We start from the raw sequence: 57,671 nt of genomic DNA, 5'->3' as shown, positions 1-57,671 counted from the left end.
TTGAGCCCAAAATAAACGGAATGGAAAAAGCACAGCCATTGCTGTGCTTTTTGAATAGCTTGGAGTCGTTAGTTACGAGTCAATGTACCTGGACTCAAAGGCAACAGCCAGGTTTCACTGATGCCTTTATTCCCTACTGTTGCTCTTTGCTGGTAAATCCTTCTCTCTTTCACTGCTGACGCGCCCCAGCGCAACCCGTGAAGGGTCAGGGAAACACCAACTGCTACGCCATGTCGCCGAGTTCATCCGCCACCACGCCAGCATTACGATGGCTGCACACATCAGAATGCCGGCACCGATAGCCTTCTCAAACCAATGGGCAATCATAGCCACTGCGGCGGAGGCAATAAATGCCATCCCCAGTTGAATAAAGTTCTGCCAGCCTGCCGCCTTGGTGGCATTGCTGGAAAATGGTGCCAGCGCATCAGTAACCAGCAAGGGATAAACAGCACCATTAATAGCCGCTAAAGCTGCAAATACCCAGAGCACGGCCTGAATACCCGAACCGAGTTGCGTTAAAAGAAAGAGCACCAGGGATAACACCACAAAGCCGGTGATAAGCATGTTCTTGATAACTTGTGGACTGTAGGAGTTCAGTGCCTTCTTGCAGGCAAATCCGCCCAGCATAAATGCCAGGGTTTGAGGAATAAAACTCAGCCCAATTTCTGCGGCTGCATAGCCATGGTGTTGCATCACGGCTGGCCACAACGTCAGGTAGCAAAAGAAAGCGGCGCTACAGGCACCAAATATGGCCACGTTGTTTTGAAATGCGCTGTTTTTGAGGATTTTCCCAACTGGAACGGGCTCAGCTTGTTTGCGAACTCTGGATTCTTTTGCCAATACCGGTGTTACCGCTGCCAGCAACAATCCAACAATGGCCAGGATAATAAAAATGGCCCGCCAGCCATACTGTTCACTTACCCAGGCTCCCATGAGCGGCGCCAAGGCGGGCGACAGAGCTACCAAGGGCATAATTGATGAAAATACCCTCCTCGCTTCGCCTTCATCAAACCTTTCCATCACCAGTGCCTGCCAAATAACGGCTGCACTGCAGGCGCCAAAAGCTTGAATTACCCGGAGCATAAAAAAGACACTGATATTTTCGGTAAAGCCCAGCATTACACTACTTAAGGCAAACAGCCCAAGCCCCGCCATCAGGGTATTTCGTTTACCGAAGCGGTCGCATAAACTGCCATAAGCCAGTTGCCCAATGGCGAGACCACCCAGAAAGCACGTCAGTGTCATAGCCACCAAACTGGCAGACGCATTTAAACTAGATTCAATCTGATTGAATGCAGGAAGATACATGTCGGTCGCCAAAAAACCGAGCATGCTGAGCAATGCCAAGTAAGGGAAAAATACTAAACTTCTTCTTTTAGTCAGAGAATTGGAAATCAAACTTACCTCCACGTTTTTAAATCATCTTAGCGGCGTGGAGTCTAATAACTTGTTTTGCGGCTGTGAAACGGTTAATTTTGCATGCTGCAACCAAAATATTTCACGGCAAAGTGCCCTACTCGGATCAGGAAATTCACCATGCTATCGGAACAATCGCTGGAGTTGGTCGATATTGTTGCTCAGGTTGGCAGTTTTACCGCGGCCGCGGCAAAGCTACACAAGGTGCCTTCTGCGGTCAGCTACGCAATCAAGCAAATTGAAGACGAATTGGGTGTGGTGCTGTTTAATCGCCACCACCGTAGTGTGAGCCTGACGGTAGCCGGTGAGCACTTCGTCCGTGAAGCCCGCGCCATGCTGTCGCAAATGGACGAACTCAAGCGGGGAACGCAGCGTATTGCCAATGGCTGGCAACCCACCCTATCCATTGCACTGGACAACATAGTCCGGGCAGACAAGATTAGCGTGTTAATTGCTGATTTTTATCGGCATTTTCAGGATGTCGAGTTAATCATACGCATCGAAGTATTTAATGGTGTATGGGAAGCCCTGGCTACAGGGCGCAGCCATATTGCCATTGGCGCGACCACCGCTATTCCCGTAGGTGGCGTGTTTCAATATCGGGATATGGGGGTTATCGACTGGGCGTTCCTGGTGTCGAAAAACCATCCGCTCGCGCCAATCGAAACGCCCTTAAGCGATGATATGCTCAGGCCATTTCCCTCAATTTGTCTTGAAGATACATCCCGGGAAATCCCCAAACGCACTACCTGGCTTTTGGACAACCAGCGTCGCCTGGTGGTGCCGGATTGGATAAGGGCCATTAACTGTTTCACCAACGGTTTGGGTATCGGCTACATGCCAAGACACTTGGCGGCGCCCTTTATTCAGGCCGGATTGTTGATGGAAAAAACTCTGGAGCAGCCAAAGGCACCCAGCCCTTGCTGCCTTGCCTGGAACGGTGATGCGCCCTCGCCCGCCCTTAGCTGGGTGCTCGACTACCTGGGCGACAGCGAAAAGCTGCACCGCGAATGGTTGGCATAAATGTGGTTTCCGCGGGGAATTCAGTTATGATAGCCAGGCTAGTCACACATTAAGGAGACATTGAAATGTCACAGGAAATTCTGGTTTCCAAGCAGTCGACACTGGAAGTCAACAAGCTCATTAAGAACACCTATATGCTGCTCTCCATGACGCTGGCATTTTCAGCGCTCTGTGCCTGGATTGCCACGGCGATGGGCATTTCGCCTTTGATGTCATTGGGTTTTGCCATTGGCGGATTTATTTTGCTGTTTGTCACCTTGCGTAAAGCCGACACCGCCGCCGGTCTCTTTTGGGTATTCGCCTTTACCGGTATGGAAGGTGCCTCTCTCGGTTTTATCCTGAACCACTATGCCGGTATGGCCAATGGCCCGGAGCTTATCATGCAGGCTTTCGGCCTGACTTCAGCCATTTTTATCGGCTTGTCGATGTACGCCCTAACCACCAAGAAAGACTTCTCTTTTATGGGCGGCTTTTTGTTCGCCGGTTTGATTGTGATTGTGATTGGTGGCCTGATTAATCTGTTCGTTGGCAACAGCACGGCTTATATGCTGCTTTCATGGGCGACCGCGCTGGTGTTTACCGGTCTTATCCTGTTTGATACCAGCCGAATCGTAAACGGCGGCGAGACCAACTATATCCGCGCCACAGTGTCGCTGTATCTGGACTTCCTCAACCTGTTCCTCGCCATTTTGCGCATTCTGGGCATGAACAACGACGATTAAACATTTCCGAGGGATTTAAGGTAAAATGGCCCACTTCCAGGGCCATTTTTTTATTATGAGCACATTTATTCTTCAGGTATCAGGTAAAGCCTATGGCAGCGCTGCACCGGTGCACGCGCTCAGGTTTGCCAAGGCCGCAATCGACGACGGCCACCAGATCCTTCGGGTATTTTTCTATCAGGATGGTGTGTTTAACGCGTCCAGCTTAGGCTCGCCAGCATCCGATGAATTCAACGTGTATCAAGGATGGCAACAACTGGCCAAACTGCACAATGTCGAACTGGTTAATTGCGTGTCTTCGGCACTGAGGCGCGGCATGGTGGCCAAGGAAGAAGCTGAAACACAAGGGCTTAGCCATTGGAATGTGGATGACCACTTCCATAACGGCGGTCTGGGCGAGTTGGTAAGTGGCATCGCCAAGGCCGACAGACTTATCTGTTTTTAAGGAGCGCCAGTGAAAAAACTTTGTGTTGTGTTTTCAACGTCGCCCCATGGTAATGCCGCTGGCCGCGAAGCGCTGGATTTTGCCATGCTGGCAGCAAGTTATGATTTGGAAACCAGTATACTGTTTACCGATGAAGGTGTACTGCACCTGATGGCCAATCAAAATCCGGAATCTATTGGTTGTCGCGACTACATAGCCACCTTTGGTGCGCTGGAGTTTTACGATATCGAAAACTTATACGTCTGCAAGGACAGCCTGAAGGAATTCGGTATTGAGTCAGATTCTCTTCCCCTGGATGTTCAGGTGCTGACAAGCGAGGCTATCCGTGAACATTTCGCCTCGGTCAATGAAGTGGTGGTTTACTGATGATTTTGCATCATATTCAAAGCTCTACCGTGCAACGCGCCGGTCTTCGCCTCGCCCTACGTTATGCTGGTGATCGCGATGCACTGATAATCAGTGGTGATGCCGCAGGCTCAGTACTTCAGGCCAGTTGGCAGACCAAACTGGCCGGCAAGAGGGTGTATTTTTTAGATGAAGATGTCCATGCGCGGGGGCTGACAGACTTGATTTCAGCCCGTTACCCCGATGCACAATTGGTGGATTACAGCGGCTGGGTAAAGCTATCTTTAACGTTCGACAAGGTGATCACGTGGTAGATTCGATTGAATTTAATGGTCAGCAGATTGAAGTTGATAAAAATGGGTATTTGCTGTCGGTTGACGACTGGAGCCCCGAACTTGCGCTCTTGCTGGCCGAATCTGAGTCCATCGTCATGACAGATGCCCACTGGGAAGTGGTTAACTTTGTTCGGGATTTTTATTTGGAGTATAAAACCAGCCCTGCTATCCGCGCGCTGGTCAAAGCCATGGGGCAGAAATTTGGCCCGGATAAAGGCAATTCCAAATACCTCTACACTCTGTTCCCGATAGGTCCGGCGAAACAAGCCACCAAGATTGCCGGCCTGCCCAAACCCGCCAAATGTATTTAACAGGCGCTGATTAGACTGAATACAAAAAGCCCCGCTGTTGCGGGGCTTTTTACTGTTGGACGTTTATTGTCAGACGTTGTCTAACACAATCAAGAAGGCCTTCCCCAAGGTAGCAAACATGATACCGACAAATACTGCTATCACTGCCACGTATGAAAGCCAACGTAAGTAGCGTTGACCGTTATCCATATACCCTTGAAAAATAGTATCTTGTTATTAACCGAGTTGCTCAATACCACCCATATATGGGCGCAGTGCTTCAGGCACGGTAACAGTGCCATCGGCATTTTGATAGTTTTCCAGAATGGCCACCAGAGTGCGGCCAACTGCCAGACCTGAGCCGTTCAGGGTGTGAACCAGTGCCGGCTTGTTGTCTTCTTTGTTGCGATAGCGCGCCTGCATACGGCGAGCTTGGAAATCCTTCACGTTGGAGCAGGAAGAGATCTCACGATAGGTGTTTTGTGCTGGCAACCATACTTCGATGTCATAGGTTTTGGCAGCACCAAAGCCCATGTCGCCGGTACAGAGCACCACAGTGCGGTGTGGCAGCCCCAGCTTTTTCAGCACGTTTTCGGCATGGCCAACCATGTCTTCCAACGCGTCCATAGACTGCTCTGGTTTGACGATTTGTACCATTTCAACCTTGTCGAACTGGTGCTGACGGATGAGACCACGGGTGTCTTTACCGTATGAACCGGCTTCAGAGCGGAAGCACGCAGTATGGGCGGTGATCTTGATGGGCAGGTCGGCCTCATCGATGATGGTGTCGCGCACCAGGTTGGTTACCGGCACTTCTGCGGTCGGAATAAGGCTTAATGCCTGGCCTTCCTCAGTAGCGGGCTTGAGGTTAAACAAATCCTCACTGAACTTGGGCAGCTGACCTGTGCCCAGTAAGCTGTCGGTGTTCACCAGCAAAGGCACGTAGGCTTCAGTGTAACCGTGCTCTATGGTATGCAGGTCGAGCATAAACTGCGCCAGTGCGCGGTGCATACGGGCAATCTGGCCTTTCATGACGATAAAACGAGAGCCGGTGATCTTAACTGCACTCTTAAAATCCAAACCGCCCAGTGTCTCACCCAGATCTACGTGATCTTTAACGGGAAAATCAAAGCTGCGTGGTTCGCCCCAACGGCGAATTTCCACGTTTTCACTTTCGTCCCTGCCTACAGGCACAGACTCGTCAGGCAGGTTGGGCACTGACATGGCAATGGCGTTGATTTCTTCCAGCAGCGCTGCCAGTTCGACCTTTTTAGCTTCAAGCTCGGCACCGAGGTTACCTACCTGAGCCATGATGGGCGCGACGTCTTCACCACGGGACTTTGCCTGACCGATGGATTTGGAGATGGCGTTGCGACTGGCCTGCAGCTCTTCGGTGGCTACCTGCAGCGACTTGCGCTTTTCTTCCAGCGCTTTGAGATGGTCGATATCGAGCGCAAAACCGCGGGCGGCCAGACGCTCTTTGGTGAATTCCAGTTCATTACGGAGATATTTGGTATCTAACATACTTGTTGTCTTATAAGTTAAACGCGGGAATAAATCAGCTGCTGTCCCAGATACACCACGGTCAGGCAAAGTATCAGGTTCAGAAGCACATTCAGGCTCGCCTTCACAAGTTCACCCTGCTGCAACAGTAGCAAGGTTTCGTTTGAGAAGGTGGAAAACGTCGTTAAGGCGCCCAGAAGGCCAACACCAATCAGGGCTTTCCACTCAGGACTGATATGGCTGAGCTCCGCCAGGGCGTATATGCATCCCATTAAAAAGGATCCCGCCACGTTGACGATGAGTGTACCAAAAGGAAAACCGGTGCCAAAGAGTTGTAACGCAAGAATCGAGATGGAATAGCGCAAAACTGCACCTATAGCACCTCCTGCAGCAATATAGAGCACGTTATTCATAGCGTTTTCGCCCACTTTGTTGATTCAGAGCATCGAGATTAGCAAGTTTGTCTCGAATGCGTTTCTCGAAACCGCGCTCGGTGGGATGGTAAAAACGGCTGTGCTGCAGTGCTTCAGGAAAATAATTTTCCCCCGCAGCGAAGGCCCCATCCTCATCATGGGCATAACGATAACCCTCACCGACACCAAGTTCATTCATGAGTTTGGTGGGCGCATTACGCAGGTGATTGGGTACAGGCGCATTGCCGGTTTCTCTGGCAAGTACCCTTGCGGCCTTGAAGGCTGTGTAAACCGCATTGCTCTTGGGCGCACTGGCAAGGTAAATCACCGCCTGGGCGATGGCGCGCTCACCTTCTGCCGGGCCTACCCGATGGAAACAATCCCATGCGTTCAGGGCTACCGTCATGGCATTGGGATCGGCGTTACCGATATCTTCTGAGGCAATGGCAAGCAGGCGCCTTGCCACATACAAGGGATCGCCGCCCCCTTCAAGAATGCGGCAAAACCAATAAAGCGCTGCATCCGGCGCAGAGCCACGAATGGATTTATGCACTGCACTGATGAGGTCATAATATTGGTCGCCGTTTTTATCGTAACCCGCCGCCTGATGGCCGGCGACCTCCGATAAAAGTTCAAGATTGTACTCACCGCCATCTGGCAGCAAGTCAGACATGAGCTCCAGTAAATTGAGCGCCTTACGCGCATCGCCGTCGCATAGCCGGGCGATGGCAGACTTGAGCTCTGCCTTTAGTATAAGGCCGCGTTTGCCAAGTCCCCTCGCCTCATCGCTGTTGGCCTGCACCAGGATTTGACCAATAGCATCATCCTCAAGCCGTTTAATGAGATACACGCGGCAACGTGACAGCAGCGCGTTATTGACTTCAAAGGACGGGTTTTCTGTGGTGGCGCCGATAAAAATCACTGTACCGTCTTCGATAAACGGCAGAAAGGCGTCCTGCTGACTCTTGTTAAAACGGTGGACCTCGTCCACAAACAGCAAGGTACGCTGTCCGCGTGACTGGGCCACATTTTTCGCCTGCTCAATAGCAGCCCTGATTTCCTTTACCCCGGACGTTACTGCAGAAATACGCTCAACATGGGCATTGGCGTAACGTGCGACGAGCTCGGCCAATGTGGTTTTGCCGGTGCCCGGAGGCCCCCAAAGCAGCATCGAGTGCACCTTACCGGCAAGCAGTGCCTGACGCAGCGGCTTACCCTCACCAAGAAGGTGTGACTGCCCTATATACTCCTCAACACTGGCTGGGCGCATACGGGCAGCCAGTGGGTTGAAGTCGGGGCTGAAATCAAAACTCAATGACACAGCGCATCCTTTTACTGACGACGCTGATCGTCAATGCTGACGCCATCGGGGATCTGAAACTGAAACAGGCTCTCGTCGGCATCAGTCACTGGCGCCTGTTCAGACAGCGCAAAGTGGCTGGTGCTGCCCTGGGCATCGGTCAGGCGAATGTCAGACAGCGTATTATTTGCAAAACAGACAGAGACAGTATCGACCGCGCTTTCAACGCCCTGACGTGGAGTAATGTCAAAGCAACTGCCTTTTTTATCAATCTGATATTCATTCCAGCGCTTTTCATCACGATGCACCAACAGCGCCATGGGTGAAGCCTTAAGAATGTCCTCCATATCCAGGATACTGACTTCTTCGGCAAAGGGGTTATACACCCACACACTGTTGTCTTTTGCTACTATCAGAGATTCATCGGGGGCTGTGAGGTGCCAGTAAAAGGCGTCGGGTTGATGCATGGCAATCACACCGCTGCCCTCCTGGATAAGTTTGCCATTCTGATCTGTTACTTTCTGGCTGAAGCTGGCCTTGATGCCCTGCATCACATCCAACTTGGATACCAGTTCGCTGGCATCATCTGCTAAGACCGTAAAAGGCAGCACGGCCGAAAAGAGCACTACAATCGACTTTTTCAAATACTAACCTCATCACTATTCATAAAATCCAGAGCCGCATAATTCAGACTCGAACGCACCGAGCAGGTTATTGTCGTCGCTGAGTTAATTTCTGGGGGGCGGCGGTGCCAACACTTCACGGTTGCCGTTGTGGCCCTGGGCACTGACAACCCCGGCCATTTCCATCTGTTCGATAATGCGGGCTGCCCGGTTGTAGCCGATTTTAAACTTGCGCTGCACACTTGAGATCGAACCGCGACGGGACTCAGTAACGAAGGCGACGGCTTCATCGTATAGCGGATCGTAATCTTCATCTCCTTCTTCAGAGGCTTCGCCTGGCAGCAATACTTGCTCGCCATCGCTGGAGCCCTGGAGGATCTCATCGATGTATTGTGGCTTACCGCGGGCATGCCAATCCGCCACTACCCTGTGTACTTCATGGTCGTCAATAAAGGCGCCGTGTACCCGGATTGGCACGCCCGTGCCGGGCGGCAGATACAACATGTCACCCATACCTAGCAGTGTTTCAGCACCTTGCTGGTCCAAAATGGTTCGGGAATCGATACGTGACGACACCTGGAAGGCCATACGTGTGGGGATGTTGGCTTTAATCAAACCGGTTATCACATCCACGGATGGGCGCTGAGTCGCCAAAATCAGGTGAATACCGGCTGCACGGGCTTTTTGAGCGATACGGGCGATAAGCTCTTCAACTTTTTTACCCACAATCATCATCATGTCGGCAAATTCGTCAACCACCACCACGATAGACGGCAGTTTATCCAGCTCAGGGGCTTCTTCATCAAAGCTTTCGCTGGATTTCCACAGTGGGTCCACAATGGGTTCGCCGCTGGCTTTGGCGTCAGCAATCTTGGCGTTATAGCCTTTAAGATTACGCACTCCCAGCGCAGACATAAGCTTATAGCGGCGCTCCATTTCACCAACGCACCAACGCAGCGCATTGGATGCTTCTTTCATGTCGGTGACCACTTCACACAACAGATGTGGAATGCCTTCATACACAGAAAGTTCCAACATCTTGGGGTCAATCATAATAAAGCGGACATCATCGGGGCCAGACTTGTACAGCAGACTGGTGATCATCACGTTCACACCGACCGATTTACCCGAACCCGTGGTACCGGCAACCAGCAAGTGTGGCATTTTACCCAAATCCACCACAACAGGCTCACCGGCGATATCCTGACCCAGCACCATAGCAAGCGTGCTTGGGTTTTGCTTGAACTTGTCGGAGTCGAGCACATCACGCATATACACGGTTTCGCGAAACTTATTTGGCAGTTCCAGTCCCACATAGGCCTTACCTGGGATCACTTCCACCACCCTTACCCGCTCTGCCAGCAAGGAGCGGGCAAGGTCGCTGGCGAGGTTTGATATTTTGGATGCCTTAACGCCGGGCGCGAGCTCCAACTCAAACCGGGTGATAACCGGGCCCGGATAAACACCAACCACGTTGGCGGTAATGTTAAAGTCGGCCAGTTTCGCTTCGACCAAACGCGCTACCTGATCCAGCTCTTCTTCACTGATAGGATTTTCCTTGCGGTTGGGCACATTCAAAAGCTCAATACTGGGCAATGGCGCCATGGGCTTGGCTGGCGTGTTGTCCTGGCCTGGCAACACCACTATGCCATCAACAATTTTTGCGCCTTCCACTTTTTTGGGCTGAGGCTTGGATGCCTTGGCAAGGGCGCCGTCTGAAGTGGCCTCATCAAAACCAATGTCTTCCCAGGGAGGAAGCTCGTCAGTTGGATGACCATATCCGTTATTGTCGAATGTATCTGTGGATGCACTTGGTGACGAGAAGGCCTTATTTGAGTTTGAGCCACCTGGGTGACTGTCATCTGCCTCGATGGCACCATGGTGTGGTGAGACATCGGAAAACGCAGGCTCAACCCTGGCAAACCGGGATTTTGATTCTTTAGCAGCAGCCGTACCTGACACTGAGTATTCATCATCAGTATTTGCGCTAACTGCCATGAGGTTTTCAGGCTCGTCCGGCGCATCAAAAGTCGAGGGCGCTACATCAACATCTGATTCTGTTTTACTGCGGCTGAAAATGGAAAAGAGCTTACGTCTTTCTTTTTGGCCCGACTCAGTGTTTTCTGCTGTCGAGCCCCCTGATTGAGTACCAGCTGACGCGATAATGTCTGATTCAGTTAAATCGTCTTCATTAACGCCAGCAAGCAGTGGTTCCTTCTGCTTGCGTTTAAAGCCTGCGGCGATGGACATAAACCCCTGGGTGTCTTCCGTGTCACGAGAGTTAGCAATTCTGGAAGGCAGTTGATATATGCCCTGAAACGCTCCGATGGTTGCTCTGCCGGTGAGCTCCACCAGAGCAATCAGGCTAATACCTGTAAGCAGAGTAAAGCCTGTGGCTATACTGCACAGCAGCAGTAGCGTCGTCCCCAGGGAATTGAAATAGGGCAACATGGCATTGGCTATGACGTCACCTGTTACGCCGCCGGCCGAAAATTCATAAATATCATTGCCATTCATGCTGGCGAGTGTAGACACGCCAAACACAATAAGGATAAATCCCAGTAAGCGCATTGAGACTGAAAAATAATCAATTTCAAGCAGCCGATGGGACTGTTTGAACAACAGCCAACCGGTACCGGCAATCACAAACGGGGTAAGAAATGCACTGTAACCAAAGAAGTACAGCAGTACATCGGCAATCCAGGCCCCCACTGCTCCACCGAGATTCTCAATCTGTCCCTGATAGTTACTCTGGCTCCAACCTGGGTCCGATGCACTGAAACTGCTCAGTGCCAGCAACACATAGATGGCCAGCATGGAACAAATAATAAGGCCACCTTCGAGTAGCCGTTGCAGTCCGCTTAGCGAATGAACGCGATTTCCCTGAGACAAACGAAAGGATCCATAGCAACATTAAAAACAGGTGAAATTAAGATACCAGAATCCTGTTGAAAGTGGAGCTAAATTGGGGGTTTTATGGGCAGTCGCACCCTTTTGTGAGCAAAAATTCATGCGACGGTTAATTAAGCCAACAAAAAAGGGAGCCTGGCTCCCTTTTTATATCGCTGACAGAGACTTAGTTACTTGTCAGAGATGTTGTTTACCGCGACCTTATTGGTCTGCTTGACCTCTTCCATCACGACGTAGGTACGGGTGTCGGACACAGAAGGTAATTTCAGCAGGGTTTCACCCAAGAGCTTACGGTAGGCAGACATGTCGGAAACGCGGGTTTTGAGCAGATAGTCGAAATCACCGGAAACCAGGTGACATTCCTGAATATCATCCAGCAACTGCACGGCACGATTGAAGCGATCAAACACCTCTGGGGTGTCCCTGTTCAGGGTGATCTCAACAAAAACCAGCAGCGAGGCGCCCAAGTAATGTGGGTTTACCAAGGCAGTATAACCATTGATATACCCTTGCTTTTCCAAGCGCTTAACCCTTTCCAAACAAGGAGTTGGACTCAGCCCTACTCGTTTGGACAGCTCAACATTTGAAATTCTTCCATCAATTTGCAGTTCATTAAGGATATTGCGATCGATGCGATCCAAGTCTTTAACCGGATTCTTTTTATTATATGCCATATATTTGACCTTGTTTTATTGCTAAAACAACATTTAATTTTACGTATGTCGAAAGTTCAGCAGCATAAACTGCAGAGGCAATACTATACTAGATATCCCTGAAATAATCACGTTCAGGTCACGACAAAATAACAAATTTGCCTGCGAAAAGCGGGTATTTATGCAATTGAGGCTCGAAGATGATAATTGGTGTACCAAAGGAAATCAAAAACCATGAATATCGCGTTGGTATGGTGCCCTCCAGCGTGCGTGAACTGACCCTGCGTGGCCATCAGGTATTCGTAGAAGCGACTGCCGGTGGTGGTATTGGCTTTACAGATCAAGACTATATCGATGCCGGTGCCACTATTCTGGGCACAGCAGAAGAAGTCTTTGCCAAAGCCGATATGATTGTGAAAGTGAAAGAGCCTCAGGCCGTTGAGCGCGCTATGCTGCGTCACGACCAAATCCTCTTCACCTATCTGCACCTTGCTCCGGATCTGCCTCAAACTGAAGAGCTGGTAAGCTCTGGCGCCGTATGTATTGCTTATGAAACTGTGACTGACGACCGTGGTGGTCTGCCTCTGCTGGCGCCAATGTCTGAAGTAGCCGGTCGCATGTCTATTCAAGCCGGTGCCATGGCTCTGGAGAAGTCTGCCGGTGGCCGCGGTATGCTGCTGGGTGGCGTACCAGGTGTTGAGCCAGCCAAAGTGGTTATCATCGGTGGCGGTATGGTAGGCACCAACGCCGCTCAAATGGCCGTGGGTATGGGCGCCGATGTCGTAGTTCTGGACCGCTCTATCGATGCACTGCGTCGTTTGAACGTACAGTTCGGCTCATCTGTTAAAGCCGTATACTCCACTGCCGATGCCATCGAGCGTCACGTACTGGAAGCTGATCTGGTTATCGGCGGCGTACTGATCCCAGGTGCTGCTGCGCCCAAGCTGGTTACTGCTGACATGATCAAGCGCATGAAAGCCGGTGCCGCTATTGTTGACGTAGCAATCGACCAGGGCGGTTGTGTTGAAACGTCTCATGCAACCACTCACCAGGACCCAACCTACATTGTTGATGACGTGGTTCACTACTGCGTAGCCAACATGCCAGGTGCCGTTGCCCGCACCTCTACCTTTGCGCTGAATAACGCTACCCTGCCCTACATCATTAAGCTGGCTGACAAGGGTTACAAGGCTGCACTGCTGGCCGACAAGCACCTGCTGAACGGTCTGAACGTGATGCACGGCAAGATCACCTGTAAAGAAGTGGCCGAAGCGCACAACCTGTCTTACGTTCCAGCGTCTGAATTGCTGTAATTAACGCAGACAAGGGTTAATAAAAGGGGAGCTTGGCTCCCCTTTTTCGTATCCCGGTCCGGGCGGTGGAAACCCTGATAGACAAGATAGATTAGGATCATCTAAGTCTTCACGCGTTACGGCCTTTACCCTTACACGTAAATTCCCTACAATCCCAGCAATTTGCCAAGGCACGGAGAATAAAATGAGCCAAGCCAAACACAGCCAGCTGCTGATCCTCGGATCCGGTCCAGCCGGCTACACTGCCGCCGTCTATGCTGCACGTGCAAACCTGAACCCAGTGATGATCACCGGTCTTCAGCAAGGTGGTCAGCTGACCACCACCACCGAAGTTGAAAACTGGCCAGGTGATGCCGAAGGTTTGACAGGTCCAGGCCTGATGGCCCGTATGCAGGAGCATGCCGAAAAGTTCAACACCGAGATTATTTTCGACCATATCAACGAAGTGACTCTTACTGAGCGTCCTTTCCGTTTGAAAGGTGATAATGGCGAGTACACCTGTGATGCACTCATCATTGCCACCGGTGCATCGGCCAAGTACCTGGGTCTGCCTTCTGAAGATGCCTTTAAAGGCCGCGGCGTATCAGCCTGTGCTACCTGTGACGGTTTCTTCTATCGCAATCAGAAAGTCGCCGTGATTGGTGGTGGTAACACAGCCGTTGAAGAAGCCCTGTATCTGTCAAACATTGCTTCGGAAGTTCACCTCATTCACCGTCGTGACAGCTTCCGCTCAGAGAAGATTCTGATTGACCGTCTGATGGATAAAGTTGCCAACGGCAACATCATTCTTCACTTGGATAAGACCCTGGATGAAGTGGTAGGCGACAACATGGGTGTGACCGGTGTTAAGCTGAAATCTACCAAAGACGACTCTACTGAAGCATTCGACGTGGCAGGTGTTTTTGTGGCCATTGGTCACAGCCCAAATACCGGCATCTTCGAAGGTCAGCTGGAGATGAACAACGGTTACATCAAGGTGCAAAGCGGTCTGAACGGTAATGCAACCCAAACCAGCATTGAAGGCGTATTTGCTGCCGGTGACGTGATGGACCAACACTATCGCCAGGCCATTACCTCAGCCGGTACCGGCTGTATGGCAGCACTGGATGCTGAGCGTTATTTGGACGCCAAGCATTGATAGGTTCCTTAAAATAAAAAAGCCGGCTAAATGCCGGCTTTTTTATTGCGGGTGTCAATAATGTTTGGCTACACAAATGAGACCCACAAAAAAAGGGACCCTAAGGTCCCCTTCTATTTGCTCAGAACAATTACTTGGTCAGAGCTTCTTTTGCTTTTTCAACGAGAGTTGCAAATACAACTTTGTCGAATACAGCGATGTCGGCCAGGATCTTACGATCGATCTCGATAGAAGCCTTCTTCAGACCGTTGATGAAACGGCTGTAAGACAGACCATTTTGACGAGAAGCGGCGTTGATACGTGCAATCCACAGTTGACGGAATTGACGTTTCTTCTGACGACGGTCACGGTAAGCATACTGACCGGCTTTGATCACAGCCTGTACCGCTACGCGGTAAGTACGTGAACGGGCACCGTAGTAGCCTTTGGCGAGTTTCAGAATCTTCTTGTGACGGGCACGAGCGGTTACACCACGCTTAACTCTTGGCATTGTTCAATCTCCTCAATTAAGCGTATGGCAGTTGACGCGCGATTGCTGGAACGTCGACCTTGGCAACCAGACATTTAGCGCGCAGATGACGCTTACGCTTGGTGCTCTTCTTGGTCAGGATGTGACGCAGGTGGGCTTGCTTGCGCTTGAAACCATTGGCGGTTTTCTTAAAACGCTTCGCAACGCCACGGTCAGTTTTCATTTTTGGCATTACTTCTAACTCCGCATTGGGGGTTTATTAAAAAACGTAAGGCGAACGGCCGCTCTTTGCAGGGCGGCCGTTACTTTCAAAAGCCCTACTATTTCTTTTTGGGTGCCAGCACCATAATTGCTTGACGACCTTCCATTTTCGGGAAGGATTCGACAACCGCATACTCTTCCAAATCAGCCTTGATACGGTTCATCAGATCCATACCCAGGTTTTGGTGTGCCATTTCGCGACCCCGGAAACGCAGCGTAACTTTCGCTTTGTCACCGTCTTCAAGGAAACGAATCAGGTTGCGTAGTTTTACCTGATAGTCGTTTTCATCAGTTCCAGGACGGAATTTGATTTCCTTAACCTGAACCTGTTTTTGCTTTTTCTTCTGTTCTTTCTGGGCTTTAGCCTTGTCGAACAGGAATTTACCGTAGTCCATTATACGACATACGGGAGGCTCGGCATTGGGGCTGATCTCTACGAGATCAACGCCGGCTTCATCGGCCAACTCCTGAGCTTCACGGATACTGACAATACCGATGGATTCTCCATCCAATCCGGTTAAACGTACCTGTGGAACACCGGTGATTTCATCGTTGATACGGTTTGGGGCCGGCTGACGCCCTGCTTTTTTGATCTTTATGACCTATTCCTCCAACAGTTTTAGACTACGGTGCGAAATTTGTTCTTTTACGCTCGCGACGAAAGCATCGATGGACATCTTGCCCAAGTCTTTACCGTCACGGGTACGCACCGCGATTTCCCTGTTCTCCATTTCCTGGTCTCCGACGACCAATAGATAAGGGACACGCCTTAAGGTGTGCTCGCGTATTTTAAAGCCAATTTTCTCATTCCTCAAGTCTTGAGAAGCGCGAATACCTTGTTCTTTGAAGAATTTGACTAATTCTTCAACATAATCAGCCTGTTTGTCGGTGATGTTCATCACGACTGCTTGCACTGGAGCCAGCCATGCGGGGAAGCGTCCTGCATATTCTTCAATAAGAATACCGATAAAACGTTCCAAAGAGCCCAAAATGGCACGGTGGATCATCACCGGGGTCTGACGGGCGTTATCTTCGGCAACGTAAGTTGCACCAAGACGGCCTGGCAAGGCGTAGTCGAGCTGCACAGTACCACACTGCCATGCACGGTCGAGACAGTCATGCAAGGTGAACTCAATTTTCGGACCGTAGAAGGCACCTTCGCCCGGCAAAATTTCAAACGCAATGCCGTTGGCGTTAAGTGCTTCAATCAGCGCTGATTCGGCGCGGTCCCACATCGCATCGTCACCAATACGCTTTTCAGGACGGGTAGACAGCTTCACCACGATGTTTTCGAAACCGAAAGTCGAGTAAGTGTCATACACCATTCTGATACAGGCACTCACCTCTTCCTGCACCTGTTCCTCGGTACAGAAGATATGGGCATCGTCCTGGGTAAAGCCGCGTACGCGCATCAGACCATGGAGCGAACCGGATGGTTCATTACGATGGCAGCAACCGAATTCGGCCATACGCAGTGGCAGATCGCGATAGGACTTGAGCCCCTGATTGAAGATTTGCACGTGGCCCGGGCAGTTCATCGGCTTAATGGCATACTCGCGGTTTTCACTGGCAGTAGTGAACATGGCTTCTGAGTACTTGTCCCAGTGGCCAGAGCGCTCCCACAGCACGCGGTCCATCATGAAAGGACCTTTCACTTCCTGATAATCGTACTCAGACAGTTTATGGCGGATAAAGGTTTCCAGCTCACGGAAAATGCTCCAGCCATCGTTATGCCAGAACACCATTCCAGGGGCTTCTTCCTGCATATGGTACAGGTCGAGTTGCTTGCCAATTTTACGGTGGTCACGCTTGGCGGCTTCTTCGAGACGCGCCAGGTGAGTGTTCAGGGCTTTCTTATCACCCCAGGCAGTACCGTAAATGCGCTGCAGCATCTTGTTGTTGGAATCACCGCGCCAGTAGGCACCGGCAACACTCATCAGTTTGAAGTGATGGCAAAAACGCATGTTGGGCACGTGTGGGCCACGGCACATGTCAGTGTATTCTTCGTGATGATACAGAGCAGGCGTCGCGTCCTTGGCAATGTTTTCATCGAGAATCGCCATCTTGTAGCTTTCACCGCGACCTTCAAAGGTATCGCGGGCTTCCTGCCAGCTCACAACGCGTTTCACCACGTCATAATCGGTCTTGGCCAGCTCCAGCATGCGCTTTTCCAGCGAAGCTATGTCGTCGGCGGTCAGCTTGTGCTCGAGATCCACATCATAGTAGAAACCGTTGTCAATAACCGGACCAATGGCCATCTTGGTTTGTGGCCACAGCTGCTTGATGGCATGACCAAGCAAGTGGGCACAGGAGTGACGCAGAATCTCCAAACCTTCTTCATCACGGGCCGTGATGATAGACAGGCTGGCGTCGTCGTGGATGAGATCGCAGGCATCTTTCAGCTCGCCGTTCACACGGCCAGCGATACAGGCCTTGGCAAGGCCCGGGCCGATATCGGCAGCGACATCAATCGTGGAGACGGGGTTGGCAAACACACGTTGGCTGCCGTCAGGAAGCGTAATTACAGGCATGATATTTCCTTATCCAGTGGTGACCCACACCAAGGGCCACTTGGCATCAATAAAAAGAAACGCGCGGAGGGTAAGACAGTACAGGAGCCTTGAGCCTCATCCAGCGCGGCCAAATAGTGTATGCCATTGAGGTTTTTGATACAAGAAAGCGCCTTTTGCTTTGCCCGGTGAATTTGCCGGGCTACCCTAGTGCGAAAGACGCTTGAAGAGACAGGGAATGACGAAATCTCACACTGACATGCCCCCACGCTGGGCACTTATCACTGGTGCAGCAAAACGTATCGGTGCCGCCATCGCAACTCAACTTCATCAGGATGGCTGGAATGTCTTTATCCACTGTCACCGCTCTGTTGATGACGCCCAGCAACTTGCCGATTCGTTATGTCAAACCCGCGCGGGCTCGGCTAAAGTCATCTGTGCTGACCTTGCACACGCTGGCAGCACAGAACATATAAAGCATCAGATAGTGCAATGCGGCGCCTCACTTGCGCTGCTGGTGAATAATGCGTCCCGGTTTTACAAAGACCCTGCAACCCCAACCCTTGCCAACGCGCAAACGCTGATGGGCGTAAACTGCCTGCAACCCTATCTGCTGGCTATTTCCCTGGCGCCACTTTTGGCCTCAGCGCGGGGCAGTGTTATTAACCTTTGTGATATCCACGGGGAGCGGCCTCTTCGCCAGCATGGATTATACTCAATATCAAAGGCAGCACTTGCCATGGCAACATTGTCATTGGCACAGGAATTGGCACCCGCAGTGCGGGTCAATGGCATAGCCCCGGGTGCCATCCTCTGGCCCGAAACTGAGGGGGCCGAGCCACACAAGGTTCTTGCCCAAATCCCCCTCGCCCGTGCCGGTGCACCTTCGGATATCGCCAACCTGGTCAGCTACCTTGCCAACGCTGACTACATCAGCGGTCAGATTATCGCTGTTGACGGAGGGCGTAGTGCGACCGGCTACTTGGGAGCAGGCTGATGAAACTCAAGACACAAACCATTTGTTGCCCACATTGCGGACATCATCAACGCATCGAACTGGATGCATCCGGTGGCGATCAGGACTTCTATGATGATTGCCGTGTATGTTGCAACCCCATCCACATGCGGCTGCATGTGGATGATGCCAATCGTAAAATTGAGCTGTGGGTAGATGGGGATGACGAGCAGCTTTACTGACGCGCTGCCAACACCCGCTCAACGGTATCCACTATGGTTTGTGTCTGACTGTCTATTTCAATATTCAGCCGAGTGCCAGTGACTGCGTCTTTGAGGTTGGTGAGCCTCAGGGTTTCCGGAATGAGGTGCAGCATAAAGCCATCTTCAAACACCTCTCCCACCGTCAGACTGCATCCATTCACGGCGACGAACCCCTTGTAGAGGATGTACTTCATCCATTCTTTCGGCACACGCAAGCGCAAGTCTCTCTGCTCACCCACGTCTGTTACTCGCGCCACAACCGCCTGACAATGCACATGCCCCGACAGCAGATGACCACCGATTTCCTTACCAAAGGTTAAAGAGCGCTCAATATTAATCTGGTTACCCGGCGTTATCGTACCCAGGTTGGTTAATGTCAGGGTTTCTTCCATTACATCAAAAAAGACCCTATCATCCTCGACTCGGGTAACTGTCAAACAAACGCCATTGTTCGCGACACTTGCCCCCAGGGTGAGCCCTTCTCTTAATTCAGCTGGCAGACTCACCGCCAGGGTGTGCATTCCCTGGCGCTTTTCCAGTGCCACCAACTCGCAGGTGGCTTGCACGATACCAGTAAACATTCATTTTTCCTTTAAGGCGTTTTTTATGCTCAACGTGGGCTTTCAAGCCAAAAAACTCATTCAATTGGCCTTGCCGGTGCTGATAGCACAGGTTACCCAAACCATGATGGGATTTATTGATACCCTGATGGCCGGTCGTGTCAGCGCCGTTGATATGGCCGCTGTAGCGGTGGGCACCAGTCTGTGGTTGCCAGCCTTACTGTTTGTGCAGGGGCTTTTGATGGCTTTTACGCCGGTTTTTTCTCAGCTTCATGGTGCTGATGACGAAGCCTCTATACGACCACTGGCATACCAGGCTGCTTATATTGCCATAATTGGCGCTCTGGCTGTGATGCTGTTTCTCGGACTTTCGTCAGAAATCCTGACCCGGATGGATCTTGAACCCGACCTGCGCCGACTGTCTGAAGGATATCTCTTTGGTTTTCTCTGGGGGGTACCCGCCTTTGTGATATACCAGGTGCTCAGGGGCATGAGCGAAGGTATTTCCTATACCTTACCCACCATGGTCATTGGCTTTGTCGGGTTGGCGGTGAATATTCCGGCCAACTACATCTTCATCTACGGCCATTTCGGCATGCCAGCAATGGGCGGCGCAGGCTGTGGCGTGGCAACCGCCTTGGTATTTTGGGCCATGTTGATAGCTATGCTCATTTATATGGCATTTCACAAAAAGTTTGCCCTTGTTTCCCCCTTTAAGGCATTTGAGCGGCCCAAGGCATCGACCATGTGGCGCATGACCAAGCTGGGCTTCCCCATCGCCATGGCGCTGTTTTTTGAAGTGAGCCTGTTTGCCATCATCGCCTTGCTGCTCGCACCATTAGGGGCGAATGTGGTGGCCGGTCATCAAATAGCGCTCAATTTTTCATCCATCGTGTTTATGCTGCCGCTTTCTATCGGATTGGCTGTGTCAATTCGCATTGGTTACTATCTTGGCCGGGAGAAAGCCGACGTAGCAGCACTGGTGGCTAAGGTTGGCCTCGGCCTGGCGCTGTTTTTAGCGTCTATCACTGCGGTTATTACCGTGGTTTTCAGGGTTGAGATTGCCAAGCTCTATAATACCGACCCCAATGTGGTCGCACTGGCCTCCAGTCTGATGCTGATGGCGGCACTCTATCAATTGTCTGACTCGGTACAGGTGGTGGCCGCCGGTGCCCTGCGTGGTTATAAAGATACCCGCAGCGCGTTTTACATTACCCTGGTTTCCTATTGGGCCATTGGTATGACGCTTGGCTATACCCTCGCCTACACCGATTGGTTGGTACCGGCCATGGGGGCACACGGGTTCTGGACCGGACTCATCGCAGGGCTCACCACAGCCGCAGCACTCTTTGCCATCCGATTGAGATACATTCAAAAAGCAGCGCCAAGTTTTCATTTTGTCCAATAAGCTTCTCATCAAGCGAACTCCTCCCTCGGTTTTCGGGAGGAGTTGCGCAGCAAATCACCATTTGAGGTGGATAGCGGATATTTTTGCTTGCAAGTCAGTATTGGCCGCACTTAATATAGCGCTCGTTCGCTGCAATGCGACAATGCACCCGTAGCTCAGTTGGTTAGAGCACTACCTTGACATGGTAGGGGTCGGTGGTTCGAGTCCACTCGGGTGTACCAAAATGCGCTCTTAGCTCAGTTGGTTAGAGCACCACCTTGACATGGTGGGGGTCGGTGGTTCGAATCCACTAGAGCGCACCATTCAAACCTGCATTAGCAGGTTTTTTTGTGCCTGTTATTTCTGCTCTTTCCTGGCAACTACTCCCCTGCGGCCTATTCCCCTGACTATCGCACTGGGCATTCGGCCAATAATTCGTATTAACATTATAAATTCATGATATTTCTCAAGTGATGCCTGTCTGTGCTTCATGTAGACTGTGTCCTATGCGTCAAAGGATGGAGTCTTCATGAGTCAGCGCACCCTCAATACCCTGTTCAAACCTTCGTCAATCGCCATTATCGGTGCCTCCAATGGGCCAAGGCGCGCCGGTAATGTGGTGATGAAAAATCTGCTTGCGGGCGGTTTCTCAGGCCCCATCATGCCGGTCACGCCCAAGTATCAAGCGGTGATGGGCGTGCTTGCCTATCCAAGCATAGAAGCGCTGCCCATAAAGCCTGACCTTGCCATCATCTGTACCCGTGCCAGCCGAGTGCCGGGAATAGTGGAAACCCTCGCTCAGTTTGGCTGCAAAGTCGCCATTATTATGGCGTCGGGGATGGCAAATGAATTGGATACGGAAGGACAGTCGCTGCTAGCCACCACCCTTGCCAACGCCAAACGCTATGGCATGCGAATTCTGGGCCCCAACAGTTTGGGCATGATGCTGCCCAATCTCGGGCTCAATGCCAGCCTGGCCCATACTTCCGCGCAGCCTGGCAAAATAGCCTTTGTCAGCCAGTCTGCCGCCGTATGCACCACGGTACTGGACTGGGCCAATAACAAAGGCATCGGCTTTTCATCGTTTATTTCACTTGGCGACGCCACCGACATCGACTTTGACGAACTTTTGGACTTTCTTGGCCGCGATGGCCGTACCAGCGCCATCATGCTCTACATGGACGCCATCAATGAAAAGCGTCACTTTCTTTCGGCTGCGCGAGCTGCCGCCCGTAATAAACCCATACTGGTGATTAAATCCGGTCGCAGCCAGGAAGGCGCCCGGGCCGCCAAACTGCATACCGGTGGGGTCAGTGGCAGTGATGCCGTATACGAGGCCGCGTTCAGGCGCGCCGGTATGCTGAGGGTGAATGACCTGGTTGAGATGTTCGCAGCACTGGAGAGCCTCAACCATGGTAACGATCTTAAAGGTGAACGTCTTGGGATCATCAGTAATGGTGGCGGCCCTGCAGTGCTTGCTGTGGATGAGCTTATCAGCCGGGGGGGCAAGCTCGCCGAGCTGTCCGAGGAAACCTGCCGAAAACTCGATGCCGTGCTGCCCAAGACCTGGTCGGCGCAAAACCCCATCGACATCATAGGTGATGCCGATGCCAAGCGTTATGTGGAAGCGCTGAATATCCTCATGGACAGTGATGATGCAGACGCCATTTTGGTGCTGCACTCACCTTCGGCGCTGGGCGAAAGTGAACTGATTGCCGAGGCTGTTGCCGATGCCATTAAAAAGCACCCTCATCGCGGAAAACTGAACATCTTAACCAATTGGAGCGGTGAAAATTCGGCCTACAAAGCCAGAAAACGCTTTACCAAGGCCGGTGTGGCCACCTACCGGACGCCCGAAGGGGCTGTAGGTGCCTTTATGCACATGGTGGAGTACCGCCGTAACCAAAAACTGCTACAGGAAGTGCCACAGTCCATTACCGACAAGGTGCCCCACGATGCCGGTAAAGCCCGTGAAGTGATTCAGGCCGCCCTCGCCAGGGGCAAAACCGTACTGGAAACCCACGATGCCAGTGCCATTTTGGGCGCTTATGGTCTCAATACCATAGATACCTGGTTTGCCAAAGATGCTGCCGAGGCCGCAGATATCGCCGAACGTGTGGGTTATCCGATAGCCCTGAAAATACAATCGCCGGATATTCTGCATAAATCCGATGTATATGGAGTGACCTTGAACCTTACCAGTGCGGATGAAATCCATCATGCCGCGTTGGCGATGATGCAGCGGGTGCATCAGTCCAATCCTGAGGCGAAAATTGAAGGCCTGATAGTGCAGCGGATGGCTCTGACCGCAGGGGCCCAGGAGCTTCGCCTTGCCGTGATAAGTGACCCCGTATTCGGGCCGGCCATTTGTTTGGGTGAAGGCGGCTCAGAGTGGCAACCCACCCGGGATGCCGCCGTCGCCCTGCCCCCGCTCAATATGGCGTTAGCGCGTTATATGGTGATTCAGGCGTTAAAGACGGGTAAGTTGCGGGACCGCCACCTGCCACAGGGCCTCGACATGCACGCCCTGTGTCTGATGCTGACCCAGCTCAGCCACTTGGTGATTGATTGCCCACAAATTCAGGCACTTGACCTCAACCCCGTGCTTGCGGCCGGTGACAAGATAACCTTACTGGATATTAATCTGCGGCTCGACCCGCAGTGCAGCGATAACAGCAATCGCCTCGCCATCATGCCCTATCCCAAGGAGCTCGAAGAGCAGGCTGTGCTGCGTAACGGTATTCAAGTGATGCTAAGGCCCATCCTCCCTGAAGACGAGCCCAAACACCTCGCCTTCGATAATTCGCTGACAGATGAAGACAGGTACAAGCGCTATTTTGGAGCCCGCCAGCGCATGACCCACGAAGAAATGGCAGTGCTGACCCAAATCGATTACGCGAGGGAGATGGCCTTTATCGCCACTGCCAAGGACTCGAACGGAGAGGATTACACCCTAGGCGCGGTGCGGGCATCGATTGATCCCGATAATACGGAAGCCGAATTTGCCATGGCGGTGAGAAGCGATCACCAGGGACTGGGCCTCGGTAAATTATTGCTGGAAAAGCTTATCCGCTACTATCAGGCCAATGAAACCCCGGTGCTGACGGGCTTTACCATGATTGAAAACCGTAACATGGCGAATCTGGCGCGCACCCTGGGGTTTACAGTGACTTTTGATATGGAAGAGCACCTGATAAAGATGCATATGGATCTTAAGGCAATCTCACTACAGAGCGGTGCACAAAGCGATGCGCCTGCAACCTGACTGCTGAAAACCGCCATCTCAAATAAAGGGGTACGACCAGCGACCGATAACGGTCGCTATTCAGCAAGGCAAACCCGGTTCCGGCCACTGCCCTTGGCGCGGTAAAGCGCGCTGTCCGCCCGGTCAAAAAACTGCTCCGGGGTTTCATTGGCTTCGGCCTTTGCGACCCCAATGGATACGGTGACTTTGCCCAAATCCAGATTATCTTTTTTCAAGGTCAATTTTTTGTTGGCGATACGTTCGCGCAGCTTTTCGGCAATATTGGCAGCATCGGCGGCGCTGGTATCCTTTAGCACGATGACAAATTCTTCACCACCGTAGCGAGCAACCAAATCCTCCCCCTTAACAGCCTGTTTCAGATTCTGCGCCACATACACCAACACCTTGTCTCCGGCGTTGTGACCCCAGGTGTCGTTAAACTGCTTGAAGTGATCGATATCGATAACCAGCAGTGAACATTTCGGCGTTGACGGTAAAAACTCCTGCGCCATACGCGATTCAAATGCCCGTCGGTTATTCAGCCCGGTTAACTTATCTGTAAGAGATATCACCGACAACTCGCTTATCTCTGCTCGCAGATGATTGAGCTCCTGATCCATCGACTTAAGGCTTGAGTGTATATCGGCGTTTTCGCTAACCACCTTGTCCACTTCAACCAACACACCCTCAACCAATCGATGCAGGGAATCGGCTTCCTGAGGAAGCCGCAATTGGTGACCAAAACTTTCGATGGCGAGCTGAAACGTCTCAGAGCCAGACGTCAGCAAACTGATTTTGCTCAGCAGCCCATTGATGAGCAGCTGAGTTTCGAGGTGCACGTTTTCCAATACTTCAGGTGCATTGTTCTGGATAAAGCTGCTGTAGAGTCCCCTGCAGACTTCCGCTGAAAAAGGTACCTGATTTTCCATCAGGCCGTTGATAGCTCTGACAAGCGCCAGGTCTGCGCCCTGATAGTAGGCATACCAGACGGCGTAGTTGTCAGGTGTTACAGGAATGCCGAGTGCCGACATTTGTGGCACGGCCTTTCTCAATATCCCGGCCGACTCATCTTTTTCTTTGGCTTTGTGAGCTGCGAGTGTCATGGCAAATGCTTCATCCTTAACTGCCCGTGGCTCAAAGACCACGGGGCTTGCCTGATTCTGGGTTTAGTTTGTGTTGGTTGCTTGCGCTTATTACACCACAGGGAGTCGACAACGACTGAAAATGTCCTGCTCCTTGCGATACACACTGGTGTGAATATTCATCCAGCCTAACAAGCTATCAAACAGATTGTCATGGGACCAATCGCCCTGCAAGCTTCTTAAACAGCTTTCATCCAGGCGATTTTCATCTCTAAAACCGTCAGATAGCCATAAGAGCCAGGGCACACTGATTTGCTCGATGGGCGCAAATGCATAGGGCGCGCCGTGAAGATACAAGCCCTTTTCCCCCAGAGACTCACCATGATCTGAGATATACATCAGTGCGGTATCGGCGTGCGACTCTTGCTGTTTCAGCCGTTTAATCACCTCCGCCATGATGTAGTCACTGTAGCGAATGGTGTTGTCGTAAGTATTCACCAGCGCCTCGTTACTGCAGTTTTGAATGTCACTGCGGGGGCAATCTGGCGTAAAGGCTCTGTGTTCGTCCGGATAGCGCTGGAAGTAAGTGGGTCCGTGGCTTCCCATAATATGCAGCACCAAAAGGGTGTCTTTTTCAATGGGGCTCGCCAGTATGGTATCGAGACGATTCAGCAGAATTTGATCCAGACAAGACTCGCCATCACAGAGCGCCGGGTCCTTGTCCAGCTTTATCATTTCGTTGGCAACTCTGTCACAAACGCCCTTGCAGCCACTGTCATTATCAAGCCACTGCACGGCAACACCGGCGTGATCCAGTACATCGATTACCGAGTCCTGGGCTCTGGCTTTTCTCGCATCGTAATCTTCCCTGCCCATTCTGGAGAACATACAGGGTAAGGATTGCGCCGTTGCTGTACCACATGAAATGGTTGCATTCAGCACTATGGGATTATGGGGCTTGGTAAACACGTTGGTGTCTTTTTGATAGCCATAGTACTGATAATTCATTGAACGGGCAGTTTCCCCGACCAACAAGACAGTCAGCAAGGGTTTATGGTTGCTGTCCGGGGTTTTATTGCTGGCATCTGTCCCCAGGGGCTGATATTCCAGCGGCGTTTCAATGTAACGCTGATTCACGTACTTGGCCGCGGCACCAATGTAGTAAGTAGGCACAACCAGTTGTTTTATTTCGTCATTGTTGCGTCCAAAGGCAACATAGTCCTGATAGTAGCCAGCAAGAACACCACCAGCTACCGATACCATTCCCAGCATAAAGCCAAGCTTTACCAGCAGCTCTTTCCACCAGACGCGATATTCAATTTTGACTTTGGCAATAAAAAACGCCGGCAGTATCCCAAGCAGCAAAAAACCAACCACGGACTCAGCATTGAGATACATGAAGGCTTCGGCGCTGTGAGTCTCAAAGATGTTTTCCATCATGGCACGGTCAAACACGATGCCGTATTTGTACATGCCAAAGACAACCAACGCTGAAACCAACGTCAGCAGGACAAAAAAGGGTTTTACAAGGTACTTAACACTGAAAAGCGAGAAGATGAGTGCCAATAAGGATGTCAGCAGCACGGGTAAACTGGCTACAAATAACCAATCGATGTGTGACAATGACTTAAGCCCTTCTGCCGCCCTGATATAGAGGGGAATATTCAGGATCGCTGCGTAATACAGGGCGACAAAAAACGTGAACCGATTCAAACCAATGGACTTCAAACTAATTTTCCCCCAAAAAAGCCCTTTAAAAGTAAGCTTATTGTAAACATGACATTAGAAAATAAAACAAAAGTCTCAGCCTATAGGACAGATGCCCAATAAAAAAACCACCGGGCCGGCAGCAGCCTCGGTGGTTTTGTTAAGGTCTCAGCCGGTTCTTGGCTGTTACAACTTAAGCTGCTTCAATAAGTAGGCATACGCCAGGCTATTTAGTTCCGCAGTTTGTTTGTTATCTGCCGCGCCGGCATGGCCGCCTTCCATGTTTTCGAAGTACAGCACCTCGTAACCCATGTCTTCCATCTTGGCCACCATCTTACGGGCATGGCCTGGGTGCACGCGGTCGTCACGGGTAGAGGTGGTGAAGAACACTTTTGGATATTGGGTGTCTTTCTGCAGGTTATGGTATGGCGAGAAGGTTTTGATGTAATCCCACTCAGCAGCCACATCCGGGTTACCGTACTCGCCCATCCAGCTGGCGCCGGCCAGCAATTTGTTGTAGCGCTTCATATCCAGAAGCGGCACCTGACACACCACGGCATTGTACAAATCGGGTCTGCGGGTAAAGGCGGCGCCCATCAGCAGGCCGCCGTTACTGCCACCCTGAATACCCAGGTGTTTTGGCGAGGTGATTTTGCGCTTAATCAGATCTTCAGCAATAGCTTCAAAGTCTTCATAGGCCTTATGACGGTTTTCCTTCAGCGCAGCCTGGTGCCAGCCTGGACCGTATTCACCGCCGCCACGAATGTTGGCAAGCACATAAACGCCGCCCTGCTCGAGCCAGTTCTTACCTGTGGTGGCAGAGTAGAAAGGACGCAGTGACACTTCAAAACCGCCATAGCCGTACAGCAGCGTCGGGTTGGTGCCATCGAGCTTGATGTCTTTGGCCATAACGGTAAAGTAAGGCACCTTGGTACCGTCTTTACTGGTGGCAAAATACTGTTTGGCTTCAAATTTTGATGCATCGAACTGGGCTGGCATCGCCTTGAGTGAGTCACGCTTGAGACTTTCGGCGTTAACACTGTACAGGGTCGATGGTTCGAGGAAGCTGGTGTAGGTAACAAACAGATCGTCTCTGTCGCGACTGCTATCAAACACGCTGATGCTGCCGTTACTTGGGAAACCGACGTTTTCACCCTGCCATTGGCCCTTGGCATCTTTACGATAGCGCACCAGCTTGCTCTTAACGTCTTCAAGCCAGTTCACCAGCACCGCATTACGGGTAAAGGTCACCTGACTGATGGATGAATTGGCGTCGGGTTTAACAAACAGTGCAAACTCAGGCTTACCGGCCAGCAGTTTGTCGGCCTTGGTGTAAACAATGGCGCCCTGTGGGAAGCTGCTGCTCCCCTGCTTGAGCTCGCTTTTAAGCTCAACAAAGATGTCACCGTTAAAGAAACCCTTGAGTTCGGCATCCTTTGGCAGCGGCAGATCCACCAGCTTGCCATCAAGGAGCGCCTTGTAGCTGGCTTCGTAGAAGGTTTCAGCTTCAGAGACCAGTTTAAGCGGCGTTTTGTCATCCCACATCACGTAACCGGATGCCGCCACCGATGCCTTGTTGCCTGCATAGATTTCTTTGGCGTCTTTAATGTCGGTGCCGCGGGTCCACACTTTGACCTTGCGTGGATAGCCGGAATCGGTCCAGGCATCGCCTTCGGCAAAATCGGTGCCCACAAACAAGGTATTTTCGTCAATCCAGCTAACGCTGGACTTGGCTTCAGGCAGGAAGAAGCCCTGCTTGTCGGCAGGGACGAAACTTAAGCTAGAGAGGTCAAACTCACGAATTTCCACCGCATCGGCGCCGCCGCGGGACAAAGACACCAGGCAACGCACGTTCTTTGGATATTGGCAGTCCATGCCCTTGAATACCCAGTTAACCCCTTCGGCTTTACCGAGGGCGTCGATATCGAGCACGGTTTCCCACTTGGGCGCGTCTTTGACGTATTCCGCCATGGTAGTGCGGCGATAGATGCCGCGGGGATTGGCTTCGTCTTTCCAGAAGTTATAAAGGTAGTCACCAATGCGGCCCGCATAAGGAATACGCGCCTTGTCATTGAGGATATCCAGTGCATTGTCCACCAGCGCATTATAGCCGGGGACGGCTTTGAGCTCTTCGAGGGAGCGATCGTTTTGGGTTTTGACCCAGGCAAGCGCTTTTTCACCCTCCACATCTTCCAGCCAAATGAAGGGGTCTTCCCCTTCAGCGACAGCATTGAAAGCCAGCAATGAGGCTGCGCCAAGAAGCAGTATCCTTTTGTTCATATTGAGTCCTTGGTTACAAACGTTTTCAAGGACACTAAACTAGCGATTTTCCGCCGCTTGGCAACTTTACCTGTGAATGAAGTGTAAGCGTCTGTTACAGATGTTTTACCTGGTGCTGCCTGTATGATTAATCGAAACCGCAGGGCTATTCTGGATTTCGGAAATGGCGGTTCATTTTCTCCAGCATGCCCAGTAGGTTTTGCTTATCTTCGGCGCTGAATGCTGCAATCAGATCTTCAGTCAAATGAAGATGCGCCTTATCATGGGTAGAAAAGTGCACCTCGCCCTGCTCAGTGAGCGCAATCAGCAATGAGCGCCTGTCTTCGGGATTGGCAATCCGGGTGACGAGCCCGTCTTTCTCCATGCGATCGATGCGGGCTGTAAGGGTGCCGGTACTGATGCTGAGCTTGTGCGCCAAATCCGTCATCCTCATGGGGCCGTATAGTCCCAGCAGCTCCAGCGTATGCATGACTGGCAGCAGTAAACCACTGCCTTCCACCAACTGATGCTCCCAGGCCGCCATGCCTTCAAAAAATTCCACCAGAGCCCGATTTAAATCCTGATTGATATCCATGTGATTAAGGCTTCCTTCTTATCACGGCGCTGAGCCGAACTAATACCAGTGGGCCCAGCGCCATACATACGAACTGGGTTTCAGTCCCGGGATGAGGGCCTGACTTCGCAGTCACAGCAATGCACTTCGACAGTCACATGATGCAGACCCAACTCTTCCTTAAGCCGTTTAACAAAATAGGCACTGGACTTGGGTTGATGACTCACGACCCCCAGGATACAGGCACGATGATCGGCACTGATACGCCACAGATGCAAATCGGATACCCCGTGGTCCGGCACACTGGCCACCAGACGAATCACGTTTTTCCGTAATTTTTCGTTGTTGTCGGCATCGAGCAGCAAGGGACCTGTGTCTTTAACCAGCCCCACAGCCCAGCGGCCGATAATGATGGCACCGAGTATACCGATTAGCGGGTCGAGCCTGCCCAAACCGAAGAATTTACCCGCAAGCAAGGCGCCAATGGCCAGTACGGACGTCAATGCATCGGCAAGCACATGCAAATAGGCCGCACGCAGGTTGTGGTCGTGGTGCCCGTGATGCTGATGTTGATGATCATGATGTTCATGGCCGTGGTGATCAGTGCCCTGATGGCTGTGATCACAATGAGAATGCCCGTGATCGTGGCCATGATCTTCATCATGATGCAGATGAACCTCATGGTCATGGTGTTCGTGCCCATGGTCATCATCGTGATGGTGCCCGTGGTGATGATGGTGATGATGATCCTTCAGCAGAAAAGCGCTGAGCAGGTTGACCGAAAGGCCAATAATCGCCACCAGAATAGCTTCATCAAAGGCAATTTGATGGGGCGATATCAAGCGCACCGCAGACTCTATCACCATAATCAGCGCGACCAACCCCAATGCAACGGCACTGGCGAAGCCGCCGAGTACACTGACTTTACCTGTGCCAAAGGCAAACGCCGGGTCATCTTTATGTTTCAGAGCATAGCGGTATGCAAACAGGGTGATAAGGAAAGCCGCTGCATGGGTGCCCATATGCCAGCCGTCAGCCAGCAGGGCCATAGAGCCATACACGGTACCGGCAAGAATTTCGGCTACCATGGTCACCAGTGTCAGCACCAGCACTATCCGGGTGCTGCGTTCACCCGCATCGTTGTGTTTGAAAAAGTCATGACTGTGCTGCCAATTGGCAACGGAGTGAAAGGGTTTGGCATTCATAGACGAAGGCATGTTGAGTAATTGATGAGTGAACGTTAGCGTGTTTTCAGTGTGAATTAAATTAGTTTGATCATCAAACTATTTGAAATGTGAATTAACCGGCAATTCGTAACACGAAAGGCGAAAATAAATTTTTTTCATGGGCTTTAACCCTTTTTCGGATTAGCCTCGTTTACAGGAATACAGCGGGTATGAATCCCGATGACTTTTTGGGGATATCCCCTTTCAAGGAGCTATTATGCAAAAAGCCTTTTCTGTTAAAAACCTGATGTTGACCGGTCTATTCTCCCTGGCAACCCTCTCGGTTGCCTACGCCACATCACCGGCGCATCCTGACGGGGTAAATCAAAACATGATCACCGCCCAGCATTTTACCTCTGCCGATTACCAGGCGCAGGACGCCAGCAAAATGTTTCCAGCCCCCGCTGCCGGTATGGTGCAGCACATTCTCACCTTACCGGCGCTTGAGAACGAAGGTAATTACATGGTGGAAGTCCAAATCGGCCAAACCAAGCTGGTGGACTGTAACAAACATGGCCTCAGAGGCGAGATGCAAACCAGGGATCTCAAAGGGTGGGGTTATAACTACTACGAAGTCACCGAAATTGCTGAGGGCCCAAGCACCATGATGGCCTGCTTCGATAAAGCCAAGACCGAAGCTTTTGTGCGCATTCCAGGTGACTACAAGTTTGCCTACAACAGCAAGCTGCCGATGGTGTTTTATATTCCGGAGGGTGCGGAGCTGAAGTACCGGGTCTGGCGCGCTGACACTGTGTTCAACACCTCTAAAAACTGATGTTGGCCCGAATCAGCCAATAGTCTGGCCAGATAACAGTTCAGTTCAGATAAAAGAAAGCCGCGCTTGCGCGGCTTTTTTATCGTTATTGTCACGCGTTAAGTGCGGCGGCGACGGGTAAACACCTGACCAAGCGCCAGCAACACCAAACCAAGGGCACCCAGTGCTGGCACCCAAGACGCTGTTTTTGGCAACTCGGCGGGGCGGGTTTCAGGCTCCACAGGCGCAACGGGCGTTACCATAGTCACCTCATCCACCTCAAAGCGGTCGCTGGGGACATAAAACTCCAGCTCATAACCGCGGGGCAGTGCGTCCCAGCCGACCTGATTGCCTCCCGCATCCACTGTAGCACCAGACTTGAGGGCGACCGTTTGACGCTGCTTGGTGCCATCGGACTCATAAACATCCAGCATAGCTTTACGGGGCTCACTGTAACGGACAAATTCAGCTTTGAGCTTGACGTACTGCTTGCCATCTTTCTCAATAACATCCTGACAAGCGTTAGCAACGCTGGGGTATTGAGCAAGCACATCCTGATGCCAAACCACGTCACTGCAGTCGGCAGCAAGTGCCGGAGTGGCAGCACCAAAGGCCAAAAGACCTGCGGCGAGAGCTTTTTTCATGGTTATTTCCTTAGTGTTGGTTGGTGGAAACTTTTTTGGCCCGCACTATGTACCGCTGAGGTGCGCTGCCTACAAAATAAAACGGATAGCAAGTCACCAGAGTCAGCACATCCGTGCTGACGGGTGCCATCACCCAGGTATCTTTGGGAGTCAAAATCCAGGAGTCGGTTATTTGATAGCGATGGAGCTCGCCATCTATCGACATGATGTCTATCACCGCGCCCTTCCCAAGCTGCCCTAATTTGCGAAAGAAGGAATCCCTGTGACCGGCAATCACCAGATTACCGCTCTCACCCAAAGCGGCCCCCTGATGAACCCGGGCCACGCCCTTATTCAGATTGAGCTCTGAATCACCATCAAACAGGGCCACCTCCAGGGAAATGTCATTGATGGTCAGTTTTCCCAACGGTATTGAGGTCGATAACTCATGAAACCCTTTTTTACGGGCAGTCGACCAATCGGACATATCGGGTGTTGAAAGCTGCGTATCCGTTGTCGGGTTTGCATCACCAGAAATAGCCGCTGTCGTTGCTGGTGAGGTATCGCCCGACACCAAAGGCTCTGAACTCAGGCTTCTGTCAGCTATTTGTCTGTCAACTTCAGCGAGTGCTGAATCCCCCGCTGCTGCCTGATGCCACTTGGCTGCTCCAAACGCCAGAAGGCACCCAATCCCGGCAATGTTAAGTAGCGTTACCAGGGTGGATTGTCTTCTGACGAGCGTGATTTGGCTGTCGGGCATTGGAGATGTTCATGACGGACAATGGCTATTAAGTTATGCACATAACCGTAGGTCATACCCTAAGGAGTTTGACTGAAATTTAACCGGATAACGCATCGAAAGCAGTAAACCGTTCCCGTCAGGCATCAGTCTTTGCTGTTTATCGACATCAACCTTGTTAAGGAACTGAAAAGGCTCGGGCTCATACGGCTTTACCGATATACTCTTCACCAGATAACGCTGTACAGGAGAGTTTTGTTGTTATGTTGTCCGTTGTACTTGTAGAACCTGCCCGCGCGGCAAACGTAGGCGCCGCGGCTCGGGCCATGAAAACCATGGGATTTACCCAACTGATTTTAATTGGCAGCCAGCAACATCTGGAGGATGAAGCGCGCTGGGTTGCCCATGGTGCGACAGACATACTCGATAATGCGCGGGTGTTGGACTCCTTCGATGACCTGCGAGCAGAGTTTGACCTGCTCATCGCCACGACCGCCAGAGAGCGAGGCAGCCCCCGCACTTTTCTCACCCCTGAAGAACTGGGCACTACCCTCAAGCAGTCCGGCGCCCCTTCCATGGCGTTGGTGTTCGGCCGGGAGTCCAGTGGCTTATCCAACCAGGAGCTCTCCCAGTGCGATCTCTTCAGCTATGTTCCCCTTGCCGGTGACTATCCATCACTCAATCTTGGCCAGGCGGTGATGGTGTATACCTATGCCCTCACTGGTGTTGAGCGTACGATTGGCCTGCAGGCCAGGGCCGCCGATGAGCGCCAGATACAGTCCCTCAAACACAAAGCCCAAGAACTTGCCGGCCTGCTTGGACTCTCGGAACAGGACAAACTCAGACCCTGGCTGCAGGACAGTATTGGGCGTTTGCCTGAACGGGATTGTAAGCTGGCACATCAACTGATAAGTGATATTATGAGCAAAATAAACGGCTGATTTTAATCGGCATTAATACGAAAAAGGAGTTTTGGATATGCTGTACCTACGCAAAAGCAGTGTGGCAATTGCCCTGATGCTCTCCCTTGGAGCCTGCTCCGGGGGCGGTGGTGATTCTTCATCCGGTGATACAGGTTCCGGTGGCAATAACGGCGGTACGTCAGGTGACATCACCTGGGTACAGGGAACCTTTGCCGATGCCGGGGTTTATAAAAATTTCTGCGCCAATCCCCGTGGCGGTACCAGTGATAAAACCGGAACCGCCCTCCATGAAAAGATGTGGCTGCGTTCCTGGACCAATGAAACCTACCTCTGGTATAGCGAAGTTCCAGATAACAATCCAAGTAACTTCAATACAGTTGAAGCCTATTTTGACCAGTTGAAAACGACCCAAACGACATCGAGCGGTGCCTATAAAGACAGATTCCATGGTTCCATGTCCACCGAAGAATGGGAGGCGCTGTCCAACTCCGGTGAATCTTTGGGCTATGGGGTCGAGTTCCAGCTGCTTAAAGCATCCCCTCCGCGGCAGATTGTGGCCGCCTATACCGAGCCCGGCAGTCAGGCTGCCAATGCCGGAATTCTTCGCGGTGCCGAGTTTTTGGAGGCCAATGGTGTGGATGTGGTCTACAGCAACGACGTGGATGCGTTAAACGCCGCGTTTTTCCCCACAGAAAAAGGCAAGGCATCGACCTTTAAAATTCGTGACGTGAATGGCACAGAGAGAACCGTGTCGTTGACCGCCAATACCGTGACACAGGTTCCGGTGCAAAATGTCAAAGCTATCACGACAACTTCGGGCAAGGTTGGCTATCTGCAGTTCAATAGCCACATCGCCACCGCAGAAGGCGCACTGGTGAGTGCCATCGATACCCTCAAAGCGCAAGGCGTAACCGATTTGGTGCTGGACGTGCGCTATAACGGGGGTGGTTTGCTCGCGATTGCCAGCCAGCTCGGCTATATGATTGCCGGGCCAAGCAGAACCTCAAACAAAATATTCGAAAACACTACCTTCAACGACAAACACACCAGCACCAATCCAGTGACTGGCCAGGCGCTGGTGCCCATGCCCTTTATTAATACCGGCGTAGGCTTTTCTTACAGTCAGGGGCAAGCACTCCCTTATCTGGGGCTGGGCCGGGTATTTGTATTAACGACAGCCGCCACCTGCTCTGCCTCCGAAGCCATTATCAACGGACTCAGAGGCATTGACCTGGATGTCGTGCAGATTGGTAACCGTACCTGTGGTAAGCCTTATGGTTTTTATCCTACGGATAATTGCGGTACGACCTATTTCTCCATCCAGTTCCGCGGTGAAAATGACAAAGGCTTTGGTGACTATGCTGACGGCTTTGAACCGAGAAACTCACCGGTTCTGAGTGGCGAGCCAGTCAACGGCTGTAACCTGGCTGACGATTTCACCAAGCAGCTTGGCGATCCTGCCGAAGCCATGCTGGCGGCAGCGCTTCAATACCGACTCGATGGCAGTTGTCCAGCTGCCGCTGTTGCCCAGTTTGCGCCGTCAAGGGTAACCCAGGAGACTGTTGAGGGCGATGCACTGTCAGATGGACGCGAACTGAACGTGTTCCGTAACAACAGGATAATGACTTTGCCTCAAGGCAAGAGCCAATAAGGCGTCAGTCCATTCTCAATGAAAAGGCAGGTAAAACTGCCTTTTTTATTTCACCTTGTTGATGCCTGCCTGTGGTCGCCATCGACACTCTCCTATCTCTCCCTGTCAGCGACCAGCGCTGATGGTATAACACAAGACTGTGTCTGTTTCTTCCATAGTGATTGACCCAATAGGATGCCAGTTGCGTATAGTTAACATACTCAGGTTTACCTGGACTAACTTCAGATAGAGGCAACAGGTGGCGGTTTTATTAAGGTTTAAGCGAAGCGCTACAAGGCTAAAGACGCCGTGTTTACTCATGGTTTTGTGTGGTGTGTTGCAAGCTTGCTCACCCACTGGCGCCGATGCCCTTTGGGAAGATTATGAACAACGTCTTGTGAGAATCCTGGGTGATGAGTCACTGGACGAAACGCCCTTTTCTTCCGCAACAATTCCGCGGTTTCCTCTGCCCCCAAAGCGTGGATTACATGAAGGCGGCTCCATTGGTCTGCTGGAACTTGGCAGGCTTGGGCACTGCCACCTCGGCGGCCTTATCGCCAACCACAACAGCAGTTTGGGTAAGGTTGCTGAACCCGCGGTTCGGTTCGCCTATGAGATTGAATTTATTCAGGCCGCCCCAAATTGCATAGAAGCATTGCAAAACGATAACGCACTGAGCGCCAAGCTGGCTGAGGAACTTGAGCGCAAGCAATCCACACTGCATGAAAGCTTTATCTGGTTTTTGGAAAACGATGATGACATACGGCAACGCCTGTTTGTGAAACGGATTGGCCTGGATAGTGCCCGTGGCAATGCCGGGCTTTCCGATACGCAGCAGCAACTGCGCACCCTGCTGGCAATTCGCAACGCTATCGAGTCTGACAATGTAGGCTCTGTCGACGTTATGGATGTTAATCGAGCAGTCAAGTTACTCAGAAAAAGTGATTTTTTGGCGCGCTACATGGCAGGCATGGATTCGCATTTGAGGGCCCTGCGAAGACTCAATCAGCGCCTCGATGGCCATAAATTGATGCGCTGTACCCCTGGCCACAACCCCGCCCGACAGGAAATTCTGCTCAATATTCTGACGAAATATTTTATTGGCAAGATTCAGCCCTATCTCGGTGTGTACAGTGAGAGCCAATTTGCACTCTCATCCGATATGCAATCGCTGTTTAATGGCAGCGAGTGGCAAGCTCAAGTGGAATATTACTTCAGCGACAGCGGCATCACCACAGAAATAAAAACGGCTGTGAGAGACCATATCCGTCTCTGGCAAGGGCTACAGCAAAGTTGCATGCTTGAAATTAAGCCCGGCACGGCAGGCCGCTCCTCCGGCTGAATGGCTAACGCCAGTGGATGCGCCAACCCAAGGTTTCAGTGCCACATAGAGACGCCGTTACCCAAGACTTCAGGGCTTACGGGCCAGATATTGATGGATTAACTGCGTGAGCTTGTCGTGAAACCGCTCTTCAAAGGAATCTATATCCTCGCCAAAGAGTTGCAAATACTTGCCCGCCTGTTCGCGGGTGAGTTGTTTGGCCCCGAGGAAATAACTCATTTCGGCAAGACGCTTGTCATAGCGGGGCTCCAATTGCCAGCGGCAGATCCCGGGAGAGACTTGCTTCATCGCCTCCTGGGCCAGACGACAAAAGGCCTCAACATGGTTAACACCATCCGGCCCAAGACAACCCGGTTCGAGACGGTGGTGGATTTGCAACATAACAGTCGAGGCTTGCATAGGTTCATCCTTACCTATTGTGATAACAAGAGTATAGGCTCACCGAGAGCCCCCCTTTCATTCAATCGTCATACTTAATACACACAAACGTCATTTAACACCACTAACTTGTCGTTTCGAATTAAGCCAACATTACAATGTCTTATCGGAGCGATCATGAGCAAGGCCACCCATAATCCAAAATGTTTTAACCAAAGCAACAATACCCCATTTGCCGAGGTGTTGGACCGTCATCTATCTCGCCGCAACTTTGTAAAAAGTGGTTTGGGCCTCGGCGCCATGACCGCGTTTGCAGGTTTGGGCCTCGCTGGCTGTGGCAGTGATTCTAACCCGGTAACGCCTCCCGTGACCACGCCTACGCCATTGCCACCGCCGACCCAGTCTGACATCACTCTGGGCTTTAACTCCATTCCCGGTTCGCTCACCGATGGCGTTTCCATTCCGGAAGGCTACCGTGCTCAGGTGCTGGCTCCCTGGGGGACGCCACTGAATGACAAAGCTGCCCCCTGGAAAGCAGATGGCAGTAACACGTCAGACGATCAGGCCAATGCCGTGGGTCAGAACCACGACGGTATGCACTTTTTCCCACTGAATGATGCCGCCGACGATGGTCTGCTGTGTATCAACCATGAATATATTGAACCCGACGCCCTGCATCCTGCCGGTCCGACCGTTGACCCAGTCACGGGTCTTCGCACCATCCTTGATGAAGTACGCAAGGAAATCAATGCTCACGGCGTCACTGTGGTGCGTATCAAACGCACCAATGGTGTATGGGAAGTCATTAAAAACGATCCCCATAACCGCCGCTTCACCGGCGCTACCACGTTTGATATGGCAGGCCCTGTTGCATACAGCGATCATCTGGTTACCGCATTCTCGCCCGATGGCAGCCAGGCCCGCGGTACCCTGAACAACTGCGGTAACGGTTCAACGCCATGGGGCACTTACCTGACCTGTGAAGAGAACTGGCCCGAGTATTTCGTCAACAAAGGCGAAATGTCTGCCGCCAATGCCCGTATCGGTGTTGCAACCAAAGACACCCGCTACGGATGGAACCATTTTGCCGGCCACGATGAAGAGCGTGCAGATGAGTTCAGCCGCTTCGACACCACCCCCACAGGTATGAGTGCCCTCTACGATTACCGCAATGAGGCCAATGGCCACGGCTATATCGTTGAAATCGACCCATACACCCCTAATCAGCGCGGTATCAAACGTACTGCCCTTGGTCGCTTCCGCCATGAAGGCTGCACCTTCGGCAAGCTCGAAGAAGGCAAACCCGTGGTGTTCTACTCAGGCCATGACTCCCGCTTCGAGTATCTCTACAAATATGTGTCAGATGCGCTTTGGTCTGAGGCTGATGCCAACAGCAGCAACCGCATTGCCACCGGTGACAAGTACATGAATAACGGTACCCTTTACGTGGCGCGCTTCGACGAGGATGGCCAGGGTGAATGGTTACCACTGGTGCCTGATACTGTCACCACCGACGGTAAAACCCTCGGTGAGCATTTGGGCTCGCTTGCCGACATCATAGTTAACACCGCAGGTGCTGCAGACTTGGTGGGTGCGACCCCAATGGATCGCCCTGAATGGTGTGCTGTCGACCCTTTCACCGGCAGTGTGTACCTGACACTGACCAACAACACCCGACGCACCGAAGCCAATCCGGCCAACCCACGTCTGAAAAACAGCTTTGGACATATCATTCGTTGGGATGAAGGCGCCTCCGACACGGAATTCAGCTGGGATATCTTCGTATTTGGTTCTCCTGCCAATGGTGACAGCGAAACCAATCTCAGCGGCCTGACCGATGAGAACCAGTTCGCAAGCCCCGATGGTCTGGCATTTGACCCACGTGGCATCATGTGGGTACAAACCGACAACGGAGCCAAGGAAGTGACTGAGCACACCAACGACCAGATGCTGGCCGTGGTGCCATCAAAGTTGCTCGACGCCGATGGAAACCAAAAGCCGCTTCGCGCGGATAACCAAATGGAACTGCGCCGTTTCTTCGTTGGTCCCAACGACTGTGAAGTAACAGGTGTGGCCTTCAGCCCTGATTATCAAAGTCTGTTTGCCAATATCCAGCACCCAGGTAACTGGCCTTACAGTGATGATGCGACCCAGGTTACCCCAGCCGGCATGAGCATCAGACCAAGGGCTGCCACTGTGGTTATCTCAAAAGTCGATGGCACCGAGGTAGGTGTGTAAATTGGAGTCGGGAGTATGAGCTGAGCGTCCAGATATGGCTCCCGCCAAAATAGAAAACACCGGCTAAGGCCGGTGTTTTTTTGTTCTGCTATCGCCATCTTGTGAAGTCATCGAGACAGCTGTATGTTTTTCATATGGTTTCGGAGCGTAGCTCAGTCCGGTAGAGCACTGCCTTCGGGAGGCAGGGGTCGCAAGTTCGAATCTTGTCGCTCCGACCAACTCAGTATCGCCGGCTGCTTTAACCCTAAATCGGGGTTTGCCCCTCATTGAACCTTGCAATAAGGCGATGGCGCTCATCAAGGCAGGCGCCGGGTCTGCGGTTGCGTCCAAGCAGGGTTGACTCCACAAACAAATCAAACCAGGTGGCAAGCTGCTCACTGTTATGGCTTTCACCCATAGCGCCAAGCACCATGGCCGCCACTTCTGCGGTACCAAACTGAAAATCCCGCTGGCCTTTGCGCAGGGCATAGCGCGCAAGTTCACCGGCATCGAATGACAGCAGCGGCAAGCCTGCCAGATAGGGGCTCTTTCGAAACATCTTCACCGCTTCCCGCCAGCAGCCATCCAGCATGATAAAGAGTGGCCGTTTGCCCGCCAGCATCTCTTCACTGATGGCCTGATGTACTACTTGCTCAGGCGCGGCATATTCCCCAGGAAAAACCACAAAGGGCATAAAGTCAGGATGCTTTATCAGCGCCAGCACCTCATCATCTACTTGGGTACGGCTCCACAAAAAGGCCCAGGTGTCGGGTATCAGATCGGCAATTAAGCGACCACTATTGGTTGGCTTGAGCACTTCATCATCGTACATCAGCAACATAAAGGCGGCTTTGGTATTAAGCTGTGAGCGATATTCACAGGTGCAAAACTGGGTCCCCAATAGACATTGCTCGCATCTACGTAAATTTTTACCCCGTGCGGTGAATGGTTTTGATGATATGGATTTACGATACTGATACAGCCTGTGTACCGCGTGTTCCTTCTTCTCATTAACCATGGTGAAAGGCGCTCCGAAACTGGCAAGGGTGATAATCGCTATCCCGGCTCACACTGCCGGGGCGGAGCATAATACGCGAGTTGGCATCAATTTGCCCCTGAATTTGACGTCTTGAGTCTGAATAAGTGCAATAAAAAAGCCGGCGATATTGCCGGCCTTCCTGTCCGCAATATCGCCGGACTTACAGGATGCGACGAAGCAAGATGTCAGCCTTAAGCCTGCGGATGCGGTTCATGATTTTCTTCACCGGTACCGGGTAATGATGCAGGGTATCAACCTGGCTGTAGTGATACAGCCTGTGAGTGTGATTGAGAATATGGGCCTGCTCCTTGGCAAAACTTTGCTGCCACACTCCCGTCTCATCCTGTACCAGCAGACCGTTTTCCAGATCCAGTCCCCAGGCTCTGGGATTCAGGTTTGAGCCTGTGATCAGATGGCGGCGATTATCCGCGCTGATCCCCTTGAGGTGATAACTGTTGTTATCGTGCTTCCACAGGTGGATATTGAGCAGTCCTGCCTCTATTGCCCACTGCTGACGTTTGGCAAACTTGCGCAGTGACTGTTCATACAGATAAGGCAGCGCGCCTATGGTGTTGAACTCTTTCTCCGGTGGGATAAAGAAGTCATTTGCGGTCTTGTCTCCCACCACGATATCGATTTTAACGCCGTTTCTGAGCTGTTTAACCAGTGCGCGCACCAACACCCGGGGCGGATTGAAGTAAGGCGTACAGATAAAGAGTTCAGTGCGGGCACTCTCAACCAGGGAAATCACCGCCTTATTCAAGGCATTGTGCTTGCTGCCAAGGCCAACAAGTGGGGTTACCCTGTTCCCGCGGGAGACCCCCTCAAACTGGTATTGCGCTTCACACAAACGCTGTTTGAACGTGCGTACATCTACCTTTTGCGGTAACACTTCGTCTTCGGCAGCCTGGGTCAGCAGGCTGACGGCAGGGTCCGCGAGCAGATAGTTATCAATCATCGAGCGCATGCTCAGGGCAAGTGCGTGGTTTTCAATCAGGTGGTAACGGTCGAAGCGATACTTATCTACTTGATGTAAATACACATTATTCAGGCTGGCGCCGCTGTAGATAACAGCATCGTCGATAATAAAGCCCTTGAGGTGCAAGACACCCATGAACTCTTTGGCTTTTACCGGCACGCCGTAGATGCCAAAAGCGCTGGGGTGATTCTCCATCACGCGGCGGTACATCAGGTAATTACCGCTGTCACCCTTGTGGCCGATAAGCCCGCGACGGGCCCGGTGAAAATCGACCAACACCTTGATGTCCAGCGACGGGTTGGCAGCTTTGGCAGCCAGCAAAGCGTCCATCACTTCCCTGCCCGCTTCATCGTCTTCAAGATAGAGAGCCGCTATATAAATGGCCTGTTTGGCCGATGCGATGCGCTCGAGCAGACAAGACTTGAAATCCTGAGGGGTCAGCAGCCACTTGAGCTGCTCAGGTTGAAGGGCAATGCCTTGCAGCTTTTCAACCAAGATCTGTCTCCTTAGAAGTGCCGGCCATCACGGTAATAACCCCGCTTGTCCAACCCAATAAATATGACGGCAACACTCAATTGGGTTTCAACCAAAAGGTGTTCACGAATGCAGGCTTCCATTTCGTCCTGCGTTGATTCATTCCGTTGAAACCAAAGCACCTCCACTGTTACCAGTGGTTGGCATGCTTCTCCCTGTTGGAAAAATTGACTTGGGATCCACTCCAGGGTGTAACTTGACACATCAGTCGCCGTTATTGTGGCCAGTCGCGCTGGCAAGTCACGGCTCAATCGGGCCACAGCGTCAGATGCAAGACCGCGAATTCTGAGATGAGGCATAGAGGGTCCTTAGTCGATTAAGGGCTAGAAATTACCGATAAGCGCCCTTCGGGGCAAGCATTTTTGCCATCATAGCCATGCCTGATGAAAATTCCGACCAACTTTTGTCCAATAGGTGACAGACCCCCTGCTTAGTTGGTGCAGTGGTTACACCCCTAATCGGCTTTTGCTATAGTGACCGCATAGAAGCTGCCGCCCCCGGAACAACCATGAATCGCCCTAACCTGCAAATCCTGTTCACTGTAGCGCTTGCCCTCGTTGGCGCCTTTGTGTTGTTCCATTACAAAACCGTGCTGGGCATTTTGGTGCTGCCGCTGTTTATCGCTCTGGTGCTCTTTGTTACCCTGCGTTTCTACCGCTTAATGGAAAAAGACGATCCCCGGGATCAAAGCTGACCGCAGCAATCGAGCCCCCATAAGCGCAGGAGTCAATGGATAGAACTGCCACCGGGTTTTGGATAGAACCCAAAAAAGGATGCAGCATGACGGCACGTTTAATGACTACCAAGATGACAAAGGCACTCGTTCGCTCTCTGGCAGGGCTATCGATTTCATTTGCATTTGTGGCATCAGCCACTCCCTGGCTTTCCATTGATATGGAAAGCACGGTGACAGCCTCCCCCTCAGCAAGTTCTCAACCAGTGAAACCAACTGAGGTACCCGATAACGCGCCTGTCGAGCCGCTACTGCAAGACACACTCCCTATCGATGAGGAACACGGCTCAAAACCGGCCTTTTCCGCCGATACTCCATTTTCCATATTACCTGCAACTGCGCTTTCTCCCTCGAAGGATATTGCGCCTGACTGGTATCTTGCCATTAAGCCCAAACAGACCAATGTTGCCGTACTTGCTGTTGATCTGAAAACCCAGCAGGTGGTTATCAGCGATAACAGCGAACGCGCCATGTTACCCGCCAGTGTGCAAAAGTTACTGCTGGCATTGGCAGCACAGCATACCCTGGGGCGGGATTTTCGGTTTCATACCCAGCTTTTCGTCAAGGGATTTAAACCTCCTGTAATCGAGCGCCTCTATATCGGTTTCAGCGGCGACCCACTGCTCACCAGCGCCGAACTCAGCGCTCTGCTTGGCAGCCTTAAGCAGCAAGGCGTACACACCATTAATCAGGTTTATTTGGTGTCTGCGGTCGATAAGAGCGATAAGGCGCCCGGATGGGTTTGGGACGACCTGGGGGTGTGTTACGCCTCACCGGTTGCCGAGTTCAGTCTCGATAAAAATTGCGTCAAGGCATCACTGCGACCAACAGAAAATGGCGATGGCACCTATGTGAGACTGGTGAAGGATGCCGCAATTTCCATTGATAACCAGCTGAGCTATCGCCCGGGGGCCAGCTTCAAAGAATGCAGCCCGCACCTGGCGGTGGTTGGCCCCAACCGATACCTGCTCCACGGCTGCTACAGCGGCAAACAAGCCTTGCCTTTGTCCATCGCAGTGACAGACACGGATGTTTGGTTACAGGACAAGCTTGCAGCTCTCTTGAAAGCAGCCGGATTCAACGCGCCAATAGCCGAACGTTTACATACGCTGCCTGCCAGCGTTCATCTGGTTGCCGACCATCAGTCGGCTCCTATGGATTCATTACTGAGTGAAATGCTCAAAGAGTCGGATAACCTGATTGCCGATGCGCTGCTTAAGCAATTGGGTAAGATGAAGGGGCAGGATGAATCGGACTTCTATCAGGGAAGCCAGGAAATGGCCGCCAATTTGAAGTTGCTCGGTGTGGACCTGTCCAGCGCCAATCTGGTTGATGGCTCGGGATTATCACGCTACAACCTCCTGAATGCCCGCCAATTGATGCAAACATTGCTGTTGATCCATCACACAGAAGACTACGCCTCCCTCAAGGATGGGCTGCCTGTGTCAGGAAAAGACGGCACGCTGCTTTACAAACGCGGTTTCAATTCGCTGCCGTTAAAAGACCGGGTCCAGGCGAAAACCGGCAGTATGCAAGGTGTATCAAACCTGGCCGGTTTTTTACGCAGTGGTGATAGGGAATATGCTTTTGTGGTGCTGGAAAACGGTTTGGTAGAGCCCGAAAGCCAAAACGGCAAACGTAAGCCGGGCTTCGCTGCTATCTTGCTTAAAGCTCTGCTACAGCACGAACCGCAGCTCATGTCCGCACAAAAATGACCGTCCATGTTTATCAGAGTTCAGTTTTTGTGTGATGCATCATGCCATAAGCTCAATAGCCCGCTTAATTAATCACCAAGTAAAAAGGGCCGATAAACGGCCCTTTTTTATATCGCGCATCAGCACCTGGTTTGTCACCTATCAGAAATAAGCGTCAGGCAGTGACATTAAAAGCTCATCCCCGGCTTTTGCTGCTCGCAGCAGCGCTTCCGCTCTTGGCATCACTTTGGCGAAGTAGTAGTCGCAGTAAGCCGCTTTTGCGCCTGTCAATTCACTGCCGGCGGCATTGGCCGCATCACGCATCAGCAAGTGATAATAGCCATAGAGCAGGTAACCAAACGCATCCAGCATATCTACTGCCACCGAATTGATTAACGCGGGGCGGTTTAGCTTATTATCATTAATCCAGGTTGCCACAGCGACGAAATCTGCAAAGCCGGCTCTCAGTGCATTTGCCTTGTCACAGGTGCCGCTTAGCACCTCAATATGCTCGGCAATGAACTCCTTGAGGGTTGACAGATTATCGCCAGTGACCTTGCGCCCCAGAAAGTCGATGGCCTGAATGCCGTTGGTACCCTCATAAATCTGGGCAATGCGGGTGTCACGCACCAGCTGCTCAATCCCGGTTTCACGGATATAGCCATGGCCGCCAAATACCTGCTGCGCCATGATGGTGATATCAAGACCTCGGTCGGTTAAAAAGGCCTTGGCCACCGGGGTCAGCAGTCCCACATAACGCCCTGCTTTGGTTTTAACGGCGTCATCGTCGGCAAACTTAGCCAAATCCAATTGCTTGCCTGTGTGTACTGCCAGTGCCCGCCCCCCATCGGTAAGTGTGCGGGTGGTGAGCAGCATACGACGAACATCGCCATGAACCAAAATGGGATCTGCCGCGGCTGTGCTGCCAACGGCGTTACCCTGCAAACGCTCTTTGGCATAGTCAGATGCCATTTGCACTGCTGCCTGTGCGCTGCCGAGCCCCTGAATACCGATGGCAAGGCGCTCATAGTTCATCATGGTGAACATGCAGGCGAGCCCCTTGTTTTCACGGCCAATAAGCCAACCACGGGCACTGTCGAAGTTCATGACACAGGTTGCAGAGCCCTTAAGCCCCATCTTGTGTTCTATACTGCCCACTGAAACGCCATTGGGCTCAGTCAAATTGCCGCTGTCATCAACAGCAATTTTGGGGACTAAAAACAGCGACAGACTGTTGGAGCCACTGATTTTCGCAAGCACCAAGTGGATCACGTTTTCAGTCAAGTCCTGATCGCCACCCGTAATAAATATTTTGCTGCCGGTAACCAGGTAACTGCCATCTTCCTGGGGCTCGGCGCGAGTGCGGATGTGGCGAAGGTCAGAGCCAGCCTGCGGCTCTGTCATGTCCATAGCACCAGCCCATTCACCACTGTAAAGCTTGGGCAAATAGGTGCTCTTAAGCTCATCTGAGCCATGGGCGTTAATGGCCAGCGCTGCCCCTGCAGTCAAAGAACCATAGAGATTAAAGGCGTTACAGGCGCTGTAGCCCATTTCGTCAACCAGCACGCCGAGCATCTTGGGCATGCCCATGCCGCCGTATTCCGGGTCGCCACAAAGACCTATCCAGCCGCCTTCAACAAAGGCGTTATAGGCTTCTTTATAACCCTTTGGCGTGGTTACCTTACCCTCGCTGAAGCCAACACCCTCTTCATCGCCTGCACGGTTGATGGGATGCACCAATTCGCTGTTCAGCTTGGCGGCTTCTTCTAAAATCGCCAGCGCCGTGTCCATATCAACCATGCCCTCGAGGGACGCAAGACCTTGCCAGGTCGCTTCAGCATTAAACACATGTTCCAGCAAAAAACGCATCTCGCCGAGTGGCGCTTGGTAGGGATTCATTGGCTATTCTCAAACGGTGAATTTAAACAGTTGTTTCAATTTATCGAATAAAGGCGGGAAACTCAATCCATTCCACAAGCATAGCCATAAAAAAGCCCCGGTCTGTTAACCGGGGCTCGTTTTGTTACATCGATTACCACATGAGATCGTCCGGGATCACATAGTCGGCGTAAGGATCATCCTCTTCTGCCATGGGTGGCTGGTTATCAGTTTCCTGCCACAGATAGCCACACCATTCCGGAACCAGCAGATTCACCCGTTCAGCCAGTTTATGCGGTACCAAGTAGCTGCTGTCTTCGTGGCGTACTATTCCGAGGTGGCCACCAAGCAACTGATTTTGGATCTTCTCGTTGATGTAAACGCTGTAAATTTTACTGCCGATGGTGTAGTTGAATTTCACATCGGCATGTTCAGGTAAGCTGATGGCAAGGCGCTTAAGCTCTGTGATCAGGCTGCGCACCTGGCCCTTGGCTTCGGCTTCCTGAAAACGCTTTTCGTTAAGTGCCTTATCCTGCGCCGCCTGGGATGCCTTCTGTTCGGCGATGCTCTGTTTAAGGGCCGCGGACCCATCATCCACATTGCTTTTTCGATCACGGCGTTTTTTGGTTTTAACGTCTTTTATCTTTTGCTTGCTGGTCAGCCCCGCTTTAAGCAGCTGCTCCTGTAATGCGTTAGCCATGATGCTCTCTCTTTATTGCAATCTATTCAGTTGTACTTTTTTAAACCTGATGCTGGTCAATGTAAGTAACCAGACTTAAGCCGGGCCTTTGCTCTGCTTTGATAAGAGTTGCCCAAGCTCTGTCATGGCTGTACTGGCACCGCCCAGTGACCAGCCTCCATCAACCGGTAACACCACCCCATTGATGTAGCTGGCAAATTCAGACGCCAGAAATAGTGCGCAGTTGGCGATATCCGTGATGCTGCCATTTCGTCCAAGCGGCACACTTTGCGCCACTCGTGCCTTGAGGGCATCACCGGGAGCGAGTCTGTCAAAGCCTTCTGTACCTTCAATGGGGCCAGGTACGATGGAGTTAATCCGAATTCCTTCCTGGGACCATTCCATCGCAAGTGTACGGGTGAGCATATCAACACCGGCCTTGGCAGCACACACATGGGCCTGCATCGGCATGGGGACAAACGCCTGAGGGGCCGAAATCTGCAGAATCACACCCGGGCGTGACAACAAAGGATAACAGGCTTTCAGTACCTGAAAACTGCCAAGAAGGTCAATGTCCATCACCGACTTGAAGCCGTTTACACTCATTACCGCAGCAGGCGCCGGGAAGTTTCCTGCCGCGCCGCTGATAAGCACATCTATGCTGCCAAGCCCTTGATGTAAAGCCTTAATGCCGTCATTAACAGCGTCATTGTCACGCACATCGAAACTGACACCGAGCGGCGTTACCTCTGGATTATCACCAGTCAGGAGTGTAAGCGCCGCATCGACCTTATCCTGACTGCGACTCGCTACCGCAACCCGGCCCCCGGCTTTCGCGAACGCCCTGGCAATCCCCAAGTTGATCCCACTGGTACCGCCAACCACCAAAATGTTTTTCCCGTGAAAGTCGAACATCTTAACTCCTTGTCAGCACTAATTGCGTTTCAGCCGTGAGTGTCGGTTAACGGGGCCCTGTGGTTTATATTCCGCGGATTGACTGGTGAATTTCTGTCAGTGTCTTAAGCGGATCAGCAGACTTGGTGATGGGACGACCAATCACCAGGTAATCCGAGCCCGCTTGCAGAGCCTGAGCGGGTGTCATGATGCGATGCTGATCGCCTGCGTCACTCCCCTCGGGGCGAATACCCGGGGTAATGAGTTTAAAATCACGGCCACACAGGTCTTTAAGCATAGTGGCTTCCTGGGCCGAGCACACCACGCCATCAAGACCTGCATCCCGGGTCAATTTGGCCAGACGCTTCACATGCTCAGCGGCGCCAACATCGATGCCCAAAAGCTTCAGATCGTCATCACTCATGGAGGTAAGCACAGTCACGGCAATCAGCAGCGGCGCATTGTCGCCGTATGGCAGCAAGGCTTTGCGCGCGGCGTCCATCATGGCAAAACCACCTGAGGCATGGACGTTCACCATCCATACGCCTAACTCAGCGGCAGCGGCAACTGCCTTGGCCACAGTATTGGGGATATCGTGGAATTTAAGGTCAAGGAACAGGTCGAAACCACGATTTTGGATGTCTTTGACCAGCTCTGGCCCAAACAGGGTGAACATTTCCTTGCCCACCTTGAGGCGGCACATGGCGGGATCGAGCTTATCAACCAACTGCAACGCTGAATACTTGTTGTCAAAATCAAGGGCAACCAGAATGGGCTTGTCTCTCATGGGATCTCCGATGCAGTGGGACTAAGGTTATTCGCCGTCCAATCCTTTCACCCGGGCAATGCTGCCCCAGGATTTACAGGAAGGGCAATGCCAGTAGAGTGCGTGTGACGGAAAGCCACAGGACTTACAGCGATAGGCGGGACGGAATTTTATTTGTTGTTCGACCAATTGTTCAAGTAAAGAAAGGCTTTCTTTCGCCTGCCCTTCCTCGGCTTGGGCTAAATGCAGCTTCATCAGTTCGGAGAAGCCTTTCATACTGGGCTGCCGATAGAGGTTATCCAGCAGCATTTTTTCAGCCATTTTTATCTGGCCTCTGGCGACCATTTCTTCTGCCAGTGCCACCACGACTGACGCGCCGCCACCATTGGCGAGCGCCTGCGCCAGTAATTCGCGATACCCTTCCTTATCATTGAGGTCGGCGTATACCTGGCGGGCAATTTTAATACCGTCAGCAAAGAGTAAAACATCGACTTCAGCAAGGCTGGTCAACATGGCGGCAGCATCGCTCAATCGCGCTTCATCGAGATGCAGTTTAGCCAGGGTTAGCAGCACCCGGCCGCAATTTGGGTCTTGCTTGAGCGCCTGGCTCAAAAGCTTTTGCTTTTCATCTGCGGTTTTGGCTTCGTCCGCTAGCTGACAGTAGAAATGGGCGACAATGGGTTTTAAGGATTGCTGGCGCTTTTTAGAGAGCCCCTTGGTGATATCGATGGCCTTTTGCCATTCCTTGATGATCTGATAGATGGCAATAAGCTGATTTTCAGCTTCTTCGCTGTGATCATCTTCTTTAATCAATGCCAGGAATATTTCTTCGGCCCTGTCGTAGAACCCGGCTGCCATGTAGTCTTTGCCAAGCTCCATCATGGCCGCATCGCGCTGCTCTGTGGTTAAACTTGGGCGGGCGATGAGGTTTTGATGGATACGAATGGAGCGGTCGACTTCACCGCGCTTACGAAACAGCGCACCCAGGGACATGTGGGTGTCTATGGTTTCATCATCCACATCCAGCAGGCTGATGAATAAATCTACAGCTTTGTCGGATTCGTTGGAGAGCAGGTAATTCAGGCCGGTGAAATAATCGCGGCTGAGCTTTTTACGTTGGTGATGCTGGTTCTGACGTAAACTGCGACGTCCCATATACCAACCGTATCCGGCGGCAATGGGCAGCAGCAGAAACAGAATTTCCAGCATATCAGGACTTCACTTCACCCGAAGAAACCAGAGGAGCCGGATTGGTCGCGGTCTGCGGCTCGAGTTTCTGTAACTTCCGATTTGCCCGGGAAAGCGCATACTTGAGTTTGCCGATGTGGTACACAGCAAAACACCAGCACAGCAGGAAACCGGCAAAAAATACGCTCGCGAGAACGACGGGTAATCGAAACTCACCCTGCGCCACAAAATAGTTGATGGTGACAAGCTGCTCGTTGCGTGAACCAAGCAGTAATGCCAATACGAACAACAGAGCAATGACCAAGGCCACAAAAAATCCTTTCACGGCTGCCTCCTTAACGCATGTCAATGGGCTGATTATCCAAGAATTTCACTTGGCTGACCAGTGTCTGTAGTACGGATAAACAAAAAAGCCTCCACAGGGAGGCTTTTTTAATCAACGTGTCTTAGACGTTAACAGCGTCAACACGCTCGCGCAGCTCTTTGCCGGGCTTAAAGTGCGGAACGTACTTGCCTTCCAGCTCGACTGATGTACCAGTCTTGGGATTGCGGCCAGTACGAGGCGCACGATAATGAAGTGAGAAACTGCCAAAGCCGCGGATCTCGATACGCTCACCGCTTTCCAGCGTAGTGGCCATCTGTTCCAGCATTTCCTTGACTGCACTCTCTACTTCTTTCGCCGACAGTTGCGACTGCCTTGTGGCGAGTTTTTCGATCAGTTCGGATTTAGTCATCCTAGCTACCCCTATTATCAAGCCAAACACAGCCGCGATGAGGGAGCGGGAAATCCAACTCCCTCATATTTGGCAATTACTTACGAGCGGCCTTGAACGCTTCGGCCATAGCATTACTAATAACAGCGTCGTCTGACTTGTTCAAGTTTGCCATAACTTCTTTTTCGTCAGCTTCGTCTTTTGCACGGATAGACAGGCTCACGTTGCGGTTCTTGCGATCCACACCCATGAACTTGGCTTCAACGGCATCACCAACTGCGAACACAGTAGAAGCGTCTTCTACGCGGTCACGGCTGATGTCAGCAACACGGATGTAACCTTCAACGCCTTCAGCCAGCTCAACAGTCACACCTTTGGCGTCAACAGCAGTCACGGTACCGTTAACGATAGCACCTTTCTTCTTGTCGCCAACGTAGCCGTTGAATGGATCGTCTTCAGTCTGCTTCACGCCCAGGCTGATGCGCTCACGCTCTGGGTCAACAGACAGTACAACGGCTTCGATTTCGTCGCCTTTCTTGTACTCGCTAACGGCTTCTTCACCGGTGGCGTTCCAAGAAATGTCAGACAGGTGAACCAGACCGTCGATACCGCCGTCCAGACCGATGAAGATACCGAAGTCAGTGATAGACTTGATCTTACCGGAAACCTTGTCGCCCTTGTTGTAACGGTTAGCGAAGTCTTCCCATGGGTTGGTCTTGCACTGCTTGAGACCCAGAGAAATACGACGACGCTCTTCATCGATGTCCAGAACCAGAACTTCAACTTCGTCACCCAGGTTAACAACCTTGGATGGGTGGATGTTCTTGTTGGTCCAATCCATTTCAGAAACGTGTACCAGACCTTCAACGCCTTCTTCGATTTCAACGAAGCAACCGTAGTCAGTCAGGTTGGTTACGCGACCGGTCAGACGAGTGTTTTCTGGGTAGCGCTTGCTGATTTCCAGCCATGGGTCTTCACCCAGTTGCTTCAGACCCAGAGAAACGCGAGTACGCTCACGATCGTACTTCAGAACTTTCACATTGATTTCATCACCAACGTTCACGATCTCGGATGGGTGCTTAACGCGCTTCCAAGCCATGTCAGTGATGTGCAGCAGGCCGTCTACGCCGCCCAGGTCAACGAATGCACCGTAGTCAGTGAGGTTCTTAACGATACCTTTAACGGCTTGACCTTCCTGCAGGTTCTCCAGCAGAGCGTCGCGCTCAGCGCTGCTCTCAGACTCGATAACTGCACGACGGGAAACAACAACGTTGTTGCGCTTCTGGTCCAGCTTGATAACTTTGAATTCCAGCTCTTTGTTTTCCAGGTGAGCAGTGTCGCGCACAGGGCGAACGTCAACCAGAGAGCCTGGCAGGAACGCACGGATACCGTTCAGTTCAACGGTGAAACCGCCTTTAACCTTGCCATTGATGATACCGATAACGGTCTCAGCATCTTCGTAAGCTTTTTCCAGAACGATCCAGGCTTCATGGCGCTTGGCCTTTTCGCGAGACAGTTGAGTCTCACCGAAACCGTCTTCTACAGAGTCCAGAGCTACGTCTACCTGGTCGCCAACGGCGATTTCCAGAACGCCTTGGGCATTCTTGAACTGCTCGGCAGGGATTGGGCTCTCAGACTTCAGACCGGCGTCAACCAGTACCAGGCCGTTTTCGATGGCAACTACAGTACCACGAACGATAGAACCTGGACGGAACTCCAGTTGTTGAAGGGATTGTTCAAACAGATCAGCAAAAGATTCAGTCATGTTAAGTTACTTTAAGTAATAAACCAGCGACCATCCTGGACGTTGGAGTCAGTAGTTATATCCGCTTCATCCGTGAAGCGAATTCCTATACGCCCCCGGCTTACAAGCCAGATGCGGATAATCTGTCATTGATGTGGGCCACACATTGGGCGAACACATCGTCTATGCCAATACCCGTGGTGTCAATCACCAGGGCATCATCAGCGGGAACCAGAGGCGCAACCGGGCGATTCATATCGCGGTCATCGCGTTCCTGGATCTCGGCCAAAAGGCGGTCGATTTTAACATCGAAGCCCTTGTCCTGCAACTGATTATAGCGTCTCTGCGCCCGCTCTTCGGCAGATGCAGTAAGATAAAGTTTGGCAGGTGCTGTTGGAAAAACCACAGTGCCCATGTCGCGACCATCGGCAATCAGCCCAGGTGCCTGACAAAATGCACGCTGCCTGCGCAGCAGAGCTTCCCTGACGCGCGGGAATGCCGCGACTTTGGAAGCCGCATTGGAGCATTCCTGGGTGCGAATGGCACCGGTCACATCCTCACCTTCGAGCACCACCTTGATGGCGTCTTTGTCACCACCGGCCAGAAACTGCACATCCAAATGCGCGGCCAGCAGGGTGATGGCTTCTTCGTTTTCAAGTTCAACGTTATGGTGCAGCGCAGCCAACGCCAATACGCGATAAATGGCACCGCTATCGAGTAACTGCCAGCCATAGTGTTTGGCAAGCAAATGGGCAATGGTACCCTTACCGGCACCACTGGGGCCGTCGATAGTCACTACTGGAGCCCTTTCAGACATAAAATCCTCCACAATAGACATATCATCTTCCATGAATGCTATGGGTTCACCGAAAATGAGCGGGCGGCATTATACATCAAGGCCTGATAAAGATCCGTGTAAATTTTCGGCAAAAGAATGGGCCATCAGATGACAGCCCATTTTTACCGCATTCAGACTTATTCAGCTAAGTTAGCGAAGCGATTGAAATAATCTGGAAATGTTTTTGAGGTACAGCCGGGGTCGTTAATTGTCACACCGCAATCGGCGAAGGCCAGCAGTGAAAAACACATGGCCATGCGGTGATCGTTATAGGTATCGATTTCGGCATGGACAGGCTTGGCCGGCGGTGTGATATGGATGTAATCGTGCCCCTCTTCCACAACAGCGCCGACTTTTCGAAGCTCAGTCGCCATGGCGGCCAGACGGTCGGTTTCCTTGATGCGCCAGTTGTAGATGTTGCTCATCCGGGTTGGTCCCTTGGCAAACAGTGCTGCGGTGGCTATGGTCATGGCCGCATCGGGAATGTGGTTCATGTCCATATCGATGCCGTGAAGCTTGCTGCCACGGGCGATAATGTAATCGTCACCCCATTCGATGTCGGCGCCCATGGCGGCAAGGGCATCGGCAAACTTCACATCGCCCTGCACCGCCAGACGGCCAACGCCGGTAACCTTGACTTCACCGCCACCAATGGCACCGGCTGCGAGAAAGTAAGAAGCTGACGATGCATCCCCTTCAACCAGTACTTTGCCCGGTGACACATAGCGCTGTCCGGCAGCAATTTCAAAGCGCTGATAGTTGTCGTTGACGACTTTTACCCCAAATTTGGCCATCAAATCCAGGGTGATATCGATATAGGGCTTGGAAACCAGCTCGCCTTTTACCGCGATGGTCACTGAGTCCTTCGCGAGGGGGGCCACCATTAAAAGTGCCGTCAGAAACTGGCTTGAGAGGCTGCCATCGATTTCCACCACACCGCCGGCAAGCCCTGTGGCATTAATGGTGAGCGGCGGAAAGCCATCGTTTTTAAGGTAACGGATATCGGCGCCAAGTTGACGCAGCGCATCCACCAGGTCGCCAATGGGGCGCTCTTCCATGCGCGGCTCACCGGTGAGGGTAAATTCGCCGGTTCCCAGAGTCAGCGCCGCGCACAAAGGTCGCATCGCCGTGCCGGCATTACCCAAAAACAGCTCAAAGGCTTTATCGGCATGAATGGGGCCGCCAAGGCCCTTAAGAGTGCACAGGGTCTTGTCATCTGACAGGGTGAAGCTTACGCCAAGGCATTTCAGAGCACTCAGCATATGGCGAATATCGTCGGAATCGAGCAGGTTCACCAGGGTGGTTTCGCCGCTCGCCAGGGTTGCCAGCAGCAAGGCGCGGTTTGAGATACTTTTGGAGCCGGGGATGTTCACTTCCCCGTTGACCCGGGATACGGGCTCAAGACGTAATTGTTCCATTTCTCGTACTTCTCATTAAAAGCGAGTGAAGGCCGGATTGGCCGAAGTTGGCAAGGCTTTGCTACAACGCTGTAAGCCCTGCGTTACGTTTGAGGAAAAAACGATCCCTTTTGAGTCTTCGTGGTAATTAAATTACTGATCCCGCGCCGCGATTCAACCGTTTTTCAGTAAAAAATGGCGGATTGATGCTGATTTTTGTTCAATCAACACAAAATCCGCAAAAAACTGCCCCAAAAGTCGCTCAGGATTGCAAGATTTGTTGCCATTCGCGCAACTGCCTTTTCAATCATGGCGGGATTTGCAGTTATGGCTCTTTTTCCCGGCAACCCTTTCAGGCTATGCTAGGGCATTCTGGTCATGCTTGGCACAGGCATCAGGCTTGGCGGTAACCACGCCACAGATTTCCCGTGCAAGCAGTTATACCTTTCCCTGCGGCTTTACCAACAACGATTACAAGGTAGAAGGAATTATGTTTGAGCATCTTTCGGCGTTGCCTGCCGATCCCATTCTGGGTCTGTTGACCAAATACCGCGAAGACAGCCACCCACAGAAAGTCGACCTCGGCGTGGGTGTATATAAGGATCCCGCCGGAAACACGCCGATCCTCGATTGCGTTAAAACGGCCGAGAAGCTGCGTACCGATTCTGAAACCACCAAGGTCTACATTGGCCCCACAGGCTCTGGGCCCTTCAATGAGTTGATGAACGCATTGGCCTTTGGCGCAGATCATCCGGTTGTTCAGACCCGCCGTATTCGCACCGTGTCTACCCCGGGCGGCACCGGCGCCCTGCGTGTAGCCGCTGAATTCATCGCCAAATGCAAACCCGGCGCCACCATTTGGGTGAGCGACCCCACCTGGGCCAACCACACAGGGCTGTTCCAGGCAGCTGGCTTAACCGTAAAAACCTACCCCTATTACGATTACGACAATAAATGCCTGAAGTTTGATGAGATGCTTACAGCGCTTAAGCAGGTTGGCGCAGAAGACGCTGTACTGCTGCATGCCTGCTGCCATAACCCATCGGGCCAGGATTTAAGCACGGCCCAGTGGGATGCCGTGGTCGAGGTTGCCAAAGACAAAGGCTTCCTGCCCTTTATCGACATGGCCTATCAGGGCTTTGGCGATGGGGTGGATGAAGATGCCTACGGCGTACGCGCGATGGCTGCCGCTGTTGAGAACATGGTGCTCGCCTCTTCCTGCTCGAAAAACTTCGGCCTGTACCGTGAGCGCATTGGCGCCTGCTCCATCATTGGTAAAGACAGCGCCCAGGCTGACGTGTCGCTGTCGGTGCTCTTGTATGTGGTGCGCTGCATCTACTCCATGCCACCGGCCCACGGCGCTGCCATTGTGGAAACCATTCTGGGCTCAGCTGAGCTCAAGGCCCAGTGGCTGGATGAACTGAAAGTGATGCGCGATCGCATCAACGGCAACCGCGCCATGCTGGTCAACAAGCTGCACGCCCTGGGCGCCAGCCGCGACTTTTCCTTTATCGCCCGTCAAAAAGGCATGTTCTCCTTCCTCGGCATAAGCGAAGCTCAGGTAAACACTTTGATGAAGGACTACAGCATTTACATGGTAGGCTCAAGCCGCATCAGCATTGCCGGAATAAGCGAAGATAACGTGGATTATCTGGCCAAATCCATTATCGCCGTGCTGTAACCAATGAGTACACCGATAACAAAAAGGACTGCCGAGACAGTCCTTTTTTATTAAGCGATTTCTTTTCAGACGATACGAGTTGTCAGCCGGCGTGCCTGGCAGCAAAGGCCTGCATAAAGCTCACCAGTGCATCTACGCCTTCCAGCGGCATGGCGTTGTAGATACTGGCACGCATGCCACCCACAATGCGGTGGCCTTTAAGCGCCACTAAACCTAAGGCTTCGGCTTCTTTGAGGAACTCCTTATCGAGCGACTCATCGGCCAGTTGGAAGGTCACATTCATCTGCGAGCGGTTTTCAGGCGCCACGCCGTTTTTGTAGAAATCCAGACTGTCGATGCAGGCGTAGAGGCGCCGCGCCTTTTCGGCGTTAACCTCGGCCATGCCCTTTATCCCGCCAACCGATTTCAGCCACTTGAACACTTCGGCAGCCAGATACCAGGCAAAGGTCGGCGGTGTGTTGTACATGGAGTCGTTTTCGGCGGTCAGGCGATAGTCCATGATGGAAGACTGAGTCAGCTGCGGCAGCTCCAGCATGTCTTTACGCACAATCACAATGGATAAACCCGATGGACCAATGTTCTTTTGGGCACCGGCATAGATAAGGGCGAAGCGGCTGACATCAATCTCCCGTGACATTATGTTGGAGGACATATCCGCCACAATCGGCCAGGGACTTTCGATATCATCAAAAATTTCGATACCATCGACTGTCTCATTGGGGCAATAGTGCAAATAACGGTATTCGCTGCCATCACCTGTCAGTGCAGGAATGACTACCTTATTCATTCCAATCACTTTTTCTACCACATTGATGACATCAATATTGTCATCACCGGCAAGCTTTTTCGCCTCTTCGGTGGCGGCTTTCGACCATTGTCCGCTAACGAGATACAGGGCTTTACCGTTATCACCTAAAAAATTATTCACAACAGCAGAAAACTGACCACGACCGCCGCCATGCATAAAAAGCACATGGTAGTTGTCGGGGATTTTCATCAGCTCGCGCAAATCGGCTTCCGAGTCTTTGGCCAGTTGAATGAAGGGCGCACCGCGGTGGCTTACCTCCATCACAGAAACCCCCTGCCCGTTCCAGTCCAGCAACTCAGCTTGTGCCTTCTTCATCACGGCAGCCGGCAACATCGCCGGTCCGGCACAGAAATTATAAACCGCGCTCACTCATGATCTCCTTGCTAGCCTTTGGTGATACCCGTAGGTAGTCACACGTTTGGAAAAATAAAAAATCTGTTTGGCAAAAAAAACGAGCGCCCATTGGGCGCCCGTCTTCAATTATGCCTCGTCGTTGGCATCGTCTGTCGGCTGTGTATCAGCTTCGGCGATGATGTCGCCTTCGGCGCCTTCAACACCCTCTTCCAGATATTCG

Annotated in this window: 55 protein-coding genes and 3 tRNA genes (1 of these 58 cut by a window edge); 23 read left to right on the top strand and 35 right to left on the bottom strand. The window is 52.0% G+C overall.

Going from position 1 to position 57,671, the window contains the following annotated elements:
• Window positions 1-126: 126 nt before the first annotated feature.
• Window positions 127-1,398, bottom strand: coding sequence for a purine nucleoside transporter PunC (gene punC, locus K0H79_RS09210; protein WP_258405509.1), 1,272 nt, complete (start codon window positions 1,396-1,398; stop codon window positions 127-129).
• Between the two features lie 138 nt (window positions 1,399-1,536).
• Between punC and punR the strand changes: the two genes are divergently transcribed.
• The 6 genes from punR to K0H79_RS09180 all read left to right on the top strand — a co-directional run bounded on the left by punR (window position 1,537) and on the right by K0H79_RS09180 (window position 4,597).
• Complete coding sequence (punR, locus tag K0H79_RS09205) at window positions 1,537-2,439, top strand: DNA-binding transcriptional activator PunR (protein WP_220078037.1); 903 nt, start codon at window positions 1,537-1,539, stop codon at window positions 2,437-2,439.
• 65 nt (window positions 2,440-2,504) lie between these two features.
• On the top strand, window positions 2,505-3,161 hold the full coding sequence (locus K0H79_RS09200) for a Bax inhibitor-1/YccA family protein (protein ID WP_011759895.1): 657 nt from the start codon (window positions 2,505-2,507) through the stop codon (window positions 3,159-3,161).
• A gap of 55 nt (window positions 3,162-3,216) precedes the next feature.
• Window positions 3,217-3,606 (top strand): sulfurtransferase complex subunit TusD, encoded by a 390-nt coding sequence (tusD, locus tag K0H79_RS09195; protein ID WP_220078036.1) that lies wholly within the window; start codon window positions 3,217-3,219, stop codon window positions 3,604-3,606.
• Window positions 3,607-3,615: 9 nt separating this feature from the next.
• Complete coding sequence (gene tusC, locus K0H79_RS09190) at window positions 3,616-3,972, top strand: sulfurtransferase complex subunit TusC (RefSeq protein ID WP_220078035.1); 357 nt, start codon at window positions 3,616-3,618, stop codon at window positions 3,970-3,972.
• Window positions 3,972-4,265 (top strand): sulfurtransferase complex subunit TusB, encoded by a 294-nt coding sequence (gene tusB / locus K0H79_RS09185; RefSeq protein ID WP_220078034.1) that lies wholly within the window; start codon window positions 3,972-3,974, stop codon window positions 4,263-4,265. Before tusC ends, tusB begins: the two co-directional genes overlap by 1 nt.
• A complete protein-coding gene (locus K0H79_RS09180; protein WP_220064554.1) occupies window positions 4,259-4,597 on the top strand; it encodes a TusE/DsrC/DsvC family sulfur relay protein in 339 nt (112 codons plus the stop codon). The genes tusB and K0H79_RS09180 overlap by 7 nt, the downstream gene beginning before the upstream one ends.
• Window positions 4,598-4,813: 216 nt before the next feature.
• On the opposite strand, the gene serS is transcribed toward K0H79_RS09180, so the two are convergent.
• From serS to lrp, 6 genes are all read right to left on the bottom strand, one after another.
• Window positions 4,814-6,100 (bottom strand): serine--tRNA ligase, encoded by a 1,287-nt coding sequence (gene serS / locus K0H79_RS09175; RefSeq protein WP_220064553.1) that lies wholly within the window; start codon window positions 6,098-6,100, stop codon window positions 4,814-4,816.
• A gap of 17 nt (window positions 6,101-6,117) precedes the next feature.
• On the bottom strand, window positions 6,118-6,492 hold the full coding sequence (gene crcB, locus K0H79_RS09170) for a fluoride efflux transporter CrcB (protein WP_220078033.1): 375 nt from the start codon (window positions 6,490-6,492) through the stop codon (window positions 6,118-6,120).
• Window positions 6,485-7,762: a replication-associated recombination protein A gene (locus tag K0H79_RS09165; protein ID WP_220078133.1), complete on the bottom strand. Its 1,278-nt coding sequence runs from the start codon at window positions 7,760-7,762 to the stop codon at window positions 6,485-6,487. The genes crcB and K0H79_RS09165 overlap by 8 nt, the downstream gene beginning before the upstream one ends.
• A 62-nt stretch (window positions 7,763-7,824) precedes the next feature.
• A complete protein-coding gene (gene lolA / locus K0H79_RS09160) occupies window positions 7,825-8,436 on the bottom strand; it encodes an outer membrane lipoprotein chaperone LolA (protein WP_220078032.1) in 612 nt (203 codons plus the stop codon).
• Window positions 8,437-8,520: 84 nt separating this feature from the next.
• Window positions 8,521-11,307: a DNA translocase FtsK gene (locus K0H79_RS09155; RefSeq protein ID WP_220078031.1), complete on the bottom strand. Its 2,787-nt coding sequence runs from the start codon at window positions 11,305-11,307 to the stop codon at window positions 8,521-8,523.
• A 188-nt stretch (window positions 11,308-11,495) separates the two neighbouring features.
• Window positions 11,496-11,999: a leucine-responsive transcriptional regulator Lrp gene (lrp, locus tag K0H79_RS09150; RefSeq protein ID WP_011759884.1), complete on the bottom strand. Its 504-nt coding sequence runs from the start codon at window positions 11,997-11,999 to the stop codon at window positions 11,496-11,498.
• Between the two features lie 179 nt (window positions 12,000-12,178).
• Here lrp and ald point away from each other — a divergent pair, with 179 nt between their 5' ends.
• Together ald and trxB are read left to right on the top strand one after the other, a co-directional pair.
• A complete protein-coding gene (gene ald / locus K0H79_RS09145; protein ID WP_220078030.1) occupies window positions 12,179-13,291 on the top strand; it encodes an alanine dehydrogenase in 1,113 nt (370 codons plus the stop codon).
• 184 nt (window positions 13,292-13,475) lie between these two features.
• Entirely contained in the window at window positions 13,476-14,429 is a 954-nt protein-coding gene (gene trxB, locus K0H79_RS09140) for a thioredoxin-disulfide reductase (RefSeq protein ID WP_011759882.1), read from the top strand.
• Window positions 14,430-14,559: 130 nt separating this feature from the next.
• Here the strand turns inward: trxB and rplT are convergent, their stop codons facing one another.
• The 4 genes from rplT to thrS all read right to left on the bottom strand — a co-directional run bounded on the left by rplT (window position 14,560) and on the right by thrS (window position 17,690).
• The gene (rplT, locus tag K0H79_RS09135) at window positions 14,560-14,919 is read right to left on the bottom strand and encodes a 50S ribosomal protein L20 (protein WP_011759881.1); all 360 of its coding nucleotides are present in this window, start codon (window positions 14,917-14,919) and stop codon (window positions 14,560-14,562) included.
• A gap of 16 nt (window positions 14,920-14,935) precedes the next feature.
• On the bottom strand, window positions 14,936-15,130 hold the full coding sequence (gene rpmI / locus K0H79_RS09130; protein WP_011759880.1) for a 50S ribosomal protein L35: 195 nt from the start codon (window positions 15,128-15,130) through the stop codon (window positions 14,936-14,938).
• Between the two features lie 88 nt (window positions 15,131-15,218).
• Window positions 15,219-15,758 (bottom strand): translation initiation factor IF-3, encoded by a 540-nt coding sequence (gene infC, locus K0H79_RS09125; protein ID WP_041409771.1) that lies wholly within the window; start codon window positions 15,756-15,758, stop codon window positions 15,219-15,221.
• A gap of 3 nt (window positions 15,759-15,761) precedes the next feature.
• Complete coding sequence (gene thrS, locus K0H79_RS09120; RefSeq protein ID WP_220078029.1) at window positions 15,762-17,690, bottom strand: threonine--tRNA ligase; 1,929 nt, start codon at window positions 17,688-17,690, stop codon at window positions 15,762-15,764.
• Between the two features lie 217 nt (window positions 17,691-17,907).
• Between thrS and K0H79_RS09115 the strand changes: the two genes are divergently transcribed.
• Together K0H79_RS09115 and K0H79_RS09110 are read left to right on the top strand one after the other, a co-directional pair.
• A complete protein-coding gene (locus K0H79_RS09115) occupies window positions 17,908-18,666 on the top strand; it encodes an SDR family oxidoreductase (RefSeq protein ID WP_220078028.1) in 759 nt (252 codons plus the stop codon).
• Window positions 18,666-18,866, top strand: a complete 201-nt coding sequence (locus tag K0H79_RS09110) for a CPXCG motif-containing cysteine-rich protein (protein WP_220078027.1) — start codon at window positions 18,666-18,668, stop codon at window positions 18,864-18,866. The genes K0H79_RS09115 and K0H79_RS09110 overlap by 1 nt, the downstream gene beginning before the upstream one ends.
• On the opposite strand, the gene K0H79_RS09105 is transcribed toward K0H79_RS09110, so the two are convergent.
• Entirely contained in the window at window positions 18,860-19,468 is a 609-nt protein-coding gene (locus tag K0H79_RS09105) for a riboflavin synthase subunit alpha (protein WP_220078026.1), read from the bottom strand. The two genes, K0H79_RS09110 and K0H79_RS09105, sit on opposite strands and share 7 nt — an antisense overlap.
• A gap of 25 nt (window positions 19,469-19,493) precedes the next feature.
• Here K0H79_RS09105 and K0H79_RS09100 point away from each other — a divergent pair, with 25 nt between their 5' ends.
• From K0H79_RS09100 to K0H79_RS09085, 4 genes are all read left to right on the top strand, one after another.
• Complete coding sequence (locus K0H79_RS09100) at window positions 19,494-20,855, top strand: MATE family efflux transporter (RefSeq protein ID WP_220078025.1); 1,362 nt, start codon at window positions 19,494-19,496, stop codon at window positions 20,853-20,855.
• 144 nt (window positions 20,856-20,999) lie between these two features.
• Window positions 21,000-21,076 (top strand) — tRNA-Val (locus K0H79_RS09095).
• Between the two features lie 4 nt (window positions 21,077-21,080).
• Window positions 21,081-21,157, top strand: a tRNA-Val gene (locus K0H79_RS09090).
• Window positions 21,158-21,363: 206 nt separating this feature from the next.
• Window positions 21,364-24,099, top strand: coding sequence for an acetate--CoA ligase family protein (locus K0H79_RS09085; RefSeq protein ID WP_220078024.1), 2,736 nt, complete (start codon window positions 21,364-21,366; stop codon window positions 24,097-24,099).
• Window positions 24,100-24,155: 56 nt separating this feature from the next.
• On the opposite strand, the gene K0H79_RS09080 is transcribed toward K0H79_RS09085, so the two are convergent.
• From K0H79_RS09080 to K0H79_RS09060, 5 genes are all read right to left on the bottom strand, one after another.
• Complete coding sequence (locus tag K0H79_RS09080) at window positions 24,156-25,181, bottom strand: GGDEF domain-containing protein (RefSeq protein ID WP_220067717.1); 1,026 nt, start codon at window positions 25,179-25,181, stop codon at window positions 24,156-24,158.
• A gap of 90 nt (window positions 25,182-25,271) precedes the next feature.
• On the bottom strand, window positions 25,272-26,888 hold the full coding sequence (locus tag K0H79_RS09075) for a phosphoethanolamine transferase (protein WP_220078023.1): 1,617 nt from the start codon (window positions 26,886-26,888) through the stop codon (window positions 25,272-25,274).
• A 165-nt stretch (window positions 26,889-27,053) separates the two neighbouring features.
• Window positions 27,054-29,147, bottom strand: coding sequence for a prolyl oligopeptidase family protein (locus K0H79_RS09070; RefSeq protein ID WP_220078022.1), 2,094 nt, complete (start codon window positions 29,145-29,147; stop codon window positions 27,054-27,056).
• 145 nt (window positions 29,148-29,292) lie between these two features.
• Window positions 29,293-29,721, bottom strand: a complete 429-nt coding sequence (locus K0H79_RS09065; RefSeq protein WP_220078021.1) for a MarR family winged helix-turn-helix transcriptional regulator — start codon at window positions 29,719-29,721, stop codon at window positions 29,293-29,295.
• 80 nt (window positions 29,722-29,801) lie between these two features.
• Complete coding sequence (locus K0H79_RS09060) at window positions 29,802-30,905, bottom strand: cation diffusion facilitator family transporter (protein ID WP_258405508.1); 1,104 nt, start codon at window positions 30,903-30,905, stop codon at window positions 29,802-29,804.
• Between the two features lie 238 nt (window positions 30,906-31,143).
• On the opposite strand from K0H79_RS09060, the gene eco reads away from it, so the two are divergent.
• Complete coding sequence (eco, locus tag K0H79_RS09055; protein WP_220078019.1) at window positions 31,144-31,701, top strand: serine protease inhibitor ecotin; 558 nt, start codon at window positions 31,144-31,146, stop codon at window positions 31,699-31,701.
• 98 nt (window positions 31,702-31,799) lie between these two features.
• Here eco and K0H79_RS09050 read toward each other — a convergent pair whose 3' ends face one another.
• Window positions 31,800-32,324, bottom strand: coding sequence for an LPXTG cell wall anchor domain-containing protein (locus K0H79_RS09050; protein ID WP_220078018.1), 525 nt, complete (start codon window positions 32,322-32,324; stop codon window positions 31,800-31,802).
• 10 nt (window positions 32,325-32,334) lie between these two features.
• A complete protein-coding gene (locus K0H79_RS09045) occupies window positions 32,335-33,063 on the bottom strand; it encodes a class D sortase (RefSeq protein WP_220078017.1) in 729 nt (242 codons plus the stop codon).
• A gap of 242 nt (window positions 33,064-33,305) precedes the next feature.
• On the opposite strand from K0H79_RS09045, the gene K0H79_RS09040 reads away from it, so the two are divergent.
• The 3 genes from K0H79_RS09040 to K0H79_RS09030 all read left to right on the top strand — a co-directional run bounded on the left by K0H79_RS09040 (window position 33,306) and on the right by K0H79_RS09030 (window position 36,937).
• Window positions 33,306-33,983, top strand: a complete 678-nt coding sequence (locus K0H79_RS09040) for a tRNA/rRNA methyltransferase (protein WP_220078016.1) — start codon at window positions 33,306-33,308, stop codon at window positions 33,981-33,983.
• Between the two features lie 37 nt (window positions 33,984-34,020).
• The gene (locus K0H79_RS09035; RefSeq protein WP_220078015.1) at window positions 34,021-35,616 is read left to right on the top strand and encodes a S41 family peptidase; all 1,596 of its coding nucleotides are present in this window, start codon (window positions 34,021-34,023) and stop codon (window positions 35,614-35,616) included.
• A gap of 313 nt (window positions 35,617-35,929) precedes the next feature.
• Window positions 35,930-36,937, top strand: coding sequence for a DUF3080 family protein (locus K0H79_RS09030; RefSeq protein ID WP_220078014.1), 1,008 nt, complete (start codon window positions 35,930-35,932; stop codon window positions 36,935-36,937).
• 69 nt (window positions 36,938-37,006) lie between these two features.
• On the opposite strand, the gene K0H79_RS09025 is transcribed toward K0H79_RS09030, so the two are convergent.
• Window positions 37,007-37,336 (bottom strand): hypothetical protein, encoded by a 330-nt coding sequence (locus K0H79_RS09025; protein ID WP_220067706.1) that lies wholly within the window; start codon window positions 37,334-37,336, stop codon window positions 37,007-37,009.
• Window positions 37,337-37,492: 156 nt separating this feature from the next.
• Here K0H79_RS09025 and K0H79_RS09020 point away from each other — a divergent pair, with 156 nt between their 5' ends.
• Both K0H79_RS09020 and K0H79_RS09015 read left to right on the top strand, forming a co-directional pair.
• On the top strand, window positions 37,493-39,553 hold the full coding sequence (locus K0H79_RS09020) for a PhoX family phosphatase (RefSeq protein WP_220078013.1): 2,061 nt from the start codon (window positions 37,493-37,495) through the stop codon (window positions 39,551-39,553).
• A 141-nt stretch (window positions 39,554-39,694) separates the two neighbouring features.
• Window positions 39,695-39,771 (top strand) — tRNA-Pro (locus K0H79_RS09015).
• Between the two features lie 26 nt (window positions 39,772-39,797).
• Here the strand turns inward: K0H79_RS09015 and K0H79_RS09010 are convergent.
• From K0H79_RS09010 to K0H79_RS09000, 3 genes are all read right to left on the bottom strand, one after another.
• Window positions 39,798-40,550 (bottom strand): tRNA-uridine aminocarboxypropyltransferase, encoded by a 753-nt coding sequence (locus tag K0H79_RS09010; RefSeq protein ID WP_220067704.1) that lies wholly within the window; start codon window positions 40,548-40,550, stop codon window positions 39,798-39,800.
• 181 nt (window positions 40,551-40,731) lie between these two features.
• A complete protein-coding gene (gene pssA / locus K0H79_RS09005; protein ID WP_220078012.1) occupies window positions 40,732-42,045 on the bottom strand; it encodes a CDP-diacylglycerol--serine O-phosphatidyltransferase in 1,314 nt (437 codons plus the stop codon).
• An 11-nt stretch (window positions 42,046-42,056) separates the two neighbouring features.
• Window positions 42,057-42,383 (bottom strand): DUF1904 domain-containing protein, encoded by a 327-nt coding sequence (locus tag K0H79_RS09000; protein ID WP_220078011.1) that lies wholly within the window; start codon window positions 42,381-42,383, stop codon window positions 42,057-42,059.
• Between the two features lie 209 nt (window positions 42,384-42,592).
• On the opposite strand from K0H79_RS09000, the gene K0H79_RS08995 reads away from it, so the two are divergent.
• Both K0H79_RS08995 and dacB read left to right on the top strand, forming a co-directional pair.
• Window positions 42,593-42,778 carry a hypothetical protein gene (locus K0H79_RS08995; protein WP_220078010.1) on the top strand — a complete coding sequence of 62 codons (186 nt, stop codon included), beginning with the start codon at window positions 42,593-42,595 and terminating at the stop codon, window positions 42,776-42,778.
• Between the two features lie 245 nt (window positions 42,779-43,023).
• Window positions 43,024-44,532 (top strand): D-alanyl-D-alanine carboxypeptidase/D-alanyl-D-alanine-endopeptidase, encoded by a 1,509-nt coding sequence (dacB, locus tag K0H79_RS08990; RefSeq protein ID WP_220078009.1) that lies wholly within the window; start codon window positions 43,024-43,026, stop codon window positions 44,530-44,532.
• A 141-nt stretch (window positions 44,533-44,673) separates the two neighbouring features.
• Here dacB and K0H79_RS08985 read toward each other — a convergent pair whose 3' ends face one another.
• The 10 genes from K0H79_RS08985 to aroA form a co-directional block, all read right to left on the bottom strand.
• On the bottom strand, window positions 44,674-46,410 hold the full coding sequence (locus K0H79_RS08985; protein ID WP_220078008.1) for an acyl-CoA dehydrogenase: 1,737 nt from the start codon (window positions 46,408-46,410) through the stop codon (window positions 44,674-44,676).
• A gap of 133 nt (window positions 46,411-46,543) precedes the next feature.
• A complete protein-coding gene (locus K0H79_RS08980; RefSeq protein ID WP_220078007.1) occupies window positions 46,544-47,089 on the bottom strand; it encodes a DUF2058 domain-containing protein in 546 nt (181 codons plus the stop codon).
• 75 nt (window positions 47,090-47,164) lie between these two features.
• Complete coding sequence (locus K0H79_RS08975; protein WP_220078006.1) at window positions 47,165-47,983, bottom strand: SDR family oxidoreductase; 819 nt, start codon at window positions 47,981-47,983, stop codon at window positions 47,165-47,167.
• A gap of 64 nt (window positions 47,984-48,047) precedes the next feature.
• Complete coding sequence (pyrF, locus tag K0H79_RS08970; protein WP_220078005.1) at window positions 48,048-48,749, bottom strand: orotidine-5'-phosphate decarboxylase; 702 nt, start codon at window positions 48,747-48,749, stop codon at window positions 48,048-48,050.
• Window positions 48,750-48,776: 27 nt separating this feature from the next.
• Window positions 48,777-49,937, bottom strand: coding sequence for a lipopolysaccharide assembly protein LapB (gene lapB, locus K0H79_RS08965; RefSeq protein WP_220078004.1), 1,161 nt, complete (start codon window positions 49,935-49,937; stop codon window positions 48,777-48,779).
• A 1-nt stretch (window position 49,938) separates the two neighbouring features.
• Window positions 49,939-50,241, bottom strand: coding sequence for a LapA family protein (locus K0H79_RS08960; protein WP_220067694.1), 303 nt, complete (start codon window positions 50,239-50,241; stop codon window positions 49,939-49,941).
• Between the two features lie 121 nt (window positions 50,242-50,362).
• Window positions 50,363-50,650 (bottom strand): integration host factor subunit beta, encoded by a 288-nt coding sequence (ihfB, locus tag K0H79_RS08955; RefSeq protein ID WP_011759850.1) that lies wholly within the window; start codon window positions 50,648-50,650, stop codon window positions 50,363-50,365.
• Window positions 50,651-50,726: 76 nt separating this feature from the next.
• The gene (gene rpsA, locus K0H79_RS08950; protein WP_203326981.1) at window positions 50,727-52,394 is read right to left on the bottom strand and encodes a 30S ribosomal protein S1; all 1,668 of its coding nucleotides are present in this window, start codon (window positions 52,392-52,394) and stop codon (window positions 50,727-50,729) included.
• Between the two features lie 100 nt (window positions 52,395-52,494).
• Window positions 52,495-53,190 (bottom strand): (d)CMP kinase, encoded by a 696-nt coding sequence (gene cmk / locus K0H79_RS08945; RefSeq protein WP_220067693.1) that lies wholly within the window; start codon window positions 53,188-53,190, stop codon window positions 52,495-52,497.
• 158 nt (window positions 53,191-53,348) lie between these two features.
• On the bottom strand, window positions 53,349-54,629 hold the full coding sequence (aroA, locus tag K0H79_RS08940) for a 3-phosphoshikimate 1-carboxyvinyltransferase (protein ID WP_220078003.1): 1,281 nt from the start codon (window positions 54,627-54,629) through the stop codon (window positions 53,349-53,351).
• 469 nt (window positions 54,630-55,098) lie between these two features.
• On the opposite strand from aroA, the gene K0H79_RS08935 reads away from it, so the two are divergent.
• Window positions 55,099-56,289: an amino acid aminotransferase gene (locus K0H79_RS08935; RefSeq protein ID WP_220078002.1), complete on the top strand. Its 1,191-nt coding sequence runs from the start codon at window positions 55,099-55,101 to the stop codon at window positions 56,287-56,289.
• An 82-nt stretch (window positions 56,290-56,371) separates the two neighbouring features.
• Here K0H79_RS08935 and serC read toward each other — a convergent pair whose 3' ends face one another.
• Window positions 56,372-57,466 carry a 3-phosphoserine/phosphohydroxythreonine transaminase gene (serC, locus tag K0H79_RS08930; protein ID WP_220078001.1) on the bottom strand — a complete coding sequence of 365 codons (1,095 nt, stop codon included), beginning with the start codon at window positions 57,464-57,466 and terminating at the stop codon, window positions 56,372-56,374.
• Window positions 57,467-57,577: 111 nt separating this feature from the next.
• Window positions 57,578-57,671, bottom strand: partial view of a DNA topoisomerase (ATP-hydrolyzing) subunit A gene (gyrA, locus tag K0H79_RS08925; protein WP_220078000.1) — the end only. Its footprint extends 2,612 nt past the window's final position; 94 of the gene's 2,706 nt are visible here — the last part of the coding sequence; the start codon falls outside the window, past its right edge; the stop codon is at window positions 57,578-57,580.

Source organism: Shewanella sp. FJAT-52076, assembly GCF_019457455.1.
GTDB classification, from domain to species: Bacteria; Pseudomonadota; Gammaproteobacteria; order Enterobacterales; family Shewanellaceae; genus Shewanella; species Shewanella zhangzhouensis.
Note: the sequence above shows the minus strand (reverse complement) of the source record. Positions and strands in the feature narration are given on the sequence as shown.

What these genes read in the sequence shown, in the direction of transcription:
- pyrF (WP_220078005.1), bottom strand. Translation starts at nt 48,749, where the DNA reads ATGAGAGACAAGCCCATTCTGGTTGCCCTTGATTTTGACAACAAGTAT.
- K0H79_RS09085 (WP_220078024.1), top strand. Translation starts at nt 21,364, where the DNA reads ATGAGTCAGCGCACCCTCAATACCCTGTTCAAACCTTCGTCAATCGCC.
- rpsA (WP_203326981.1), bottom strand. Translation starts at nt 52,394, where the DNA reads ATGACTGAATCTTTTGCTGATCTGTTTGAACAATCCCTTCAACAACTG.
- K0H79_RS09110 (WP_220078027.1), top strand. Translation starts at nt 18,666, where the DNA reads ATGAAACTCAAGACACAAACCATTTGTTGCCCACATTGCGGACATCAT.
- K0H79_RS09165 (WP_220078133.1), bottom strand. Translation starts at nt 7,762, where the DNA reads ATGCGCCCAGCCAGTGTTGAGGAGTATATAGGGCAGTCACACCTTCTT.
- K0H79_RS08995 (WP_220078010.1), top strand. Translation starts at nt 42,593, where the DNA reads ATGAATCGCCCTAACCTGCAAATCCTGTTCACTGTAGCGCTTGCCCTC.
- K0H79_RS09105 (WP_220078026.1), bottom strand. Translation starts at nt 19,468, where the DNA reads ATGTTTACTGGTATCGTGCAAGCCACCTGCGAGTTGGTGGCACTGGAA.
- ihfB (WP_011759850.1), bottom strand. Translation starts at nt 50,650, where the DNA reads ATGACTAAATCCGAACTGATCGAAAAACTCGCCACAAGGCAGTCGCAA.
- K0H79_RS09045 (WP_220078017.1), bottom strand. Translation starts at nt 33,063, where the DNA reads ATGCCCGACAGCCAAATCACGCTCGTCAGAAGACAATCCACCCTGGTA.
- serS (WP_220064553.1), bottom strand. Translation starts at nt 6,100, where the DNA reads ATGTTAGATACCAAATATCTCCGTAATGAACTGGAATTCACCAAAGAG.
- K0H79_RS09000 (WP_220078011.1), bottom strand. Translation starts at nt 42,383, where the DNA reads ATGCCTCATCTCAGAATTCGCGGTCTTGCATCTGACGCTGTGGCCCGA.
- crcB (WP_220078033.1), bottom strand. Translation starts at nt 6,492, where the DNA reads ATGAATAACGTGCTCTATATTGCTGCAGGAGGTGCTATAGGTGCAGTT.
- thrS (WP_220078029.1), bottom strand. Translation starts at nt 17,690, where the DNA reads ATGCCTGTAATTACGCTTCCTGACGGCAGCCAACGTGTGTTTGCCAAC.
- lapB (WP_220078004.1), bottom strand. Translation starts at nt 49,937, where the DNA reads ATGCTGGAAATTCTGTTTCTGCTGCTGCCCATTGCCGCCGGATACGGT.
- aroA (WP_220078003.1), bottom strand. Translation starts at nt 54,629, where the DNA reads ATGGAACAATTACGTCTTGAGCCCGTATCCCGGGTCAACGGGGAAGTG.
- tusD (WP_220078036.1), top strand. Translation starts at nt 3,217, where the DNA reads ATGAGCACATTTATTCTTCAGGTATCAGGTAAAGCCTATGGCAGCGCT.
- K0H79_RS09065 (WP_220078021.1), bottom strand. Translation starts at nt 29,721, where the DNA reads ATGGATATCAATCAGGATTTAAATCGGGCTCTGGTGGAATTTTTTGAA.
- rplT (WP_011759881.1), bottom strand. Translation starts at nt 14,919, where the DNA reads ATGCCAAGAGTTAAGCGTGGTGTAACCGCTCGTGCCCGTCACAAGAAG.
- ald (WP_220078030.1), top strand. Translation starts at nt 12,179, where the DNA reads ATGATAATTGGTGTACCAAAGGAAATCAAAAACCATGAATATCGCGTT.
- K0H79_RS08975 (WP_220078006.1), bottom strand. Translation starts at nt 47,983, where the DNA reads ATGTTCGACTTTCACGGGAAAAACATTTTGGTGGTTGGCGGTACCAGT.
- K0H79_RS09060 (WP_258405508.1), bottom strand. Translation starts at nt 30,905, where the DNA reads ATGAATGCCAAACCCTTTCACTCCGTTGCCAATTGGCAGCACAGTCAT.
- K0H79_RS08980 (WP_220078007.1), bottom strand. Translation starts at nt 47,089, where the DNA reads ATGGCTAACGCATTACAGGAGCAGCTGCTTAAAGCGGGGCTGACCAGC.
- K0H79_RS09020 (WP_220078013.1), top strand. Translation starts at nt 37,493, where the DNA reads ATGAGCAAGGCCACCCATAATCCAAAATGTTTTAACCAAAGCAACAAT.
- K0H79_RS08985 (WP_220078008.1), bottom strand. Translation starts at nt 46,410, where the DNA reads ATGAATCCCTACCAAGCGCCACTCGGCGAGATGCGTTTTTTGCTGGAA.
- K0H79_RS09050 (WP_220078018.1), bottom strand. Translation starts at nt 32,324, where the DNA reads ATGAAAAAAGCTCTCGCCGCAGGTCTTTTGGCCTTTGGTGCTGCCACT.
- eco (WP_220078019.1), top strand. Translation starts at nt 31,144, where the DNA reads ATGCAAAAAGCCTTTTCTGTTAAAAACCTGATGTTGACCGGTCTATTC.
- rpmI (WP_011759880.1), bottom strand. Translation starts at nt 15,130, where the DNA reads ATGCCAAAAATGAAAACTGACCGTGGCGTTGCGAAGCGTTTTAAGAAA.
- K0H79_RS09010 (WP_220067704.1), bottom strand. Translation starts at nt 40,550, where the DNA reads ATGGTTAATGAGAAGAAGGAACACGCGGTACACAGGCTGTATCAGTAT.
- K0H79_RS08935 (WP_220078002.1), top strand. Translation starts at nt 55,099, where the DNA reads ATGTTTGAGCATCTTTCGGCGTTGCCTGCCGATCCCATTCTGGGTCTG.
- punR (WP_220078037.1), top strand. Translation starts at nt 1,537, where the DNA reads ATGCTATCGGAACAATCGCTGGAGTTGGTCGATATTGTTGCTCAGGTT.
- K0H79_RS09100 (WP_220078025.1), top strand. Translation starts at nt 19,494, where the DNA reads ATGCTCAACGTGGGCTTTCAAGCCAAAAAACTCATTCAATTGGCCTTG.
- K0H79_RS09035 (WP_220078015.1), top strand. Translation starts at nt 34,021, where the DNA reads ATGCTGTACCTACGCAAAAGCAGTGTGGCAATTGCCCTGATGCTCTCC.
- K0H79_RS09080 (WP_220067717.1), bottom strand. Translation starts at nt 25,181, where the DNA reads ATGACACTCGCAGCTCACAAAGCCAAAGAAAAAGATGAGTCGGCCGGG.
- K0H79_RS09070 (WP_220078022.1), bottom strand. Translation starts at nt 29,147, where the DNA reads ATGAACAAAAGGATACTGCTTCTTGGCGCAGCCTCATTGCTGGCTTTC.
- cmk (WP_220067693.1), bottom strand. Translation starts at nt 53,190, where the DNA reads ATGTCTGAAAGGGCTCCAGTAGTGACTATCGACGGCCCCAGTGGTGCC.
- K0H79_RS09040 (WP_220078016.1), top strand. Translation starts at nt 33,306, where the DNA reads ATGTTGTCCGTTGTACTTGTAGAACCTGCCCGCGCGGCAAACGTAGGC.
- K0H79_RS09115 (WP_220078028.1), top strand. Translation starts at nt 17,908, where the DNA reads ATGACGAAATCTCACACTGACATGCCCCCACGCTGGGCACTTATCACT.
- K0H79_RS09200 (WP_011759895.1), top strand. Translation starts at nt 2,505, where the DNA reads ATGTCACAGGAAATTCTGGTTTCCAAGCAGTCGACACTGGAAGTCAAC.
- tusB (WP_220078034.1), top strand. Translation starts at nt 3,972, where the DNA reads ATGATTTTGCATCATATTCAAAGCTCTACCGTGCAACGCGCCGGTCTT.
- lrp (WP_011759884.1), bottom strand. Translation starts at nt 11,999, where the DNA reads ATGGCATATAATAAAAAGAATCCGGTTAAAGACTTGGATCGCATCGAT.
- trxB (WP_011759882.1), top strand. Translation starts at nt 13,476, where the DNA reads ATGAGCCAAGCCAAACACAGCCAGCTGCTGATCCTCGGATCCGGTCCA.
- K0H79_RS09025 (WP_220067706.1), bottom strand. Translation starts at nt 37,336, where the DNA reads ATGCAAGCCTCGACTGTTATGTTGCAAATCCACCACCGTCTCGAACCG.